The sequence below is a fragment of the Escherichia sp. UTM R2 genome, from assembly GCF_048593455.1.
GTDB lineage: Bacteria > Pseudomonadota > Gammaproteobacteria > Enterobacterales > Enterobacteriaceae > Escherichia > Escherichia coli.
Genome location: NZ_JBFWDY010000002.1, coordinates 1843023 through 1898543, shown reverse-complemented (window position 1 = coordinate 1898543; position 55521 = coordinate 1843023). Strand labels below are relative to the sequence as shown.

64 protein-coding genes, 3 tRNA genes and 2 pseudogenes (2 of these 69 running past the window's edge) are annotated in these 55521 nt (G+C 49.6%); 32 read left to right on the top strand and 37 right to left on the bottom strand.

From position 1 onward, the window contains the following. The 7 genes from tar to flhD all read right to left on the bottom strand — a co-directional run. Positions 1–1100, bottom strand: the 5' portion of a protein-coding gene (gene tar / locus AB4H76_RS10005; RefSeq protein ID WP_001297437.1) for a methyl-accepting chemotaxis protein II. 562 nt of this gene lie to the left of the window's left edge; 1100 of the gene's 1662 nt are visible here — the first part of the coding sequence; the start codon lies at positions 1098–1100; the stop codon falls past the left edge of the window. A 144-nt stretch (positions 1101–1244) separates the two neighbouring features. Then, positions 1245–1748 (bottom strand): chemotaxis protein CheW, encoded by a 504-nt coding sequence (gene cheW / locus AB4H76_RS10000; protein WP_077492505.1) that lies wholly within the window; start codon positions 1746–1748, stop codon positions 1245–1247. A gap of 20 nt (positions 1749–1768) precedes the next feature. Further along, positions 1769–3733, bottom strand: a complete 1965-nt coding sequence (gene cheA / locus AB4H76_RS09995) for a chemotaxis protein CheA (protein WP_001300654.1) — start codon at positions 3731–3733, stop codon at positions 1769–1771. 4 nt (positions 3734–3737) lie between these two features. Further along, positions 3738–4664, bottom strand: a complete 927-nt coding sequence (motB, locus tag AB4H76_RS09990; protein WP_000795630.1) for a flagellar motor protein MotB — start codon at positions 4662–4664, stop codon at positions 3738–3740. After that, on the bottom strand, positions 4661–5548 hold the full coding sequence (motA, locus tag AB4H76_RS09985; RefSeq protein WP_000906340.1) for a flagellar motor stator protein MotA: 888 nt from the start codon (positions 5546–5548) through the stop codon (positions 4661–4663). Before motA ends, motB begins: the two co-directional genes overlap by 4 nt. Before the next feature lie 126 nt (positions 5549–5674). Beyond that, on the bottom strand, positions 5675–6253 hold the full coding sequence (flhC, locus tag AB4H76_RS09980; RefSeq protein ID WP_001291603.1) for a flagellar transcriptional regulator FlhC: 579 nt from the start codon (positions 6251–6253) through the stop codon (positions 5675–5677). A gap of 2 nt (positions 6254–6255) precedes the next feature. Next, positions 6256–6606 carry a flagellar transcriptional regulator FlhD gene (gene flhD, locus AB4H76_RS09975; protein ID WP_001295647.1) on the bottom strand — a complete coding sequence of 117 codons (351 nt, stop codon included), beginning with the start codon at positions 6604–6606 and terminating at the stop codon, positions 6256–6258. Positions 6607–7384: 778 nt separating this feature from the next. Between flhD and uspC the strand changes: the two genes are divergently transcribed. Beyond that, on the top strand, positions 7385–7813 hold the full coding sequence (gene uspC, locus AB4H76_RS09970; RefSeq protein ID WP_000122426.1) for a universal stress protein UspC: 429 nt from the start codon (positions 7385–7387) through the stop codon (positions 7811–7813). Positions 7814–7819: 6 nt separating this feature from the next. Here uspC and otsA read toward each other — a convergent pair whose 3' ends face one another. The 5 genes from otsA to araF all read right to left on the bottom strand — a co-directional run bounded on the left by otsA (position 7820) and on the right by araF (position 13760). Next, positions 7820–9244, bottom strand: a complete 1425-nt coding sequence (gene otsA / locus AB4H76_RS09965; RefSeq protein WP_001295646.1) for an alpha,alpha-trehalose-phosphate synthase — start codon at positions 9242–9244, stop codon at positions 7820–7822. After that, positions 9219–10019 (bottom strand): trehalose-phosphatase, encoded by an 801-nt coding sequence (otsB, locus tag AB4H76_RS09960; protein WP_001299673.1) that lies wholly within the window; start codon positions 10017–10019, stop codon positions 9219–9221. The genes otsA and otsB overlap by 26 nt, the downstream gene beginning before the upstream one ends. 166 nt (positions 10020–10185) lie before the next feature. Then, entirely contained in the window at positions 10186–11172 is a 987-nt protein-coding gene (araH, locus tag AB4H76_RS09955; protein ID WP_000100205.1) for an arabinose ABC transporter permease AraH, read from the bottom strand. A 14-nt stretch (positions 11173–11186) separates the two neighbouring features. Next, positions 11187–12701: an arabinose ABC transporter ATP-binding protein AraG gene (gene araG / locus AB4H76_RS09950; protein WP_001187819.1), complete on the bottom strand. Its 1515-nt coding sequence runs from the start codon at positions 12699–12701 to the stop codon at positions 11187–11189. A gap of 69 nt (positions 12702–12770) precedes the next feature. Further along, positions 12771–13760, bottom strand: a complete 990-nt coding sequence (gene araF / locus AB4H76_RS09945) for an arabinose ABC transporter substrate-binding protein AraF (protein ID WP_000548675.1) — start codon at positions 13758–13760, stop codon at positions 12771–12773. Positions 13761–14556: 796 nt separating this feature from the next. On the opposite strand from araF, the gene AB4H76_RS09940 reads away from it, so the two are divergent. Then, positions 14557–15060 (top strand): non-heme ferritin-like protein, encoded by a 504-nt coding sequence (locus tag AB4H76_RS09940; RefSeq protein WP_000179469.1) that lies wholly within the window; start codon positions 14557–14559, stop codon positions 15058–15060. Positions 15061–15138: 78 nt separating this feature from the next. Here AB4H76_RS09940 and yecJ read toward each other — a convergent pair whose 3' ends face one another. Both yecJ and azuC read right to left on the bottom strand, forming a co-directional pair. Continuing rightward, the gene (gene yecJ / locus AB4H76_RS09935) at positions 15139–15390 is read right to left on the bottom strand and encodes a DUF2766 family protein YecJ (protein WP_000082127.1); all 252 of its coding nucleotides are present in this window, start codon (positions 15388–15390) and stop codon (positions 15139–15141) included. 114 nt (positions 15391–15504) lie between these two features. Further along, positions 15505–15591 carry a stress response protein AzuC gene (gene azuC / locus AB4H76_RS09930; protein ID WP_010723106.1) on the bottom strand — a complete coding sequence of 29 codons (87 nt, stop codon included), beginning with the start codon at positions 15589–15591 and terminating at the stop codon, positions 15505–15507. A 262-nt stretch (positions 15592–15853) separates the two neighbouring features. Between azuC and AB4H76_RS09925 the strand changes: the two genes are divergently transcribed. After that, positions 15854–16177 carry a YecR-like lipofamily protein gene (locus AB4H76_RS09925; RefSeq protein ID WP_001237877.1) on the top strand — a complete coding sequence of 108 codons (324 nt, stop codon included), beginning with the start codon at positions 15854–15856 and terminating at the stop codon, positions 16175–16177. Positions 16178–16347: 170 nt separating this feature from the next. Next, positions 16348–16845, top strand: coding sequence for a non-heme ferritin (ftnA, locus tag AB4H76_RS09920; RefSeq protein WP_000917208.1), 498 nt, complete (start codon positions 16348–16350; stop codon positions 16843–16845). Between the two features lie 37 nt (positions 16846–16882). Here ftnA and AB4H76_RS09915 read toward each other — a convergent pair whose 3' ends face one another. Continuing rightward, positions 16883–17122, bottom strand: coding sequence for a YecH family metal-binding protein (locus AB4H76_RS09915; RefSeq protein ID WP_000377223.1), 240 nt, complete (start codon positions 17120–17122; stop codon positions 16883–16885). Between the two features lie 190 nt (positions 17123–17312). On the opposite strand from AB4H76_RS09915, the gene tyrP reads away from it, so the two are divergent. After that, a complete protein-coding gene (gene tyrP / locus AB4H76_RS09910; RefSeq protein ID WP_000797573.1) occupies positions 17313–18524 on the top strand; it encodes a tyrosine transporter TyrP in 1212 nt (403 codons plus the stop codon). A gap of 61 nt (positions 18525–18585) precedes the next feature. Here tyrP and yecA read toward each other — a convergent pair whose 3' ends face one another. From yecA to uvrY, 7 genes are all read right to left on the bottom strand, one after another. Next, the gene (yecA, locus tag AB4H76_RS09905; RefSeq protein ID WP_000847882.1) at positions 18586–19251 is read right to left on the bottom strand and encodes a UPF0149 family protein YecA; all 666 of its coding nucleotides are present in this window, start codon (positions 19249–19251) and stop codon (positions 18586–18588) included. A 195-nt stretch (positions 19252–19446) separates the two neighbouring features. After that, positions 19447–19533: transfer RNA gene (locus tag AB4H76_RS09900), tRNA-Leu, on the bottom strand. A gap of 12 nt (positions 19534–19545) precedes the next feature. Continuing rightward, positions 19546–19619: transfer RNA gene (locus tag AB4H76_RS09895), tRNA-Cys, on the bottom strand. 53 nt (positions 19620–19672) lie between these two features. Then, positions 19673–19748, bottom strand: a tRNA-Gly gene (locus tag AB4H76_RS09890). A gap of 151 nt (positions 19749–19899) precedes the next feature. Further along, complete coding sequence (gene pgsA / locus AB4H76_RS09885) at positions 19900–20448, bottom strand: CDP-diacylglycerol--glycerol-3-phosphate 3-phosphatidyltransferase (RefSeq protein WP_001160187.1); 549 nt, start codon at positions 20446–20448, stop codon at positions 19900–19902. A 56-nt stretch (positions 20449–20504) separates the two neighbouring features. Then, complete coding sequence (gene uvrC / locus AB4H76_RS09880; RefSeq protein WP_001283421.1) at positions 20505–22337, bottom strand: excinuclease ABC subunit UvrC; 1833 nt, start codon at positions 22335–22337, stop codon at positions 20505–20507. Continuing rightward, on the bottom strand, positions 22334–22990 hold the full coding sequence (gene uvrY, locus AB4H76_RS09875; RefSeq protein WP_000611335.1) for a UvrY/SirA/GacA family response regulator transcription factor: 657 nt from the start codon (positions 22988–22990) through the stop codon (positions 22334–22336). Before uvrY ends, uvrC begins: the two co-directional genes overlap by 4 nt. A 141-nt stretch (positions 22991–23131) precedes the next feature. On the opposite strand from uvrY, the pseudogene AB4H76_RS09870 reads away from it, so the two are divergent. The 3 genes and pseudogenes from AB4H76_RS09870 to yecF all read left to right on the top strand — a co-directional run. Then, positions 23132–23203 (top strand): annotated as a pseudogene (locus tag AB4H76_RS09870) (transcriptional regulator); the annotation flags it as partial. An 82-nt stretch (positions 23204–23285) separates the two neighbouring features. Beyond that, positions 23286–23462, top strand: coding sequence for a protein YecU (yecU, locus tag AB4H76_RS09865; protein WP_001696741.1), 177 nt, complete (start codon positions 23286–23288; stop codon positions 23460–23462). Further along, complete coding sequence (gene yecF, locus AB4H76_RS09860; protein WP_000106474.1) at positions 23449–23673, top strand: DUF2594 family protein YecF; 225 nt, start codon at positions 23449–23451, stop codon at positions 23671–23673. The genes yecU and yecF overlap by 14 nt, the downstream gene beginning before the upstream one ends. 67 nt (positions 23674–23740) lie before the next feature. Here yecF and sdiA read toward each other — a convergent pair whose 3' ends face one another. From sdiA to AB4H76_RS09820, 8 genes are all read right to left on the bottom strand, one after another. Continuing rightward, positions 23741–24463 carry a transcriptional regulator SdiA gene (gene sdiA / locus AB4H76_RS09855; RefSeq protein ID WP_032256217.1) on the bottom strand — a complete coding sequence of 241 codons (723 nt, stop codon included), beginning with the start codon at positions 24461–24463 and terminating at the stop codon, positions 23741–23743. Positions 24464–24691: 228 nt separating this feature from the next. Further along, positions 24692–25444 carry an L-cystine ABC transporter ATP-binding protein TcyN gene (tcyN, locus tag AB4H76_RS09850; RefSeq protein WP_001272992.1) on the bottom strand — a complete coding sequence of 251 codons (753 nt, stop codon included), beginning with the start codon at positions 25442–25444 and terminating at the stop codon, positions 24692–24694. Continuing rightward, on the bottom strand, positions 25441–26109 hold the full coding sequence (gene tcyL, locus AB4H76_RS09845; RefSeq protein WP_001158220.1) for a cystine ABC transporter permease: 669 nt from the start codon (positions 26107–26109) through the stop codon (positions 25441–25443). The genes tcyN and tcyL overlap by 4 nt, the downstream gene beginning before the upstream one ends. Before the next feature lie 14 nt (positions 26110–26123). Beyond that, positions 26124–27110 carry a D-cysteine desulfhydrase gene (gene dcyD / locus AB4H76_RS09840; RefSeq protein WP_420062591.1) on the bottom strand — a complete coding sequence of 329 codons (987 nt, stop codon included), beginning with the start codon at positions 27108–27110 and terminating at the stop codon, positions 26124–26126. A 104-nt stretch (positions 27111–27214) separates the two neighbouring features. Then, complete coding sequence (gene tcyJ / locus AB4H76_RS09835) at positions 27215–28015, bottom strand: cystine ABC transporter substrate-binding protein (RefSeq protein WP_001695858.1); 801 nt, start codon at positions 28013–28015, stop codon at positions 27215–27217. An 87-nt stretch (positions 28016–28102) separates the two neighbouring features. Continuing rightward, on the bottom strand, positions 28103–28654 hold the full coding sequence (gene fliZ, locus AB4H76_RS09830; RefSeq protein ID WP_001301374.1) for a flagella biosynthesis regulatory protein FliZ: 552 nt from the start codon (positions 28652–28654) through the stop codon (positions 28103–28105). Between the two features lie 45 nt (positions 28655–28699). Next, the gene (fliA, locus tag AB4H76_RS09825) at positions 28700–29419 is read right to left on the bottom strand and encodes an RNA polymerase sigma factor FliA (RefSeq protein WP_001087467.1); all 720 of its coding nucleotides are present in this window, start codon (positions 29417–29419) and stop codon (positions 28700–28702) included. 319 nt (positions 29420–29738) lie between these two features. Continuing rightward, entirely contained in the window at positions 29739–31001 is a 1263-nt protein-coding gene (locus tag AB4H76_RS09820) for a FliC/FljB family flagellin (protein WP_000079744.1), read from the bottom strand. A gap of 265 nt (positions 31002–31266) precedes the next feature. Between AB4H76_RS09820 and fliD the strand changes: the two genes are divergently transcribed. The 4 genes from fliD to amyA all read left to right on the top strand — a co-directional run bounded on the left by fliD (position 31267) and on the right by amyA (position 35038). Continuing rightward, positions 31267–32673: a flagellar filament capping protein FliD gene (gene fliD, locus AB4H76_RS09815; protein ID WP_032256219.1), complete on the top strand. Its 1407-nt coding sequence runs from the start codon at positions 31267–31269 to the stop codon at positions 32671–32673. Positions 32674–32697: 24 nt separating this feature from the next. Beyond that, positions 32698–33108: a flagellar export chaperone FliS gene (gene fliS, locus AB4H76_RS09810; RefSeq protein WP_000270663.1), complete on the top strand. Its 411-nt coding sequence runs from the start codon at positions 32698–32700 to the stop codon at positions 33106–33108. Continuing rightward, positions 33108–33473, top strand: a complete 366-nt coding sequence (gene fliT / locus AB4H76_RS09805) for a flagella biosynthesis regulatory protein FliT (protein WP_001015023.1) — start codon at positions 33108–33110, stop codon at positions 33471–33473. The genes fliS and fliT overlap by 1 nt, the downstream gene beginning before the upstream one ends. 77 nt (positions 33474–33550) lie before the next feature. Next, positions 33551–35038: an alpha-amylase gene (gene amyA / locus AB4H76_RS09800; RefSeq protein ID WP_001695868.1), complete on the top strand. Its 1488-nt coding sequence runs from the start codon at positions 33551–33553 to the stop codon at positions 35036–35038. A 33-nt stretch (positions 35039–35071) separates the two neighbouring features. Here the strand turns inward: amyA and yedD are convergent, their stop codons facing one another. Continuing rightward, positions 35072–35485, bottom strand: a complete 414-nt coding sequence (gene yedD / locus AB4H76_RS09795; protein ID WP_001295642.1) for a lipoprotein YedD — start codon at positions 35483–35485, stop codon at positions 35072–35074. A 186-nt stretch (positions 35486–35671) separates the two neighbouring features. Between yedD and yedE the strand changes: the two genes are divergently transcribed. The 3 genes from yedE to AB4H76_RS09780 all read left to right on the top strand — a co-directional run bounded on the left by yedE (position 35672) and on the right by AB4H76_RS09780 (position 37887). Further along, on the top strand, positions 35672–36877 hold the full coding sequence (gene yedE / locus AB4H76_RS09790; protein ID WP_000118901.1) for a selenium metabolism membrane protein YedE/FdhT: 1206 nt from the start codon (positions 35672–35674) through the stop codon (positions 36875–36877). Further along, a complete protein-coding gene (gene yedF, locus AB4H76_RS09785; RefSeq protein WP_000789493.1) occupies positions 36874–37107 on the top strand; it encodes a sulfurtransferase-like selenium metabolism protein YedF in 234 nt (77 codons plus the stop codon). The genes yedE and yedF overlap by 4 nt, the downstream gene beginning before the upstream one ends. A 108-nt stretch (positions 37108–37215) precedes the next feature. After that, a complete protein-coding gene (locus AB4H76_RS09780) occupies positions 37216–37887 on the top strand; it encodes an SOS response-associated peptidase (protein WP_000334585.1) in 672 nt (223 codons plus the stop codon). Here the strand turns inward: AB4H76_RS09780 and AB4H76_RS09775 are convergent. Then, positions 37872–39035, bottom strand: coding sequence for an RNA-guided endonuclease InsQ/TnpB family protein (locus tag AB4H76_RS09775; RefSeq protein ID WP_071593097.1), 1164 nt, complete (start codon positions 39033–39035; stop codon positions 37872–37874). The two genes, AB4H76_RS09780 and AB4H76_RS09775, sit on opposite strands and share 16 nt — an antisense overlap. 7 nt (positions 39036–39042) lie before the next feature. Here AB4H76_RS09775 and tnpA point away from each other — a divergent pair. Continuing rightward, a pseudogene (tnpA, locus tag AB4H76_RS09770) lies at positions 39043–39457 on the top strand (IS200/IS605 family transposase). A 953-nt stretch (positions 39458–40410) separates the two neighbouring features. On the opposite strand, the gene AB4H76_RS09765 reads toward tnpA, so the two are convergent. From AB4H76_RS09765 to fliE, 4 genes are all read right to left on the bottom strand, one after another. Next, positions 40411–41208, bottom strand: coding sequence for a helix-turn-helix transcriptional regulator (locus AB4H76_RS09765; RefSeq protein WP_000879835.1), 798 nt, complete (start codon positions 41206–41208; stop codon positions 40411–40413). Positions 41209–41217: 9 nt separating this feature from the next. After that, positions 41218–41769: a Raf kinase inhibitor-like protein YbcL gene (ybcL, locus tag AB4H76_RS09760; RefSeq protein ID WP_000734031.1), complete on the bottom strand. Its 552-nt coding sequence runs from the start codon at positions 41767–41769 to the stop codon at positions 41218–41220. Positions 41770–41937: 168 nt separating this feature from the next. Further along, on the bottom strand, positions 41938–42270 hold the full coding sequence (gene emrE / locus AB4H76_RS09755; protein WP_001070440.1) for a multidrug efflux SMR transporter EmrE: 333 nt from the start codon (positions 42268–42270) through the stop codon (positions 41938–41940). A gap of 333 nt (positions 42271–42603) precedes the next feature. Then, entirely contained in the window at positions 42604–42918 is a 315-nt protein-coding gene (gene fliE / locus AB4H76_RS09750) for a flagellar hook-basal body complex protein FliE (RefSeq protein ID WP_420062590.1), read from the bottom strand. A gap of 214 nt (positions 42919–43132) precedes the next feature. Between fliE and fliF the strand changes: the two genes are divergently transcribed. The 14 genes from fliF to rcsA all read left to right on the top strand — a co-directional run bounded on the left by fliF (position 43133) and on the right by rcsA (position 54496). Next, positions 43133–44791 carry a flagellar basal-body MS-ring/collar protein FliF gene (gene fliF / locus AB4H76_RS09745; RefSeq protein WP_047090323.1) on the top strand — a complete coding sequence of 553 codons (1659 nt, stop codon included), beginning with the start codon at positions 43133–43135 and terminating at the stop codon, positions 44789–44791. After that, entirely contained in the window at positions 44784–45779 is a 996-nt protein-coding gene (fliG, locus tag AB4H76_RS09740; RefSeq protein ID WP_000067950.1) for a flagellar motor switch protein FliG, read from the top strand. The genes fliF and fliG overlap by 8 nt, the downstream gene beginning before the upstream one ends. Next, positions 45772–46458 carry a flagellar assembly protein FliH gene (fliH, locus tag AB4H76_RS09735; protein ID WP_001282683.1) on the top strand — a complete coding sequence of 229 codons (687 nt, stop codon included), beginning with the start codon at positions 45772–45774 and terminating at the stop codon, positions 46456–46458. Before fliG ends, fliH begins: the two co-directional genes overlap by 8 nt. Next, positions 46458–47831 carry a flagellar protein export ATPase FliI gene (gene fliI / locus AB4H76_RS09730; protein WP_000213311.1) on the top strand — a complete coding sequence of 458 codons (1374 nt, stop codon included), beginning with the start codon at positions 46458–46460 and terminating at the stop codon, positions 47829–47831. The genes fliH and fliI overlap by 1 nt, the downstream gene beginning before the upstream one ends. Positions 47832–47849: 18 nt before the next feature. After that, positions 47850–48293 (top strand): flagellar export protein FliJ, encoded by a 444-nt coding sequence (fliJ, locus tag AB4H76_RS09725; RefSeq protein ID WP_420062589.1) that lies wholly within the window; start codon positions 47850–47852, stop codon positions 48291–48293. Further along, positions 48290–49417 (top strand): flagellar hook-length control protein FliK, encoded by a 1128-nt coding sequence (locus AB4H76_RS09720; protein WP_001695875.1) that lies wholly within the window; start codon positions 48290–48292, stop codon positions 49415–49417. Before fliJ ends, AB4H76_RS09720 begins: the two co-directional genes overlap by 4 nt. A 104-nt stretch (positions 49418–49521) precedes the next feature. After that, entirely contained in the window at positions 49522–49986 is a 465-nt protein-coding gene (fliL, locus tag AB4H76_RS09715) for a flagellar basal body-associated protein FliL (RefSeq protein WP_000133106.1), read from the top strand. Between the two features lie 4 nt (positions 49987–49990). Further along, a complete protein-coding gene (gene fliM / locus AB4H76_RS09710) occupies positions 49991–50995 on the top strand; it encodes a flagellar motor switch protein FliM (protein ID WP_001295641.1) in 1005 nt (334 codons plus the stop codon). Then, a complete protein-coding gene (fliN, locus tag AB4H76_RS09705; protein ID WP_001282098.1) occupies positions 50992–51405 on the top strand; it encodes a flagellar motor switch protein FliN in 414 nt (137 codons plus the stop codon). The genes fliM and fliN overlap by 4 nt, the downstream gene beginning before the upstream one ends. 2 nt (positions 51406–51407) lie before the next feature. After that, a complete protein-coding gene (gene fliO, locus AB4H76_RS09700) occupies positions 51408–51773 on the top strand; it encodes a flagellar biosynthetic protein FliO (protein WP_001299290.1) in 366 nt (121 codons plus the stop codon). After that, on the top strand, positions 51773–52510 hold the full coding sequence (gene fliP, locus AB4H76_RS09695; protein WP_001253441.1) for a flagellar type III secretion system pore protein FliP: 738 nt from the start codon (positions 51773–51775) through the stop codon (positions 52508–52510). Before fliO ends, fliP begins: the two co-directional genes overlap by 1 nt. Positions 52511–52519: 9 nt before the next feature. Beyond that, positions 52520–52789, top strand: coding sequence for a flagellar biosynthesis protein FliQ (gene fliQ, locus AB4H76_RS09690; protein ID WP_000187358.1), 270 nt, complete (start codon positions 52520–52522; stop codon positions 52787–52789). Between the two features lie 8 nt (positions 52790–52797). Continuing rightward, a complete protein-coding gene (gene fliR / locus AB4H76_RS09685; RefSeq protein WP_000983977.1) occupies positions 52798–53583 on the top strand; it encodes a flagellar biosynthetic protein FliR in 786 nt (261 codons plus the stop codon). A 289-nt stretch (positions 53584–53872) separates the two neighbouring features. Next, on the top strand, positions 53873–54496 hold the full coding sequence (gene rcsA / locus AB4H76_RS09680) for a transcriptional regulator RcsA (protein ID WP_000103987.1): 624 nt from the start codon (positions 53873–53875) through the stop codon (positions 54494–54496). A gap of 43 nt (positions 54497–54539) precedes the next feature. Here the strand turns inward: rcsA and dsrB are convergent, their stop codons facing one another. After that, the gene (dsrB, locus tag AB4H76_RS09675; protein WP_000867217.1) at positions 54540–54728 is read right to left on the bottom strand and encodes a protein DsrB; all 189 of its coding nucleotides are present in this window, start codon (positions 54726–54728) and stop codon (positions 54540–54542) included. A gap of 162 nt (positions 54729–54890) precedes the next feature. Here dsrB and yodD point away from each other — a divergent pair, with 162 nt between their 5' ends. Both yodD and AB4H76_RS09665 read left to right on the top strand, forming a co-directional pair. Then, positions 54891–55118 (top strand): peroxide/acid resistance protein YodD, encoded by a 228-nt coding sequence (gene yodD, locus AB4H76_RS09670; RefSeq protein WP_000844800.1) that lies wholly within the window; start codon positions 54891–54893, stop codon positions 55116–55118. Positions 55119–55415: 297 nt separating this feature from the next. Then, positions 55416–55521 carry the beginning of a mannosyl-3-phosphoglycerate phosphatase-related protein gene (locus AB4H76_RS09665; RefSeq protein ID WP_000491496.1) on the top strand. The gene runs 710 nt beyond the window's last position, so 106 of the gene's 816 nt are visible here — the first part of the coding sequence; it begins with the start codon at positions 55416–55418; the stop codon falls past the right edge of the window.

Sequence of the window (55521 nt, the reverse complement as noted above, 5' to 3'; positions counted from 1 at the left end):
TCGATAACGCTGATAATGTCGGCAATTTTCTTCGAACTATCGGCGATCTCATGCATCGTTTTCACTACGCCATCCACCACTTTGCCGCCGTGCTGGGCGGTGTCGGAGGCACTTTGCGCCAGTTGCGAGGCCTGGCGGGCGTTATCGGCGTTTTGCTTCACTGTCGCGGTGAGCTGCTCCATGCTGGCGGCAGTTTCTTCCAGCGCGGATGCCTGCTGTTCAGTACGGGAGGAAAGATCGGTGTTGCCCGCCGCAATTTCACGGGTACCGGCATAGATGGCATCTGAACCTTCGCGGACATGAGTGACGGTGTCAGTCAAAGAGCGTTGCATATGTGAAACGCTCTGCGCCAGGTCGCCCATTTCACTGCGCCCGTCAATGGTCAGGGTATTCGCCAGGTTACCACCGGCGATTTCGCGAATGTGAGCAATAATTTTTGCCAGCGGAGTAAGCAACATACGGCGAATGCCGTACCACGCCACCAGCAGAATCAATACCACCACCAGCGCGATAACCGCCAGTTGCCACTGGGCAAATCGGTAATCATCTGCGTTGTCAGTGACGATATCGCGATACAGTTTTTCACTGCTGAGGGCGTACTGAGCAAACGCTTCGCCCATTGCATTTTGCATTCCCTGGGTTGGCTGAGCGAAATAAGCTCCAGTATTGCCATAATCTAGATAATCAATCAGTTCAGTTAACGCTGTGTAATAGTTTTTATATTTTTCATCAATATTACGACTGGTAGCGACCATTTCAGGTAACGGTGCCATGCTTTTGAATTTTTTATAATGCGTCGCTGCCTGCGCCAATGTTTTCCTGGCGCTATCGAGCAATTCAACTTTGGCGTTACTTTGTTGATTGGAGGAATCCATCATCATCCGTACCGCTGAACGACTCAGGTTAATGCGCGTTTGCAGCATTAAATCCCAGGTTGACGTCAGCTCGCCCTGCTGTTCCCGTAATTGATTGGAAACCACAAAGCTCTTCTGGCTATGGTGAAGGGAAGAAAAAAACAGACTGCCGGAAATAAGCTGTAACAGTGCGAATACCCCCAGCACCATTACCAACAGCGTGACTACGCGGATACGGTTAATCATAAGGCACCTTCCTGAAAACAAGTTGATCTCGTTATCGGCAAGGAGGGGGGAAACTTTATTGCTGATGCCACCCGCCGCGAAATTGAAATAAAAAACCCGATGCGCAGATCATCGGGTTCATTTCAATTGAGGAAATCGGGAGAATTACGCCACTTCTGACGCCGCGCTATCTAACAGCGCCATCTCTTCGCTGTTCAGCAGTTTTTCGATGTTCACCAGAATCAACATCCGGTCGCCCAGTGCGCCCAGTCCAGTGAGATATTCTGTTGAAAGCGTCACGGCAAATTCCGGTGCCGGACGAATTTGCTCCGCCGTCAATGAAAGCACGTCTGAGACGCCGTCAACCACGATGCCGACCACCCGCTGTCCGAGATTCAGGACGATAACTACCGTGTTGTCGTTATAGTCCACATCCACCTGGCTGAACTTAATTCGTAAGTCAACAATCGGCACAATAACGCCGCGCAGATTCGTGACGCCTTTGATAAACGCTGGCGTGTTCGCAATCCGTGTTACCTGATCGTAGCCACGGATCTCCTGCACTTTCAGGATATCAATACCGTACTCTTCATCACCAAGGGTAAATACCAGAAATTCCTGGCCTGACGGCTCGCTGCCCAGCTTTGTTACATTCGTCATACCGGTCATATTGTTACCTTTTTACTCATTCAGGCGGCGGTGTTCGCCATACGTTGTTCGCGGTTTATCGCCTGCAAGGCGGAGACATCAACAATCAGTGCCACGCTGCCGTCGCCAAGAATGGTCGCAGCAGAAATGCCGGGGACTTTGCGATAGTTACTTTCAAGGTTTTTAACCACAACCTGGTGTTGACCAATTAATTGATCCACCAGCAAGGCGTAGCGGCGACCGCCACTTTGTAAGATCACCACAATTCCCTGGGTGGCTTCGGTTTTCGCGCCCGCGACGTTGAACACTTTCCACAGTTCGACGATGGGCAGATATTCACCCCGCACTTCCAGCACCCGCTCGCCGCCGGCCAGTGGATGGAGATCGGCTTCACGGGGTTGCAGTGATTCCATAACAGCATTCAGCGGCAGAATGAAAACTTCATCCGCAACGCGTACGGACATGCCGTCGAGGATGGCCAGCGTCAGCGGCAGTAAAATGCGGATCGTAGTGCCAGTACCCTGCTTCGACTGGATTTCGACATGACCGCCCATCTCCTGGATATTACGTTTAACGACGTCCATGCCGACGCCGCGCCCGGAGACGTCGGTGACCTGCTCTGCCGTGGAGAAGCCAGGTGCAAATATCAGCATCGCGACTTCGTCGTCGCTCATGTTTTCGCTGACAGTCAAACCTTGCGAGGCCGCTTTTGCCAGAATTCGCTCACGGTTTAGCCCCGCCCCATCGTCGGTCACTTCAATGCAAATGTTGCCGCCCTGATGTTCGGCAGACAGAATTAAATTTCCGACGCTGTTTTTACCTGCGGCGAGCCGTTTTTCTGGCAGTTCAATACCGTGATCGAGGCTATTGCGTACCAGGTGGGTCAGCGGGTCGATAATGCGTTCTATCAGGCTTTTGTCGAGTTCAGTAGAACTGCCCACCAGCGTCAGTTCTACCTGCTTGCCGAGTTTTCCCGCCAGATCACGCACCAGCCGGGGATAGCGACTAAAAACATATTCCATCGGCATCATGCGAATCGACATCACTGATTCCTGCAAATCACGGGCGTTACGTTGTAACTGCCCCATGCTGGTTATCAAATCACCATGATTAACCGGGTCCAGTTCGCTGGAACGCTGGGCAAGCATGGACTGGGTGATAACCAGCTCGCCGACGAGGTTAATTAATTGATCAACCTTTTCTACCGCTACACGGATGCTGGTGGATTCATTGCTGCGCGTCGTTTTTTCCCGCTCCACGCGGCCGGTTGGCGCTTGTTCGGCTGCCAGTTTAAGCACTGGTGGGGTGGATATTTTTGGCGAGACTTCTACTGTTTCAAAGGTAATCTGATCGGCTTCAATCACAAAACAGAGTACCGCTGTGATGTCATCTTCGGCGATGTCGCCCGGTAATATTGCCGAGAGCGAATCCGCCCCTTTCACCACGTCAGTTAACGTTGTCAGATGTCCCAGTTCTTCTTCCAGCAGGTCGACTTCCCCGGCCTTCAGGCGCGAAAGGATAATTCGTCGCGGCGACTGACTGCGACTCTGCTCATCTTGCGGTTCACTTTTGGCAACCACACTTAATCGGGTCACTGCGGATGGCGTTTCGCCTTTCGCTTCTAATGCCAGTTGACGCAAGGCCTGGCAGATATAATCGAAGCTGGCGGCATCCGGCTCTTGCGACTGTTTATAAGCGTCGAGCTGTTCTTGCATGATGTCCTTCGTTTCCAAAAACAGATTGATAATGTCGGTGTTGAGTTGCATCTCACCTCGTCTGGCTTCATCGAGCAGGTTTTCCATCAGATGCGTGGTTTCCTGCAAAACGCTGAAGCCAAAAGTTCCTGCCCCTCCTTTGATCGAGTGGGCAGCCCGAAAGATGGCATTCAATTGTTCGGCATCTGGCGCTTCCGGCTGCAAAACCAGCAAATGCTGCTCCATGTCAGCCAACAGTTCGTCCGCTTCATCAAAAAATGTCTGATAAAAATCGCTTATATCCATGCTCACGCTGTCACCTCGGTTCGGCTGATGGCATTGTGGGAACACTGACCTGTGGTGCAACCTCAGGTTTTTCCAGGGCGCTTACTGGCTCATTCTGGCTTTCGGCGTTTTCATGCAAAATGGCCTGTTCGGCTTGTTTGTTCAGTACCAGCAGGCTGATGCGACGGTTGACGGCATCATCAGGTCCGCGATCGCTTAAGCGCATCGTTGCCGCCATGCCGACGACACGTAACACTTTGCCGCTATCCAACCCTCCGACCATCAGTTCGCGGCGGGATGCATTGGCCCGATCGGCAGAAAGCTCCCAGTTGCTATATCCTTTCTCACCGCTGGCGTAGGGGAAATCATCGGTATGACCTGAAAGGCTAATACGGTTGGGAATACCGTTCAGTACAGGCGCAATGGCGCGCAGAATGTCGCGCATATAGGGTTCGACATCGGCACTGCCGGTTCTAAACATCGGGCGATTCTGGCTATCGATGATCTGAATACGTAGACCTTCCTGGACCAGATCGATTTTGAGATGGGGACGTAACGCCCGCAGTTTCGGATCGGACTCTATCAACTGGTCGAGATCACCCCGCAATTTCCGCAATCGACTTTGCTCCATGCGTTTTTTCAGCTCTTCGATGTTCGGCTGCTTATTCACTTCCCCCTGGCTTTGGGTGTAATCATCACCACCGCCGGGAATTGGGCTTTCACTATTAGAAATGCGATCGCCGCCCGTAACCGCAGTCGCCAGTGGAGTCCGGAAGTACTCCGCAATCTGAATCAGCTCTTTTGGGCTGGAGATGGAGATCAGCCACATCACCAGAAAAAAGGCCATCATCGCAGTCATAAAGTCGGCATAAGCAATCTTCCACGATCCATGTGCTGCCCCGTGGCTTTTGGCTTTGCGTCGTTTGACGACAATAATCGGATGCGCTTGATTCTTCATGCTTCCTCGGTTGTCGTCTGTTGTTGCGGATTTTTCACCGCACGCACATGCTCTTCCAGTTCAATAAACGACGGACGTTCGCTGGAATAGAGCGTTTTGCGACCAAACTCAACGGCGATAGGCGGTGCGTAACCGTTCAGATTAGAAAGCAGAGTGACTTTGACGCACTGCATCATTTTGCTGGTTTCGGCGCTTTTCTGACGTAAAACAGTCGCTAATGGGGAAATAAATCCGTAAGCCAATAAAATGCCGAGGAAAGTCCCCACCATCGCATGTGCGATAAGCGCACCCAGCTCGGCGGCAGGACGATCGGCTGAACCTAACGCGTGAACGACCCCCATTACAGCCGCAACAATACCAAACGCCGGAAGTGAGTCCCCGACCAGCGCCAGACTGTTCGCCGGGACTTCTGCCTCGCTTTCGTGCGTCTCAATCTCTTCATCCATCAGGGCTTCGATTTCGAAGGTGTTCATGTGACCGCTGATAATCAGGCGCAGATAATCGACGATAAAATCAAGCATGACGCTATCCGCGAGGATGCGTGGGTAGCTGGCGAAGATCTCGCTCTCACGGGGATTTTCAATATCACGTTCCAGCGAAAACATCCCCATCTGCCGCGATTTTGCCATCAACCGATAAAGCAGAGCCAGCAGATCCATATACATTGCTTTGGTGTATTTGGAGCGACGAAACAGCAACGGCAGCGCCTTCAGCGTGCCTTTAATCGCTTTGCCATTATTGCCGACGATAAACGACCCAATCCCTGCACCGGCAATAATCACCAGTTCAGCGGGTTGATAGAGTGCTCCAAGGCTTCCACCGGTCATCAAATAACCGCCGAAAACTGTACCGAGAACAACCAGGTAACCTAATAAGATAAGCACGACATCATCCTTCCACTGTTGACCATGACAGGATGTTCAGTCGTCAGGCGTTAACGCGCGATTGGGGCAAAAAAAAGCAGCGGTACGTCGTTACCGCTGCTGGAATGTTGCGCCTCACCGTATCAGTTAAACAGCCTGTACTCTCTGTTCATCCAGCAGTTGTGGGATAATATCGGCAGGATTCTGGGAAAGTTTACGTCTTTTTACTGCCCTGGATGGCGGTTGGCATAAGCTGCAGGCAAAGCTGCCAACAGGCTGGTGAGCGTGGGTAATAAAATTGCCGCCGCAGCAGTTGCAGCTGGAAAGTTGCAGTAATCCACTTTCAACAAACCGCACCAATGTCCAGGCACGAGTTAATGCCAGCAGTGGTCCTTCTTCTGCTTGTGGGCACTGTTCAAGGTATAAACGATAGGCTTTGATCACCGCATCGACGCCATTACACAAACCGGTTTTCAGTAAAAACTGCCATGCATTACAGAACATCGAAGCATGAACGTTTTGTTCCCAGGTCATAAACCAGTCGGTTGAGAATGGCAGCATGCCTTTCGGCGGTGGGCTTCCGCGCAGTTCTTTATAAAGTTTTATCAGGCGTCCGCGACTTAACTGTGTTTCGCTTTCCAGCATCTGCAAACGAGCGCCCAGGGTGATCAATTCCATTGCCAGCTGAATATCCCGCGCTTCCTGAACAATGCTTTTTTCACTCATGATCAGGCCCTTTTCTTGCGCAGCGCTTCTTCAGGCTGATTAACATCATTCAGCAAGCGTGTTGAGAGCATGATGCCGGTATGAATTTGCTGGAGATCGTCAACGCGGGAATCTTGCGTCAACTGAGTAATCGTCTGGTGGCTGTCAAAACGGAAGTGACAAACCAGCTGATTGGTTTCTGCCAGCTTAACCATTTGCGGAAGAGTCAGTGCCGCTAATGTTGTCGCCATTTCTTCATTTATGCCGAGACGAAACATAGCGGACGCTTTGTCCTGAACAATCAGACGCTGTGCAAGTAGTAAATATGACAAGTTGATGTCATAAATGTGTTTCAGCAACTCGGAGGTATGCATTATTCCCACCCAGAATAACCAACTTTATTTTTATGCGGTTTCACCGCACCCTGTGATGTCGCCGGGAAGCCCCGGTAAAAATAATTAGCATTAGAATAGTTGCGATAAGCTGCAATAAGCAGAGCCACCTTTTTGGTTTAATAAGTCCTTACAAATAGAAGGGGGTCTTTACACTTATCTAAGATTTTTCCTAAATCGACGCAACTGTACTCGTCACTACACGCACATACAACGGAGGGGGGCTGCGATTTTCAATAATGTGTGATGCAGATCACACAAAACACTCAATTACTTAACATAAATGTATAAGTCATACTTTTGTTTTGGGTGTATTTCAATCTGTTAAAAAGTTTTTCGCTACGCTAGCAAGCAAAAATGAAACAGGAATAATCGAAATGGGATGTTGCGCACAGTTAAAATAACTCACCGTAAATAATCATCTGCTATAAATAATCACTTTCATGCAATACCAGATAAGCTATTTTTAAACAGACACTTACCGCACAACAAACTAATTAAATACAAAGAAAGGCAACAATCAACATAATGTTAATGAAATGTTTTACATATATTAACCACTTGTTTAATGCGGAGAATCAGTACACTATTTTCTTATAATTACATTTGAAATTATATGATCACCGGGAGTGATTGATTAATTGTCTTTACTAATAATCAGACTAATATTTACCTGTTTGACCGAGTTGGGATTGCGTCGTTTCTCCATTAGGAGTAAAGCTTTAATGTCACCTGAAGTTCACAGAATAAGGAACAGGTTATGAGCTATAGCAATATTCTTGTCGCTGTTGCGGTTACACCGGAAAGTCAGCAACTGCTGGCAAAAGCGGTATCTATCGCCAGGCCAGTAAAGGGACACATCAGTTTAATTACTCTCGCTTCCGACCCGGAAATGTACAATCAATTAGCCGCGCCGATGCTTGAAGATTTACGCAGCGTGATGCAAGAAGAAACGCAAAGCTTTCTTGATAAGTTAATTCAGGATGCGGGGTATCCCGTTGACAAGACGTTTATTGCCTACGGTGAGTTAAGCGAACATATTCTGGAAGTATGTCACAAACATCATTTCGATTTGGTGATTTGCGGTAATCACAATCACAGTTTCTTTTCGCGAGCATCCTGCTCGGCGAAAAGAGTGATTGCCTCAAGTGAGGTCGATGTGCTGTTAGTTCCACTTACGGGTGATTAACCGCTCCTACGCAAGCTTTGGAAAGGTAGCAACTTTATCGCGCTGCTGGCTTTCCGCGCTTCGCGGAACTATCTGCTTTAGGTCGCTAATGAAGCACTCCTGCCAGTGGTTAATATCGTTTTTCACGATAACGTCCAGCATTTCTGCATGACGGGAAATACGTTCCGCCAGCGACATAGTCAATGCACGATCCAGCGCAGCTGCAACTTCGTCACGATCGTAGGGGTTAACAATTAACGCCGACGTTAACTCGTTTGCCGCTCCCGCAAATTGCGAAAGAACAAGAACGCCCGGGTTGGCTGGGTCCTGAGCAGCAACATACTCTTTTGCTACCAGGTTCATCCCGTCACGCAGTGGCGTCACTAAGCCCACGTCAGAGTAGCGGAATATTTTCATCAGTAATTTACGGTCAAAATGCTGATTCAAATAATAAAGCGGCGTCCAGCCTAATTGCCCGTATTTACCATTAATTCGTCCAGCTTCATTTTCGAGCTGATGACGAATATCCTGATAGGCTTGCACATCACCACGCGACGTTGGTGCAATCTGGGTATAACGAATTTTACCATGATGCTGCGGATATTTTTCCAGCAACGCTTCATAGGCGAGAAAACGCTCTGGCAAACCTTTGGAATAATCCAGCCGTTCGACAGAAAAGATATTTTGTACGTTTTTCAGTTCCGCTTTAAGTTGCGCCAGTTTTGGCGGCAGTGGCCCGGCAGCCTGTTTGGCTATTTCTTTCGGTTCAATGCCGATCGGGTAGACTTCTGTTCGAAATGCTTTGCCCCAGGCTGTATGGCTTTTTGCGCTACGTGTCGTGACGCGGGTCAGGTTAGAAAGACAATCCAGGAACGCCAGACGATCGTTTTCTGTCTGGAAACCCAGCAAATCATAATCACAAAGCTGTTCAAGCAAGGTGTCATATGTCGGCAGCGCGTTGAAGATTTCCGGTGTCGGGAAAGGAATATGCAGAAAGAAACCAATGCGATTATTCACTCCCCGTTTGCGTAATTCATGCGCAAATGGCAACAGGTGATAATCGTGGATCCAGATAATGTCATCGTCTTGCAACAGCGGCAGTAATTTATCTGCCAGCAACGCATTTACGCGTAGATAGCCGTCCCAGGCAGGACGCTGAAATTGCACCAGATCGAGCCGATAATGAAAAGCGGGCCAGAGAACGGCATTGGAGAATTGGTTGTAGTATTCGTCAAGGTCCTGTTCGCTGAGGTTAAAAGAGGCCCACGTAATGTTACCTTTTTTCACCTTTTTTAGCGGCTGATCCTCATTCCCTGTTTCGCCACTCCAGCCAAACCACAGTCCGCCTGCGGCTTTCAGTGCCCCCAGTATGCCAACGGCAAGGCCACCGGCACTGGCGGCGTGCTCGTCTGGTGGTGCAATCCGGTTAGATACTACGACTAAACGACTCATAGTCATCACTCCTGTTATTTTCTCTTTTTTGTTGTAATGCGGTGGTTATCATTTCAAGCCAGCTCCAGACATCCGGCACACCCGCCAGTCGCCATGATGCCTGAGTTGCACCTGTGCCAATTTTTACTGACATTCCGCCCAGCCGGTTAACGGCTGCGAAGCCAGATTCATCGGTTAAATCATCGCCCAGAAATACGGGCGTTCGCCCGATAAAGGGAGCTTCCTGCATAAAAGCTGCAATCGCCTCACCTTTACTGGTACCTCTCGGTTTGATCTCGACAACACACTTTCCCTGCTGTAACGCCATTTGTGGCCAGATCTGAGTAATACGTTGCGCTAATGTCATTAATGCGTCTTCATGCTGCGGAGCCTGACGATAATGCAGCGCAAAGGCCATCCCTTTCGTCTCCAGCTCCGCACCGGGATACTGGGCGATGACCGTATGCAGTTGCACGCTAATATCACGCGCAATCGCATCCGGCAGATGAACGATATGTGTTTTACCATTGATGTCACGGCGCTCCGCCCCATGCACGCCCGCTAACGGGAAGCGATAAGGTTTTGCCAGTGCGTCAAGCTCCACCATTGAGCGCCCTGATATCAATGCCAATGCACCATCACTTGCGGTTGCCAGTAGCTGTAGTCCTTGCAGAATGTTGTCAGGCACGACGACCTGATCGGGATGCGGTTTGATTTCCGCCAGCGTTCCATCGAGATCAAAAAACCAGGCATATTTCGCGGATAGTTCAGGGGTTTCGGTTAACGGTTCTGTCACCCGGTTCTCCTCCTTCTCTTTTCTTATTGTGTTGCGCAGAACGCGCTTTACAGACATGTAAGTATAGACAGTGTGACGGGGGTCGCCATTTGCAACGAAGAACAGCCAACCGTTATGGCGGTTGGCTATGGTGGGAAAAAACGCTAAATTGTTGCAGAAAAAAGCATCAGACAGTGCGTTTCGCTTTTTGCTTGTAACGGTCGAAGATCACCGCTGCCAGCAGGATTAAGCCGCGAACCACGTACTGCGCGAAAGGAGAAATATTAAGCAGGTTCATGGCGTTTTCCACGGTGCCTAAAATTAAGATACCCGCCACCACATATGAGATTTTTCCGATGCCACCTTTCAGAGAAACGCCACCTAAAACGCAGGCGGAGATAACAATCAGCTCATAACCAATCGACGTCATTGGCTGCCCACTGGTCATACGTGAAGCCAGAATAATTCCGGCTATCGCTGATACCAGGCCTGAGAGAACAAAGATAATAATTTTGGTGCGAACAACCGGTACACCCGCCAGACGCGCGGCCTCTTCGTTCCCGCCAATCGCCAGGGTGTTACGACCAAAGGTGGTTTTATTCAGCAGCAAACCAAAGATAATCAGACACGCGACGGTGAGCCAGATTGGCGCAGGCAGACCGAACCAGTTGGCGTAACCAAGGGCAAAGAAGCTTTCATCTTCGATACCGACCGCTTTACCGTCTGAAATGATGTACGCCAGACCTCGAACAATCTGCATCGTTGCCAATGTCGTGATCAGAGCATTTATTTTAAGTTTGGCGATAACAAAGCCATTGACCAGGCCACAGAGAACGCCCAGCAACAACCCCGCTGCCACGCCAATCCACAGGCTTTCAGTCAGGTTAATAACCACCGCCGTGGTGACACCCGCACAGGCAATTACGGAGGCGACAGAAAGGTCAAAGTCACCGGAAGCGAGGCAGAACAACATGCCACAAGCCACCATCCCCGACATGGAAATTGCCAGGCCCAACCCTTTCATATTAATGAAGGTGGCAAAATTTGGGACAAAAATGGCACAGGCGATAAAGAGCACCGCAAACACCACCAGCATGCCGTACTGATCCCAGATACGCCCGAAGCTGAATGACGACTTAGGTGCGCCAGACCCCGATGTAGAAACAGAAGACATCATACTCTCCTTACTCAGGCAACAGCCTGGCTGACTTTAGGCATCGCAAGGCTCAGTGCCTGACGCTCATCTGCCTGCTCGTGTAACAATTCACCGGCGATTTCACCTTCCCGCATCACCACAATCCGGTCGGCAACGCCGAGGACTTCAGGTAAGTCGCTGGAGGCAAACAGCACCGCCACGCCCTGCGCCGCCAGCGCATAAATTACGTTATATATTTCGTGCTTAGCGCCAACATCAATGCCGCGCGTAGGTTCATCCAGCAAAATGACCTTCATCTCTTCCGATAACCAGCGGCCCAGAATGGCTTTTTGCTGATTTCCGCCTGAGAGATTCATGATCAGTTGCTCCGCGCCCGGCGTTTTGATGTTGAGCGAACGAATGTGGTGATCGGCATTGTTTTCTTCCCAACCGTTGTTGATTACACAACCGCCGAGCACATGTTTACGTCTGGCACTGATGTTGATATTGTCGCGAACGGAGTGCACGGGAATAATGCCTTCCGCTTTGCGATCTTCCGGGCAGAGCATCATGCCTGCGGCAATGGCGTGGCTCGGTTTACGAATATCGATCGGCTGTTGGTCGATATAAACCTGACCGGCGGTGATTTGCGTCCCGCCAAACATGCCTTTCATTAATTCGCTACGCCCCGCCCCTACCAGACCAAACAGCCCAACAATTTCACCACTGCGAACCGCCAGACTTATTGGCGTACGCACGCCTGGTGCTTTCACAGCATCAAGACGTAGGCGCTCCTCGCCATAACTACGCGGTTGCCAGCCGTAGATATCGCCAATGTCGCGCCCGACCATCGCCTGCACCAGCGCGTCGTGGTCAACCTGCTGCATATCGGTAAAGGTTTTGACATAACGTCCATCTTTAAAGACAGTAATGGCATCGCTGAGGGCAAATATTTCTTCCATACGGTGAGAAACGTATAAGATCACCCGCCCCTCTTTTCGCAGTTCACGAATAACGCGGAAAAGATTGTCGATTTCACGGGCAGAGAGGGAGCTGGTTGGCTCATCAAAGGCGATAATTTTGGCGTTACGCGCCAGCGCTTTGGCGATTTCAACCATCTGCCACTGACCAATGGAGAGATATTTCAGCGGCGTGTCCGGGTCAATATCCATACCAAGATGTTTAAGTTGTAAACCCGCCTCATAATTCAGCAATGAGCGATTCACAATGCCGCCTTTATGCGGCAGCTGGCCGAGATAGATGTTTTCCGCGACGGTCATTTCCGGCACGAGATGCAGTTCCTGGTAAATAATCGCCACGCCCGCGTTAAGTGCTGCGGTCGTGTCGGAAAAGGACATTTCCTGCCCATTAATCACTACAGAACCCGTGGTTGGCGCATAGTTGCCGCTGAGGATTTTTAAGAGAGTTGATTTTCCTGCGCCATTTTCACCCATCAACGCATGAACCTGACCGGCATAGCAGTCAAAACTAATATCCGTCAGCGCCTTAACGCCGGGAAACGTTTTACCGATGCCGCGAAATGAGAGATACGGGGTAGACTGTTGCATAACGTCTCCGTGAATCACTGGTCGTTCACACCCCCTCTGCATCATGCAGAGGGGAATTTTTCCGGCAAATTACTTACCGCCTAAACCTTTTTTCTCCAGTTCTTCTTTAAAGTTGTCACGCGTGATCAGTACCACGTCGGTAACTTCGGTAAATTTTGGCGGTTCAACGTCTTTTGCTACCCAGTTGTAAAGCATTTCGCTGGATTTATAGCCATGTACGTCCGGGCTTGGCAGCAGGGAACCGTAGAAGCCGGTTGCCTGTGCTTTAGACAGTTCGCTCACCGCATCCACACCGTTAATGCCAATGCCGATGATATCGGCCGCTTTAAAGCCCTGACCTTCCGTCGCGCGTACGCCGCCCAGCACGGTGCTGTCGTTCATACCGACGATCAGCCAATGTTTAACTTCCGGATGTTGAACCAGCATTGAGTTGGCAGCGTCAAATGCCCCCGGGATGTCGTTAGATTTGGTAGGTACCTGATAAATTTGTTTTTCCGGGAATCCGGCCGCTTTCAGCGCATCCATAGATCCCGTAGTACGGCGGCGGGCGGTATCCAGTTCGTTGGCGGTAATCGCCATCACCGCGCTTTCTTTGACATCCCAGCCACGTTTCTGCATCTCTTTATACAGTTCCTGGCCCTGACGTTCGCCAATTTTAGTCGCCGCCATCATCACCAGCGGAACGGTATCCATTGGCTTACCTTTGGCGTTAACAAACTGGTCATCCACGGCAATGACTTTCATATCGTAGCCACGCGCTTTCGCGACGATGGCAGAGCCGAGTTTGGGGTCCGGAGTACAAATAACGAAACCTTTTGCGCCACTGGCAGCCAGGCTGTCGATCGCGTTCAATGTTTTTTCGCCATCCGGCACGGCAATCTTAATAACCTCAAACCCTAAATCCTTCCCGGCTTTATCGGCAAACTTCCATTCGGTCTGGAACCACGGCTCTTCCGGTTGCTTCACCAGAAAACCGAGCTTCAGGTTCTCCGCCATAGCGGATTGTGACATAACGGCTGCCAGACCAATGGCTGCCAGGGCTTTAGTAAATTTGTGCATGGTTCTCTCCAGCTTTAGTGTCGTTTTGTGTAGGGCAAAAACGAATGACATTCGTTAAATTAATCGGAAAACAAAGCATTACCTTTTAACTAAAAGATAAGTGACCGTGTTGACATAGTTTTAGCGAGAAATTAATTCTCCATAGGAGAGCAATATCACATCGCAGAATTACAGTGAGAACGTGCATAAATTTAGCGGGAAAAGACATAAGGGAAAGCTAATTTGTCAGACAAATTGTCGAATGCACAGCAGATTAATCCATAAGATTAGCCTGGAAATCCTTGTTGTCTTTGGTACCCATGCGGGATGTCTTCTTTTTAACCAGTCAATAGGCCGCATTACCTGGCGTTGAGTTTTTGAAATGGTGTAATAACCGCAACTCAAAGATGTGGAAAATGCACGTCATTCATTTCGCCATTAATTATCACTGTGCTCATTAATTAACAGAACACGTATAATGAGAGCCATCTCGCAAAAATGAAAAAACGTTTTATAAAATCATCACTTCATCATGAATTCAAATTCATTGATTAATATCAACAAGATACAAAAAGCACTATCATTAAAATTCATTGCAGTTACATTGATTTCATCAATGAAATGTAAAAATATATAAACTTGATGATTTAAGCATTTTCTTATACCCGTTCAGACGTTATTCTTATTTCAGATCATCGTCAGAATTGACTCCACGATCACATTTCGGACCGGCAGAAAGGAATTATTCTGCAAACAGTAATTATGGTGTTTTGATTTATCTTGCACCTCTCCACTTCTGGATATAAGGATATTAGGTATGGCAACCGCTGGAATGCTTCTCAAACTCAACTCTCAAATGAACCGCGAGTTTTACGCATCCAATCTCTACCTTCACCTGAGTAACTGGTGTTCTGAACAGAGTCTGAACGGCACCGCCACTTTCCTTCGCGCCCAGGCACAGAGTAATGTGACCCAAATGATGCGCATGTTTAACTTTATGAAGAGTGTCGGCGCTACCCCCATCGTTAAAGCCATTGATGTTCCCGGTGAAAAACTGAACTCTCTGGAAGAACTGTTCCAAAAAACGATGGAAGAATACGAGCAACGTTCTAGTACGTTGGCACAGTTAGCCGATGAAGCGAAAGAACTGAATGATGATTCAACCGTCAATTTCCTGCGCGATCTGGAAAAAGAACAGCAGCATGATGGTCTGTTGCTGCAAACCATTCTTGATGAAGTGCGCAGTGCGAAACTTGCTGGTATGTGCCCAGTGCAGACCGACCAACATGTTCTGAATGTCGTGTCGCATCAGCTGCATTGATCATACATCGGCGCTAATGCATTGCGCCGATGAAGTTTTTGAGAAACCGCTGCCTCATCTTTTTGAAGCAGCGGTTTTTTAATGGGATTCGCCTTGTGGGGTAAACTTGAGTTCAATCAGCGCGATGGCTTTTTGGATTGCCCGCATGGTGACCGGGTCTGCGGCGGCGGGATGGTTAGTAAAGTCGATATTCTTCAGCTGGCTGGACATTTTTTCGCGAACTTCAACGGGCGCGATTACATCGAGAACATCCAGAATTTGTTTGATAACCAACTGGCAAGCAACCACATCAGAAACCAGTTCCTGATCGGCATTCAGCGGCTGGGACATCGTAAACTCCTGATAGCATTTTGAAAGCCGTTATAGTAGCGGCTTCACATCTTCAGCGATAGTCACATCCACCGTCATCAGGACACAAAAAAACCTGCCGGAGCAGGTTTTTTATTATCGGAACATATTGCCTGGCGGTACGTCTTTGAACGTCTTGCAATAGTTATTGAACATACTTTTCAGGATTTTGCGCAGTTTCATCGCGGCACTCCGACCATTTGTTATACAGGTGTTATTGTCTTTGCGCTTATAATATGACAACCATCACAAAAATCAATCTTTATGTGATACAAATCACATAAATACTCCTTTAATGTTATAAAAATGATAATCAAAAAACAGCCCCCCTATTTCTGACACCTACAGATGGCAATAAATAGCGCCTGCCAGGCGTCTTTTCCGGTCATTGTCGCAGCGCTGTAACGCGTAAAATAGTGCTTTCTCTTACTCTTCTGGCTGGACCATGAGACTTCTGATTCTGACTCTTTCATTAATAACGCTGGCGGGGTGTACGGTTACTCGCCAGGCCCATGTGAGCGAAGTTGACGCGGCAACAGGTATTGTACGGTTGGTTTATAACCAGGCTTTTTTGCAGCATGCCCATACCGATCGTTATGTCAGTCGCGGGATCGCCGATCGCGCATGCCAGCAGGAAGGCTATACCCACGCGATCCCCTTTGGTCAGCCAGTAGGCAACTGTAGCCTTTTTGCGGGTTCCTTATGTTTGAATACGGAATTCACTTTGTCATATCAGTGCCATCATTCCGCCTTCCCTGTCTTTCTCTAAATATTTTAATCAGCGAGGGGATCTTCGCTGATTAAAGAAATAGCGGTAATGCGTTTTATTCCCATTCGTATTTTTAATAATTGAAGTTTATATTTTACCTTTTGCAAATAATAAAATAACAAATTATAGTGACGCCACAGCAACAAATATAACCTTTGTGGAGCACTATCATGCTGAAACCAGAAATGATTGAAAAACTTAATGAGCAGATGAACCTGGAACTGTACTCTTCACTGCTTTATCAGCAAATGAGCGCCTGGTGCAGCTATCATACCTTCGAAGGTGCTGCCGCGTTCCTGCGCCGTCACGCCCAGGAAGAGATGACGCATATGCAGCGTCTGTTTGATTACCTGACTGATACCGGCAATTTACCGCGTATTAATACCGTTGAATCTCCGTTTGCTGAATATTCCTCACTTGATGAATTATTCCAGGAAACCTATAAACACGAACAATTAATCACCCAGAAAATTAACGAACTGGCTCATGCTGCAATGACCAATCAGGACTACCCAACATTTAATTTCCTGCAATGGTATGTTTCTGAGCAGCATGAAGAAGAGAAACTGTTCAAATCGATTATTGATAAATTAAGCCTGGCAGGCAAAAGCGGCGAAGGTCTGTATTTTATCGACAAAGAACTCTCTACCCTCGACACACAAAACTAATGCTCTCCGGCGGCAGGTTTACTGCCGCCGTTTCAAATCAGTGACGGCAAATCTTACTCTGATCGGTCGAAAAACCGTCTTCAGAAGGAATAAATTTGCCTTTTGCTGCCAGAAACGCCACCAGCTCTCCCGCTGTCATCCCTTCTGCCGAGCAGGTGTGAAAACGTGCCTGTTCACCAAAACGCGCTTTAATCGCAGCTTCCAGACTGGCATGCGTATATTGCTCACCTGATTCAATCATCATATTTAACACTTCATGACCGTGAATAGAGTCCATCGTTCCTCCTCAAAAAAAGCCTAGCGTAGCGATTGCCGCTTATGAAGACTTTGCGCCAGAGCAGAACTGAATGCTTTTTATTGTACATTTATATTTACACCATATGTAACGTCGGTTTGACGAAGTAGCCGTTATGCCTTAACCTGCGCCGCAGATATCACTCATAAAGATCGTCAGGACAGAAGAAAGCGTGAAAAACAGAACTCTGGGAAGTGTTTTTATCGTGGCGGGAACCACAATTGGCGCAGGCATGCTGGCAATGCCGCTGGCTGCGGCAGGTGTTGGTTTTAGCGTCACGTTAATCTTGTTGATTGGGCTTTGGGCGTTGATGTGCTACACGGCGCTATTACTGCTGGAGGTGTACCAGCATGTTCCGGCAGATACCGGTCTTGGCACGCTGGCAAAACGCTATCTGGGACGCTACGGTCAGTGGCTGACGGGCTTCAGTATGATGTTCTTAATGTATGCTCTGACTGCGGCATACATCAGCGGTGCCGGTGAATTGTTGGCCTCCAGCATCAGCGACTGGACAGGTATTTCAATGTCGGCAACCGCTGGCGTGCTGTTGTTCACTTTTGTTGCCGGTGGCGTGGTTTGTGTCGGGACATCGCTGGTCGATTTGTTTAACCGTTTTCTGTTCAGCGCCAAAATTATTTTTCTGGTGGTGATGCTGGTATTGCTGCTACCGCATATTCACAAAGTGAATCTTTTAACCCTGCCGTTGCAACAGGGGCTGGCTCTGTCAGCAATCCCGGTGATTTTTACCTCATTTGGTTTTCACGGTAGCGTGCCGAGTATTGTCAGCTATATGGATGGCAACGTTCGTAAGCTACGCTGGGTGTTTATAACCGGTAGTGCGATCCCCCTGGTGGCATATATTTTCTGGCAGGTGGCAACGCTTGGCAGCATTGATTCAACAACCTTTATGGGATTGCTGGCTAATCATGCTGGATTAAACGGGCTGTTACAGGCGTTACGCGAAATGGTGGCCTCTCCGCATGTTGAGCTGGCAGTGCATTTATTTGCTGATTTAGCCCTCGCCACGTCATTTCTCGGCGTTGCGTTAGGCTTATTTGATTATCTGGCTGATTTATTTCAGCGTTCAAATACCGTTGGTGGACGGTTGCAAACTGGTGCAATTACCTTTCTGCCGCCGTTGGCGTTTGCACTGTTTTATCCACGAGGATTTGTGATGGCGCTGGGTTACGCCGGTGTGGCGCTGGCGGTACTGGCATTGATTATCCCTTCACTGTTGACCTGGCAAAGCAGAAAGCACAATCCTCAGGCGGGTTACCGGGTGAAAGGTGGTCGTCCGGCGCTGGTGGTGGTGTTTCTCTGTGGTATTGCTGTGATTGGCGTGCAATTTTTGATTGCGGCAGGGTTGTTACCAGAAGTGGGGTGATCAGATAGCCTCAAATTCCTTATTGGGTGCCAGAATTAACGCTGACACCCAATTTGACCTCTTAATGCAGGCAGCACTGCTTAAATTTCTTACCACTACCGCACGGGCAAGGATCGTTACGCCCCGGTTTCTCTTCTGCTTTGATCGGTTGCTGAACAGCTTTTTCCTGCGGATGCGCCATCCAGTACGCATGTAGATCAAGCGCCGCCAGTCGAATGGCATCTACGCTCTCTTCAAACGCTTCTGGCGACATCTTCTCTACCCGCTCGAAGTTTTCCTCAGTACCGTGCAGCGCAATCGCCTCCAGCGCTGGTTTTAACGAATCGGGCAATGTTGACCAGTCAGAAAGTGCCACGCCCCGCATATAGCCAAAGCACCACTCCTCAACAATCGTCAGCTCGCTGCCATCAACTTCTCGCAAGCCGAATAACGGCTCAAACTGCTCCGGGAATTCGTTCAGACGCTCTGCGGTATCGGCCATATGTTGAAAAGCCAGGTTCATAAAGCGCGTCATCTCTTTCTCTGACGCCCAGCGCGGCACATAGTCAGCCCCACCCCACACGGCAACCAGCCACTGTGCCGGTTCAATCTCTTGCGGAGAACTCAACACCGCCGTCAATAAACCGTCCAGCTCCGCCACATCAAGGATGGCGTGGTCAGTGTTGTATTTGGTCAGAATATCGTCCAGCCATTCCAACTCACTTTCGTTTAACGGTCCCGTTTTCATACGCTTTTCCTTGTGGATCTCAACTCGCCAGCACCTATCTTACATGCCGGTCTGTATCAGAGATACTTTTTGAGTGGCTTTGCCGATGATTAAAAATTAAGGAGGGTGTAACGACAAGTTGCAGGCACAAAAAAACCACCCGAAGGTGGTTTCACGACACTGCTTATTGCTTTGATTTTATTCTTATCTTTCCCATGGTACCCGGAGCGGGACTTGAACCCGCACAGCGCGAACGCCGAGGGATTTTAAATCCCTTGTGTCTACCGATTCCACCATCCGGGCTCGGGAAGAAAGTGGAGGCGCGTTCCGGAGTCGAACCGGACTAGACGGATTTGCAATCCGCTACATAACCGCTTTGTTAACGCGCCAAATTCTTCAGGCCTTTCAGCCAGACATCCGCTGACGCCGATGTCTTTTAAACTGGAGCGGGAAACGAGACTCGAACTCGCGACCCCGACCTTGGCAAGGTCGTGCTCTACCAACTGAGCTATTCCCGCATTCATCAAGCAATCAGTTAATCACTTGATTTTATTATCGTCTGGCAATCAGTGCCGCCGTTCGATGCGTTGCATTCTACTTACCTGGCGCGATGAGTCAACGATATTTTTCACCACTTTTGATCGTTTGCTGAAAATTGCGCCGAAACGATCACTGATCAAGCAAATCTGCACGCGCAGCGCTCAAATATTGCAACATTGACCACAGAGTCAGTACCGCAGCCACAAAGAAAAGTGCAATACCGGCGTACTCAACCCAAATGTTCGGACGCCACAGCAGCCAGGCCAACGCCACCATCTGGGCAGTGGTTTTCACTTTCCCAATCCAGGAGACAGCCACGCTACTGCGTTTACCCAACTCCGCCATCCATTCGCGTAGCGCAGAAATAATAATTTCACGGGCGATCATCGTTGCCGCCGGTAAGGTCACCCACCAGCTGTGGTAATGCTCGGTTACCAGCACCATGGCGATAGCCACGAGAACTTTATCTGCTACAGGGTCAAGGAAAGCACCAAACCGGGTACTCTGGTTCCAGCGGCGTGCCAGAAAACCATCGAACCAGTCAGTCACCGCCGCGACGCAGAAAATGAGCGCGGCGGCAAACGGCGACCAGGTGACAGGCAGATAAAAGACCAATACAAAGAATGGGATAAGGATGACACGGAACAGTGTAAGCAACGTAGGGATATTAAATTGCATAATGACGGGTAACTATCTGTTGTCAGTAAGATTACCCCTATGTTGCTACAGAGACATCAATGTTTCAACGACCAGAAGATCTTTTCTGCCAGACCTTGCGAAATACCCGGCACTTTTGCAATTTCCTCGACGCTGGCGTTACGTAAACCTTGCAAACCACCCATATATTTCAACAACATTTGCCGGCGTTTTGGCCCGACGCCTTCAATGGTTTCCAGGGAACTGGTATTTTTGACCTTCGCCCGTTTTTTACGGTGCCCGCCAATCGCGTGATCGTGTGATTCATCGCGAATATGCTGGATAACATGCAGCGCGGGAGAATCTGGCGGCAAACTGAATCCCTCACCTTCCGGCTCAAAGAACAGCGTTTCCAGCCCAGCCTTACGATCTGCTCCTTTGGCAACGCCAAGTAGCAGCGGATGATTTTTATCCCATGAGACATCCAGTTCGGCGAAGACATTTTTCGCCTGCGCAAGCTGGCCTTTGCCGCCGTCGATAAGTATCACATCCGGGATCTTACTGTCGTCGATGGCTTTACCATAACGCCGACGCAGCACCTGATTCATCGCCGCATAATCATCGCCCGGCGTGATGCCAGTAATGTTATAGCGCCGATACTCCGCACGCAGCGGGCCGTTAGCATCAAACACCACACAGGAAGCGACGGTTTGTTCACCCATGGTATGGCTGATGTCAAAGCACTCCATCCGCTTCACTTCCGGCAATTTCAACACGCTGGCAAGTGCTGTAAGCCGCTGGTGAACGGTAGATTGCTGCGAAAGTTTGCTGGTTAAGGCCGTCGCCGCATTGGTGCGCGCGAGTTTCAGGTAACGCGCCCTATCGCCACGAGGTTTGGTTTGAACATTAATCTTGCGTCCCGCCAGTTCTGAAAGGGAATCGGCGAGCAGCGTTTTATCGCTAAGATTAAAATCAAGCAGGATCTCACCCGGTAAGGTGCGCATCTGGCTGCCTTGTAAATAGAACTGGCCTACGAAGGTTTCTACCACCTCGCTCAGTTCCGTACCGCCAGGCACTTTCGGGAAATAGCTGCGGCTGCCAAGCACTTTGCCCTGACGAATGAACAATACGTGGACACAAGCCATGCCCGCATCGAACGCCACACCAATAACGTCAAGGTCGTCGCCGGTATTGGAAACAAACTGTTTTTCGGTGACGCGTCGCACCGCCTGAATTTGGTCGCGAATACGTGCCGCTTCTTCAAACTCCAGATTCTGACTGGCAGTTTCCATACGGCTAATCAGTTGCGTAAGCACCTGATCATCTTTGCCAGACAAAAACAGGCGCACATACTCGACCTGCTGAGCGTATTCTTCTTCACTCACCAGTCCTTCAACGCACGGTCCCAGACAGCGCCCTATCTGATATTGCAGACATGGACGCGAGCGATTGCGATAAACACTATTTTCGCACTGGCGAATGGGGAAAATCTTTTGCAGTAGCGCCAGTGTTTCACGTACGGCATAGCCATTCGGGAACGGGCCGAAATATTCACCTTTTGCATGCTTCGCACCACGATGCATCGCCAGACGCGGGTGGGTATCGCCACTCAGGAAGATAAAGGGATAAGATTTATCATCGCGTAGTAAAACGTTGTAACGCGGCTGATAGAGTTTGATGTAGTTGTGTTCCAGCAACAGCGCTTCGGTTTCTGTATGAGTAACCGTTACATCAATTTGCTGGATCTGGGCGACCAGCGCTTCAGTTTTGCGCGAAGCGAGGTTGCTACGGAAATAGCTGGAAAGCCGTTTTTTCAGGTCTTTCGCTTTGCCGACATAGATAACCGTACCACCAGCATCGTACATGCGATAAACGCCAGGCTGGCTGGTTACGGTTTTTAAAAACGCTTTTGCGTCAAACTGATCACTCACTGACTTGATAATGTCTCCGCATTACACAGACCATGGCGAATTGCCAGGTGAGTCAGCTCAACATCGCCATGAATGTTTAGTTTACTGAACATACGATAGCGGTAGCTGTTCACCGTTTTCGGACTGAGATTGAGCTGTTCTGAGATCTCATTGACCTTCTGGCCCTTAGTGATCATCAGCATAATCTGCAATTCACGTTCAGACAAACTGGCAAATGGGCTTTCTGTTTTTTCTGGTTCGATCTGGCTTAACGCCATTTGTTGAGCGATGTCAGAAGCAATGTAACGCTGCCCTGAATAGACAGAACGAATCGCACTCACGACTTCTTGCGGAGCCGCGCCTTTGCTGAGGTAGCCCGCAGCACCGGCCTGCATGACTTTCGCTGGTAAAGGGTTTTCTGTATGGACGGTAAGCATGATGATTTTGACATCAGCTGTGGAACGCGCGATTTTACGCGTCGCCTCAAGACCGCCAATGCCCGGCATACTCATGTCCATTAGCACCACGTCAACGGCATTTGTCCGGCACCACTTAACGGCGTCTTCACCGCACGATGCCTCACCGACGACTTTTATACCCTTTATATCTTCCAGAATGCGTCGTATCCCTGCGCGCACCAGTTCGTGGTCATCAACAAGTAGAACGTTGATCAAAGGAATATCTCCAGAAATAGGGATAACGCTACTGATAGTTAGTCATTCGTATATTAGCGGTTTTTATTGCAACTTTGAAACGTTAAAAATGGTGGGTATTCGATTTTTCTCTCGTTTTTGTAAATTCGATTGTCCACAGTTATGGTCACGCCCGTCACCAACGGCTTCCGGGATCGTTTCACAGTAAGCCCTGCGACGAAATGTGACAAAAATTGACTTTATTCAGCAAAAATGAAAATCAGCCCGCTGAATATGTAACATTAATTAACCCGAACAATACGGGCAAAAAACATTCATGATAAAAATATTTATTGGTCATTATATTAACGTATTTAATAGCACCGTTGACGGCGCGCTCAAAAAACAACCACTGCTATTTTTAGCAAAGCTTATGGTATACTCCGCCGCCTTAACATTTTTCACCGCAAATTTTCATTGCAACATGACGAGGAAAATAAATGAGTACGCCTGATTTTTCTACTGCCGAGAATAATCAAGAACTGGCAAATGAAGTCTCCTGCCTGAAAGCGATGCTGACGCTGATGCTGCAGGCGATGGGACAAGCTGACGCGGGCCGCGTGATGTTAAAGATGGAAAAACAGCTTGCGCTGATCGAAGACGAAACCCAGGCTGCAGTATTTTCCAAAACGGTTAAGCAAATTAAACAAGCCTACCGTCAGTAATATAAAACCGGCTGATAGCGTGCCTTTCAGCCGGTTTTTGCATCTGGCACGCAGGACAGAAAAGAGATCAAATTAAGCCAGTAGCGGCCGCGTAACAGGCAACCTGGGTCTTATTTGGTGCATTAATTTTTTTCTGCATGTTTTTCTGGTGGAAATTGACCGTATTCTCAGAGATTGACAAAATCATCGCTATCTCTGCTGATGTCTTCCCTTCCGCCGTCCACCTCAGAATTTCTTTTTCTCGCTTGCTGAAATTCATCTCTGGCGTCATCACTATTTCATCATTTAAACGCATCAGAGCCATCAGACTTTCGCGCACCAGTAACTGCATTTTTAATTGCAGCTCATCACTAAGAATGGGTATTTCGCGCGCACTGCAACGGGAAAAAGACAAAAAGCCCAGCGCCCGGTTTGGCAGCATTAAATACTGAGTGACACCGCGGCGTAAACCATGTGCGCGCGCGGCTTCCCATAACGGCTGTGCTTCGCTGAATAAGTCATCATTCCACATTAAATGGCCCTGACTAAAGTTTTCAGGGTTCAGCACCGGATCAATTGCGAGAAAGTTTTTTGCCTGATAATAACTAACCCACGCCTCAGGGTAATTGGTGTAGAAAGCCACTTTAGGTCGCGTGAATGGTACCGGGTGGCGAACACATAACGAATAGTAATCGTACTCCAGCTGCTGAGCCTGCAGCTCTATTTCATGGTAGACCTCTTCTGCGGCCTCCATCCTCTGAAAACGCAACAGCATCGTGCGACGCCAGCTGAAAAAATCCTTATCCTGCATAGTAAACCGCAACGCCCCTGAGAGTGAGTATCATTTATAATGATAATTCAAACTATCACATAAATAAGATTTATATATAATTTATATTATTCAGGCAATGAATTACTTTTGCAAGCCATCGCATTCTCTTATGTTATTAATGAGTTATGCTGATTTGTTAAGCAGTTTTATCAGGCTTGAAATGGCGTCCGCCCCGACAGGTGAATCGTCGGGGCTGATTTTTTCTTATTATTGCAGCAGAAACTTCTCGAGGAACTGGCGGGTGCGAGGCTGCTTGGGATCGGCAAATAACGCTTTTGCGGCCCCCTGCTCGACTATCCGCCCCTGGTCCATAAAGATCGCCCGGTCCGCAACATCCCGGGCAAAGCTCATTTCGTGTGTCACAATCACCATCGTGCGCTTTTCCTGCGCCAGCTGACGGATGGTGTTCAGGACTTCGCCCACCAGCTCTGGATCCAGCGCTGACGTTGGCTCGTCAAACAAAATCACCTCAGGACGCATTGCCAGCGCACGCGCAATCGCAACACGCTGCTGTTGACCGCCAGACAAACGACGTGGATAGCTGGTTTCTTTACCGGCCAGCCCAACTTTCGCCAACAGCTCGCGAGCGCGCGCCGTGGCCTCTTCTTTCGGTTCACCTTTGACGATCACCGGCCCTTCAATAATGTTTTCCAGCACCGTACGATGCGGAAACAAATTAAAGTTCTGGAAGACAAACCCGACGTGCTGACGCAACTGGCGAATCAGCGATTTTTGCTGACTTAATGAACGTGCAGTATCAATAGTGATATCGCCAACGGTGATGGTTCCCGCTTCCGGTTGTTCCAGCAGATTTATGCTGCGTAGCAACGTGGTTTTGCCGGAACCACTCGGACCGATAATTGCCACCACTTCGCCAGGCTTTACCTCAAGGTCGATACCGTGCAGCACCGTCTGACCGTGAAATTTTTTCACCAGGTTCTTAACTTCAATGGCACTCATTTTGGTTCTCTCTCCTGGCGATTAAGTTGATTCTCAAAATGGTTCTGCAACGTCGATAATACTGTCGCCATGATCCAGTAGATGAGCGAAGCCGCCAGGTACATGGTGAACACCTCCAGCGTGCGCGAGGTAATCAACTGCGCCTGACGGAACAGCTCCGGCACCTGGATTGTCGCGGCCAGCGACGTATCTTTTACCAGGCTGATAAAGCTGTTCGACAGCGGCGGCAACGCCACCCGCGCCGCCTGTGGCAAAATCGCGCGACGCATAGTCTGCCATGGCGTCATACCAATACTGGCAGCTGCTTCCCACTGACCTTTATCAATAGAAGAAATGGCGGCGCGAAGCGTTTCGGCAGCATAGGCGGCAGTGTTCAGCGACAGACCAATCATTGCTGACGGAATGGGATCTAATTCGATACCAAACTGCGGCAGGCCGTAATAGATCATAAACAGTTGTGCGATGAGCGGCGTACCACGAAAAATAGAGATATAAAAACGCGCCAGCCAGCGCACGGGCCAGATTGGCGACAGGCGCATCAGCGCGAGAATAAACCCTAGCAGTAAGCCAAAAAACATGCCGCCGATACTGAGTTGCAGGGTATACCCAGCCCCTTTCAACAGGAACGGCAAGGAATCAATAACCAGTTGTATACTTTCTTGCATGAGCGTTTCCGGAGCTAAACGTGGGGATGATAGGCGAACAGCGCAGGCGCGCCGCCGGTATGAATAAACAGAATCGGCCCTTCATCTTTGAAGCGTTTCTGACTGATACCGTCAATCAGCCCCGCCATCGCTTTTCCGGTATACACAGGATCAAGCAGAATGCCTTCCAGCTGCGCCAGCAATTTCACTGCTTCCATGCCTTCGTCGTTCGGCACGCCGTAGCCAGGTGCAAAATAGTCATCCCAGAGTAAAATTTCCGCTGATGCGGTCAGCTCCAGTTCTTTCGCAATCGCCTGTTGTAGGTTAACCACTTTCGGCAATTGATCGGCAACGGAACGCGACACGGTCACGCCAATCAGTTCGCTTTCAGGCATCAGGTGTTCCAGCCCAACAGCCAGTCCGGCGTGAGTTCCGGCACTGCCCGATGCGACCACCACCGACGAAATATTAACCGCCCCTTCACACTGTTGCGCGATTTCCAGCGCACTCTCCACATAACCTAGCGCGCCAAGAGCATTAGAACCGCCAACCGGAATGACATACGGGCGAAAGCCTTGTGCTTCAACTCGCGTCGCCAGCTCTTCCAGTTGGGCATTGGGATCGGTCAGTGCGTCGCACATTTCAATCTGGGTATTGAACAGATCCAGCAACAAGCGATTGCCGTTGGTTAAATAGTTTTCTGCGGTTGTGCCAATAGAATTTTCCAGCAGCGCCACGCAGTGCAGACCGAGTTTGGCAGCGACTGCGGCAGTCTGCCGCACATGGTTAGACTGGATCGCCCCGGCAGTAATCAGCGTATCGGCACCTTCGCGCAGAGCATCTGCCGCGAGAAATTCCAGCTTACGTAATTTATTGCCGCCCATTGCCATGGGGGTGACGTCATCCCGTTTGATGAAAATTTCCCGTCCTAGATAATCAGAAAAGCGCGGCAGATATTCGAGCGGCGTTGGCGCGCCGATAAACTCCAACCGTGGAAAACGGGTTAAATTATGCAGTGGCATAACAGCCTCCGATGTGTGTTGTTGTGATTTTCTTATTATGCACGCTGAAAACGCGTAAATAAAAAAGGCGCTAGTGAAAGCGCCCTTTTTTGTCATTATGCTGATTATTTGGTCACATCAGCACCAAACCATTTTTCGGAAAGGGCTTGCAGAGTGCCATCTTTTTGCATTTCCGCAATTGCATCATTCACCACTTTCAGCAGGTCTTCATTTCCTTTACGCAGCGCCACACCAGACTCCTGACGGGAGAATGCTTCACCGGTTACTGCCAGCGTATCGTTGGTTTTCTTCACCAGATCCAGCGCCGCCAGACGGTCAACGAGGATCGCATCGATACGGCCTACGCGCAGATCCTGATATTTGGTCGGGTCATCATCATAGGTACGCACATCGACGCCCTGAACATTCTGACGCAGCCACTCTTCATAGTTGGTGCCCAGACCGACACCCACTTTTTTGCCTTTCAGATCATCAGCCGTTTTAATGGTGCCTTCGTTACCTTTTTTCACCAGCGCCTGAATACCGGAAATGGTGTACGGGGTAGAGAAATCGTATTTTTTCTTGCGCTCGTCAGAAATGGTGACCTGATTAATCACCACATCAATGCGTTTAGAGTCCAGCGACGCCAGCATACCGTCCCATTTGGTCGGTTTTAGTGACGTCTCAACGCCAAGATGTTTTGCCAGCTGTTGGGCAAATTCCACTTCAAAACCGGTTAATTTGCCGTCATCCCCCTGAAAACTGAACGGCGGATAAGTTCCTTCCAGCCCTACCAGCAGCGTGCCGCGCTCTTTGACTTTATTAAGCAGACCTTCATCTGCAAAACTTTTAACGCTCATGCCCGCAACCAGCGCCACGGCCATCACACCCATCAATGCCTGACGTCCCAGATGTGCTAATTTCATATTCACCCCGAATGTTGTTATGTCTGTTTGCAGTGTAGAGCCATTGTTTGTAAACACAAAAACAACTCCGCTACATCTTATTCTTATTTAATATATATCAGAAGCAGGCAGGCTGGAGGATTTCTGCACAAGTCCGGTACACGTTTGGCGCTGATAGTGTTGATACTTCCGTAACGCGATGCGGTAATTGTTGGTGCTGGTGGTGGGCAGCCACGGGGCGAGGATTTCATCAAGGAAACCGTCCTGCAGCTGATCGAGGGAAATATTTTGCTCGTGTAGATGATTCCCCAAACGGCGCAAACGAACGACATATTCACGCACCGTACCTGGGCTCATTTCAGTTTGCTCAAAAAGAAATTGCTTAAAGCCGATAATATCGAAAAAATCACTCTGCGTTTTGCAGTGTAAATCACCGCAAAATCGACACAATGCCGCCCATGATTGTTGTTCCACTTGCCAGCCATTTTCATCAAGCAGCGTGTCCAGGCGGGAAATCTCGATTTTATTCACTATTTTGCCGTCGCGAACTAAGGTAATGCGATCGAGTAATTTACGGCAATGCGCGCAATGGGTCTGGCTGTGTTTAAAGTCTTTAAGATAGCGGCTTAATGGCCGTCTTTTCAGGTGCTGCACCATCATTAAGAACTCCTGGTAGTCAAAGTTAAAGTGCGGCATTTACTGACGTTATAACTTACCCAGTTTAGTGCGTAACCGTTTAATGGCCTGGCTGTGTAACTGACTGACCCGCGATTCCCCGACCTCCAGCACTGCACCAATCTCTTTGAGATTCAGCTCTTCCTGGTAATAGAGGGTTAATACCAGTTTTTCGCGCTCCGGCAACGTTTCGATAGCTTCCATCACCCGCTGGCGCAGATTACTGTCCAGCAGTTGTTGTAGCGGGTTTTCTCGCTGATGATCATCAGTAACCAGTTCGATGCTATCGCCGTGCTCTTCGCGCCACTCATCGTAGGAGAAGAGCTGGCTGTTATTGGTGTCGAGCAACATTTGGCGATAATCGGCAATATCGATCCCTAAACGTTCCGCTACCTCAGTTTCCGTGGCGTTGCGGCCAAGTTCCTGCTCCAGTTGCCCTATTGCCTGTGCCACTTCACGCGCGTTGCGTCGCACGCTGCGCGGCACCCAGTCACGGCTGCGAAGTTCATCCAGCATAGCGCCACGGATACGCTGCACTGCGTAAGTTGTAAATGCCGTTCCTTGTAGGGCGTCATAGCGTTCGACGGCATTAAGTAACCCAATGCCGCCCGCCTGTAGCAGATCGTCAAGTTCCACGCTCGCGGGCAGTCGAACCTGCAGGCGCAATGCTTCGTGACGCACCAGCGGGACATAACGCTGCCACAGCGAGTGTTTATCCATTACACCTTCAGCGGTATAGAGTGAATTCACGATAAACAGCCCTGCGTTATATGAGTTATCGGCATGATTATCCGTTTCTGCAGGGTTTTTAATCGGACGATTAGTGGGTGAAATGAGGGGTTATTTGTGGGTTACCGGTAAATTGCGGGCAGAAAAAACCCCGCCGGTGGCGGGGGAGCACGTTGCTGACAAATTGCGCTTTATGTTGCCGGATGCGGCGTAAACGCCTTATCCGGCCTACAAAAATGTGCAAATTCAATAAATTGCAATTCACCTTGTAGGCCTGATAAGCGCAGCGCATCAGGCAATTTGGAGTTGCCGTCAGTCTCAGTTAATCAGGTTACGACGATTAACCCTGCAGCAGAGACAGAACCTGCTGCGGTACCTGGTTGGCTTTTGCCAGCACGGAGTTACCGGCCTGCTGGATGATCTGCGCTTTCGACATATTGGACACTTCGGTCGCATAGTCGGCGTCCTGAATACGGGACTGCGCTTCAGACAGGTTGGTAGTGGTGTTGTTCAGGTTGGCAATGGCAGAATCCAGACGGTTCTGAACGGCACCGAGAGAAGAGCGGAATTTATCAACAGATGCAATTGCATCATCAAGAGCCTTAAGCGGGTCAGCTGTTAAATTGCTTGGCGCGGTTGTAGATGCACCAATAGATAAAACACCAGCATCACTGATATTAGCGGCATTGAAAGTTGATTGATTAGTTGTTACATCTTTGGTCTGAATGATATAAGCATCATTGCCGCTTTTATCTTTATACACGACAAGCGATTGGTTGGCTTTAAGTGCAGAAGCATCCAATTTTACATCGCGGCCAACAGTAGTTACTTCCGTCGCTGCAGTAGGAGTAGTTCCACTTTCATTTGTAGAGTTGAAGTTAATTTCACCCTTACTAGTATCTACTTCGGCATCGTAGTACTTACTATTTGTAGTGTCATTTACATAGTACTTACCGTCTTTCTCAACTAATTTTAGGGTACCTAACGATCCTGAAGCTTTATCTTTAAAGTCGCCAGCACCTACTGCCACTTGCTTATTGATGGTGGCCCCATCTTTAACACTGGTGCCCAAGTTTGTAGCATCAAAACTGGAGAGGTTTAGTGTAGATGAATCGATCTTTTTCAGATCAATAGTGATAGTCTGTCCATCATTTGCCCCAACCTGAATGTTCATTTTCCCATCTTTAGCCAAAACATTCACGCCGTTAAATTGAGTCTGACTTGAAACACGATCAATCTCTTCCAGGCGAGATTTGATTTCGTCCTGGATAGAAGACAGGTCAGACTCAGAGTTAGTACCGGTGGTCGCCTGAACAGTCAGCTCACGCACACGCTGTAAGTTGTTGTTAATTTCGGACAGCGCGCCTTCGGTGGTCTGTGCAACAGAAATACCGTCGTTGGCGTTACGTGCAGCCTGAGTCAGGCCTTTAATGTTAGAAGTAAAACGGTTAGCAATCGCCTGACCTGCGGCGTCATCCTTCGCGCTGTTAATACGCAAGCCAGAAGACAGACGCTCGATAGAACTCGACAGCGCAGACTGGTTCTTGTTGATATTATTTTGAGTGATCAGCGAGAGGCTGTTGGTATTAATGACTTGTGCCATGATTCGTTATCCTATATTGCAAGTCGTTGATTACGTATTGGGTTTCCACCCGTCGGCTCAATCGCCGTCAACCCTGTTATCGTCTGTCGTAAAACAACCTTTAGAATTTTTTTCACAAACAGCCATTTTTTGTTAGTCGCCGAAATACTCTTTTCTCTGCCCCTTATTCCCGCTATTAAAAAAAACAATTAAACGTAAACTTTGCGCAATTAAGGCCGATAACCCCGGTATTCGTTTTACGTGTCGAAAGATAAAAGGAAATCGCATGGCAAGTATTTCATCGCTGGGAGTCGGGTCAGGTCTGGATTTAAGTTCAATCCTTGATAGCCTCACCGCCGCGCAAAAAGCGACGCTAACCCCCATTTCAAATCAGCAATCGTCGTTTACCGCTAAACTTAGCGCCTACGGTACGCTGAAAAGCGCGCTGACGACTTTCCAGACCGCCAATACTGCATTGTCTAAAGCCGATCTTTTTTCCGCCACCAGCACTACCAGCAGCACCACCGCGTTCAGTGCCACCACTGCGGGTAACGCCATCGCCGGGAAATACACCATCAGCGTCACCCATCTGGCGCAGGCGCAAACCCTGACCACGCGCACCACCAGAGATGATACGAAAACGGCGATCGCCACCAGCGACAGTAAACTCACCATTCAACAAGGCGGCGACAAAGATCCGATTACCATTGATATCAGCGCGGCTAACTCGTCGTTAAGCGGGATCCGTGATGCCATCAACAACGCAAAAGCGGGCGTAAGTGCGAGCATCATTAACGTGGGTAACGGTGAATATCGTCTGTCAGTCACATCAAATGACACCGGCCTTGATAATACGATGACACTCTCGGTCAGCGGTGATGATGCGCTACAAAGTTTTATGGGCTATGACGCCAGTGCCAGCAGCAACGGCATGGAGGTCTCGGTCGCCGCCCAGAATGCGCAGCTGACGGTCAACAACGTCGCCATTGAGAACAGCAGCAACACCATCAGCGACGCGCTGGAAAACATCACCCTGAACCTGAACGATGTCACCACGGGCAACCAGACGCTAACCATCACTCAGGACACCTCCAAAGCGCAAACGGCGATTAAAGACTGGGTGAATGCCTACAACTCGCTAATAGATACCTTCAGCAGCCTGACCAAATACACCGCCGTAGATGCGGGAGCTGATAGCCAGAGTTCTAGCAATGGCGCACTGCTCGGCGACTCCACGCTGCGGACGATTCAGACGCAGTTGAAGTCGATGCTGAGTAATACCGTCAGTTCTTCCAACTATAAAACGCTGGCGCAGATTGGTATCACGACCGATCCCAGCGATGGCAAACTGGAACTGGATGCCGACAAACTCACCGCTGCACTGAAAAAAGATGCCAGCGGCGTAGGTGCATTGATTGTTGGCGATGGTAAAAAAACCGGCATCACGACCACCATCGGCAGCAACCTGACCAGTTGGCTTTCGACAACGGGCATTATTAAAGCCGCTACCGATGGCGTTAGTAAGACCCTGAATAAATTAACTAAAGACTACAACGCCGCCAGCGATCGCATTGATGCGCAGGTCGCGCGCTATAAAGAACAATTTACCCAACTGGACGTTTTAATGACCTCGTTAAATAGCACCAGCAGCTACTTAACGCAGCAGTTCGAAAACAACAGTAATTCCAAGTAATCATTATTCATCGGGAGACAGGTCATGTACGCGGCAAAAGGCACCCAGGCCTATGCACAAATTGGCGTCGAAAGCGCCGTAATGAGCGCCAGCCAGCAGCAGCTGGTCACCATGCTATTTGATGGAGTGCTAAGCGCACTGGTTAGAGCGCGCCTGTTTATGCAGGACAACAATCAGCAAGGCAAAGGCGTCTCTTTGTCAAAAGCGATCAACATCATTGAGAACGGACTGCGGGTGAGTCTTGATGAAGAGAGCAAAGACGAACTAACCCAAAACTTGATTGCTCTTTATAGCTATATGGTCAGGCGCTTGCTGCAAGCCAATTTACGCAACGATGTCTCCGCAGTCGAAGAAGTGGAAGCATTAATGCGCAATATTGCCGATGCCTGGAAAGAATCGTTACTCTCCCCTTCTTTGATTCAGGACCCAGTCTGATGAACCACGCACCGCATTTGTATTTCGCCTGGCAACAACTCGTCGAAAAAAGCCAGCTCATGTTACGCCTGGCAACAGAAGAACAATGGGACGAACTCATCGCCAGCGAGATGGCGTATGTGAATGCGGTGCAGGAGATTGCACATCTGACTGAAGAGATTGACCCGTCCACCACGATGCAGGAGCAGCTCCGCCCGATGCTGCGCCTGATTCTCGACAACGAAAGCAAGGTAAAGCAGTTATTACAGATTCGGATGGATGAACTGGCGAAACTGGTCGGTCAGTCATCGGTGCAAAAATCGGTGTTAAGTGCCTATGGCGATCAGGGCGGCTTTGTGCTGGCTCCGCAGGATAACCTCTTTTGAATCTGAACGAGTCGATGGCTCGCGAATAATCCGATTACGGCTACGCTTCTAATGTTCCCCTTGAATGGAGTCGAAGAATGCGTAATCCCACGCTGTTACAATGTTTTCACTGGTATTACCCGGAAGGCGGTAAGCTCTGGCCTGAACTGGCCGAGCGCGCCGACGGTTTTAATGATATTGGTATCAATATGGTCTGGTTGCCGCCCGCCTATAAAGGCGCATCGGGCGGGTATTCGGTCGGCTACGACTCCTATGATTTATTTGATTTAGGCGAGTTTGATCAGAAAGGCAGCATCCCTACTAAATATGGCGATAAAGTACAATTGCTGGCCGCCATTGACGCCCTGAAACGTAATGACATTGCGGTGCTGTTGGACGTGGTAGTCAACCACAAAATGGGCGCGGATGAAAAAGAAGCTATTCGCGTGCAGCGTGTAAATGCTGACGACCGTACGCAAATTGATGAAGAAATCATTGAGTGCGAAGGCTGGACGCGTTACACCTTCCCCGCCCGTGCCGGGCAATACTCACAGTTTATCTGGGATTTCAAATGTTTTAGCGGTATCGACCATATCGAAAACCCTGATGAAGATGGCATATTTAAAATTGTTAACGACTACACCGGCGAAGGCTGGAACGATCAGGTTGATGATGAATTAGGTAATTTCGATTATCTGATGGGCGAGAATATCGATTTTCGCAATCATACCGTGACGGAAGAGATTAAATACTGGGCGCGCTGGGTGATGGAACAAACGCAATGCGACGGTTTTCGTCTTGATGCGGTCAAACATATACCGGCATGGTTTTATAAAGAGTGGATCGAACACGTACAAGAAGTTGCACCAAAGCCGCTGTTTATTGTGGCGGAGTACTGGTCGCATGAAGTCGATAAACTGCAAACGTATATTGATCAGGTGGAAGGCAAAACCATGCTGTTCGATGCGCCGCTGCAGATGAAATTCCATGAAGCATCGCGCATGGGGCGCGACTACGACATGACGCAGATTTTCACGGGTACATTAGTGGAAGCCGATCCTTTCCACGCCGTGACGCTCGTTGCCAATCACGACACCCAACCGTTGCAAGCCCTCGAAGCGCCGGTCGAACCGTGGTTTAAACCGCTGGCGTATGCCTTAATTTTGTTGCGGGAAAATGGCGTTCCTTCGGTATTCTATCCGGACCTCTACGGTGCGCATTACGAAGATGTCGGCGGTGACGGGCAAACCTATCCGATAGATATGCCAATAATCGAACAGCTTGATGAGTTAATTCTCGCCCGTCAGCGTTTCGCCCACGGTGTACAGACATTATTTTTCGACCATCCGAACTGCATTGCCTTTAGCCGCAGTGGCACTGACGAATATCCCGGCTGCGTGGTGGTCATGTCGAACGGGGATGATGGCGAAAAAACCATTCATCTGGGAGAGAATTACGGCAATAAAACCTGGCGTGATTTTCTGGGGAACCGGCAAGAGAGCGTAGTAACCGACGAAAACGGTGAAGCGACCTTCTTTTGCAACGGCGGCAGCGTCAGCGTGTGGGTTATCGAAGAGGTGATTTAAATTCATCCCCGGCGGCAAGCCGGGGAGATTTCATTACGGCAGTGGCGTCGGTAACGGCGCTTTATCCAGCGCGGCGGCACACTCTGCCGTCGGGCGATCCACACGCTCCATCGTCATACCATCGTACTCAATGGTGTTACCGTCACGCTCAACCTCGTATAGCTCACGTTTTACGGTAACGTTAGTGAGATCATCAGACATCAATGTCAACTTACCCGGCACGGCAATCACCCGCTGCCACTGACGGCAATCAAGAGTATCGCCCTCTTTAGTGACAATCAGGCTGCCTATCGCTTCCGGGCTGACCAGCGCACGTTGCGGCCCTTTGGTCTGCCAGTAGCCCGCCAGCCAGTCCGGCGCGGGGGTTTTCACGACATTGTTATAGTTTTCGACTTCGGCACAGCCCGCCAGCAACATGAGCGCGCCTGCAATTGCGAGTTTTTTCATCATTCGTCCTGCATGAGAAGAAAAGAGGATTGTGGCATTAAAGCCCTGATGTCGCCAGCCTTTCCAGGTTCAGAGAGAAATTTGATCTAACTATTATTTTTGTGAATTATTACCCCGAAAATAAATTTGCATGATGTATGATTCGCGACTCTTGTTTCAAACCTTCTGAGTTCAGAGGCTACATTCATGTCATGGCAGCAATTCAAACACGCCTGGTTGATTAAATTCTGGGCACCCATCCCTGCGGTCATCGCGGCGGGTATTCTCTCCACTTACTATTTTGGCATTACTGGCACCTTTTGGGCTGTCACGGGTGAATTTACCCGTTGGGGCGGCCAGCTCCTGCAGCTGTTTGGCGTCCATGCTGAAGAGTGGGGTTATTTTAAAATTATCCATCTGGAAGGATCGCCATTAACCCGCATCGACGGGATGATGATCCTCGGCATGTTTGGCGGCTGCTTTGCCGCAGCGCTGTGGGCCAACAATGTCAAACTGCGCATGCCACGCAGCCGTATCCGCATTATGCAGGCCATTATTGGCGGTATTATCGCTGGTTTTGGCGCGCGTCTGGCAATGGGCTGTAACCTGGCGGCGTTCTTTACCGGTATTCCTCAGTTCTCGCTGCATGCCTGGTTCTTTGCCATCGCCACTGCCATTGGTTCATGGTTTGGCGCACGCTTTACCCTGCTGCCCATCTTCCGTATTCCCGTGAAAATGCAGAAAGTTTCTGCCGCCTCACCGCTGACGCAAAAACCGGATCAGGCGCGGCGTCGTTTTCGTCTCGGGATGCTGGTCTTTTTCGGTATGCTGGGCTGGGCGCTGCTCACGGCGATGAACCAACCAAAACTGGGGCTGGCAATGCTGTTTGGCGTCGGCTTTGGTTTACTGATTGAACGTGCGCAAATCTGCTTTACTTCGGCGTTCCGCGATATGTGGATCACCGGACGTACCCATATGGCGAAAGCAATCATTATCGGTATGGCGGTGAGTGCCATCGGGATCTTCAGTTACGTACAGTTAGGCGTTGAACCCAAAATCATGTGGGCGGGACCAAACGCGGTAATTGGTGGTTTACTGTTTGGTTTTGGCATCGTGCTGGCAGGCGGCTGCGAAACCGGCTGGATGTACCGCGCGGTAGAAGGCCAGGTGCACTACTGGTGGGTCGGTCTGGGCAATGTGATCGGCTCGACGATTCTGGCGTATTACTGGGATGATTTCGCTCCGGCGCTGGCCACCGACTGGGACAAAATCAACCTGCTGAAAACCTTTGGCCCGATGGGTGGCCTGCTGGTGACATATTTGCTGTTGTTTACTGCGCTGATGTTGATTATCGGCTGGGAAAAACGCTTCTTCCGCCGTGCGGCACCGCAGACTGCTAAGGAGATCGCATGAAAAATATCATTCCTGATTACCGTCTTGATATGGTGGGTGAACCCTGCCCTTATCCGGCAGTCGCAACCCTTGAGGCGATGCCGCAGTTAAAAAAAGGTGAGATCCTGGAAGTGGTGAGCGACTGTCCGCAGTCGATCAATAATATTCCACTGGATGCGCGTAATCACGGCTATACGGTGCTGGATATTCAGCAAGACGGGCCAACCATTCGTTATTTAATTCAGAAGTAATCCCTCATTCCCGCTGTGGCCAACAGCGGGAACATCGTTACCTCTGTATCACATAGATTTTACCCGCCCCCTCTCCTATTCTTTTCAGTATGATCTCAGGAGGTTGCTATGTGTGGACGCTTTGCCCAATCCCAAACGCGTGAAGATTACCTTGCGCTTCTCGCGGAAGATATTGAACGCGATATTCCCTACGATCCCGAACCCATTGGCAGATACAACGTCGCGCCGGGAACCAAAGTTCTTCTGCTCAGTGAACGTGATGAACACCTTCATCTGGATCCGGTTTTCTGGGGATATGCTCCCGGATGGTGGGATAAACCGCCGCTGATTAACGCCCGCGTAGAAACTGCGGCCACCAGTCGTATGTTTAAACCGCTCTGGCAACATGGTCGGGCAATCTGTTTTGCCGATGGCTGGTTTGAGTGGAAAAAAGAAGGCGACAAAAAACAGCCTTATTTTATCTATCGCGCTGACGGAAAACCTGTTTTTATGGCCGCGATAGGTAGCACACCGTTTGAGCGTGGTGACGAAGCCGAAGGATTTTTAATTGTCACTGCAGCAGCAGACCAGGGTCTGGTAGATATTCATGACCGCCGCCCGCTGGTACTGTCGCCAGAAGCTGCACAGGAATGGATGCGGCAAGAGATTAGCGGTAAAGAAGCATCAGAAATTGCTACCAACGGCTGTGTGCCAGCAAACCAGTTCACCTGGCACCCGGTATCGCGCGCGGTAGGTAATGTCAAAAACCAGGGCGCGGAGTTAATTCAACCTGTTTGTTGACATCCTCCACAGGCAAGAACGGCGTGCCCCGCCGCTAAAATGTTACGAGCGCCATTTACATCGGCGTTCGCTGTATATCCACATACCTGGCATCTGAATTTACTTTGTGACAGGCGGTTTTCTTTCGCTGTATGACCACAGCACGCGCAACGCTGGCTTGTGTACGCTGGCGGAACAGCAAACACCTGACCGCCACGCCAGAGCTGCTTGTACTCAAGCTGGCGGCGCATTTCATACCAGCCCTGATCCAGTATCGAACGGTTTAAACCTGATTTTGCCCGAGCATTGCGCCCCGGCTGGCTGACCGTACCCGCTGCTGACTTTGACATGTTGCTGACCTTCAAATCCTCAATGACTATCATTGCGTGGTTTTTGCTGACGGTCGTTGTGACTTTGTGAAGGTAGTCCCTGCGGATATTTGCGATACGGGAATGCAGTCGCTGTATTTTGCATTTCTGCTTCTGCCAGTTGTTGCTGAATTTGACCTTGCGGCTTAACTGCCGCTGAAGTCTCGCCAGCTTCTTCTGGTTTTTCTGCAAACTGTTTACAGGCTCAAAGACTGTGCCATCTGACAGCGTGGCGAGTTTAGCCACGCCAGCATCCAGCCCGACCATTGATGCTGAAGGGTGAACCGGAGTGGATACTTCACTTTCTGTCTGAATACTGATGTACCACTTACCGCTGGACTGGCTGACCGTGACATTTTTCACAACTCCCGTGACCTGACGGCTATTCCGGTAGCGCATCCAGCCAAGTTTCGGCAGAAAAATACGGCTGTTTTCCTGATCGAGCTTAACGCCCTGCGGGTAGCGGAATGCATCATTCTGTCCCCGCTTTTTGAATCGGGGAAAAGCAGCCCGATTCTGGAAGAAGTTTTTGTAAGCCCGCTCAAGGTCTTTCAGTGACTGTTGCAATGGCTGTGAGGGAGAATCTTTAAGCCATTGCGTTTCAGTGGCATTTTTCCACTCAACCAGCCAGGAAGCCATTTTCCCGTAAGGGATGTATTTATTACCGGCCTCATGATTCTCATTCTGACGTGCCAGAGCACGATTGAAAACGAAACGACATGCGCCTGCGAAGCGCCTCATTTCACACTCCTGTTGACCACCTGGTCTTAACTGGAATTTAAATGCCTGTAATCGTTTCACAGGCCAAATGATACTTTGGTCTATGAATAAAGAAACCGATATCCGACGGGGAAGGCATTGTGTTTTCCTGATGCATGTTCACCTGGTCTTTGTCACCAGATACCGACGCCAGATTTTTGACCATGACGCGACAGAAAAACTACGCACTTACTTTTCAAATGTATGTGCTGATTTTGAAGCTGAACTGGTTGAAATGGATGGCGAACCAGATCACGTCCATTTGTTAATTAATTATCCTACCAAACTGGCGATATCCAGTCTGGTAAACAGCCTCAAAGGCGTATCGGGTAGGTTACTGCGACGAGATCGACCAGATATTGCAGTCAGGTATTACTACAAAGGCGTTTTGTGGAGTGCTGGCTATTTTGCCAGTAGCTGCGGAGGTGCGCCAATACATTGAACAACAGCAAACACCTGGTTAGGTGGAAAACCGCGCCTTATATCCCTGCCCTGAAGGACGGGGTTTTACGGCGCACCGGATAAGCCTGGAGATTATCTACACCAGCATGGACATCATTGTACTATGCCCCGTACATGCCCCATCACATCCTCAACATCAAAGTATTAGAGCCTTGCAAACCATTATGCGTCTCAGTTTGTCTCATCTATCTTACGCAAAAAAAATAGAACTAATATCAAGCGGCGCTATATTGCGTATTAAATAAAACCACCTCAATTACATTAATAAATCTAAACAAACATCATGCAAATAATTTCCATGGTTATTTCTAGGCTATTTAAATTAAATAAATAAATTATGAGTCAATCATAAATAACAACCTTTAATATAATTTGACTACCAAATTTATAATCGTTCACAAAATAGTCATGCATTGTGTGCAATAGAAACAGTTCAGATAAAGATAGGGATCTACTTCACAATTTAAATGAGAAACTAAAACTTACATCTTGAAATAACCTCATTGATTGGATGAATATTTGTAGTGCAGTGACATTATTTTTAAATAATAGTTCAAATAAAAGGGCTCACGATGAAAAAAATTAACAGTGGCAATTTCTGCTGTAGCTGCATCTTAACGTATAAACTAGATTTAATAACAACGAACTAGATTTAATAACAACGATATCCGTACCTATCCGGATATCTAATGTCATAAGCATCCTTTTAATTATCCCCTCAACCTCTTGTAACTTTCCCACTCTTGAACTCCACATAGTCCAAACGCCGGATGCAAAAAAATCACACGTGCATTTCTGAAATTGTGATGGAGGACGATAGTATCAATTATATGTGCTTATAAACGTCCCCGATTAGCGCAGAAGTCACCGGATTGTTCAGGCTCCAATAGGTTGAGTATGCCGTATTTATTTTCCAAAATAAAAATCGATGCTGTTGCTCCTTCATAAAATACTTTTACTCTCTGGACGCTTTTCTTAGCTCTCTTGGTGTTATCTTAAAACGATTATGGAACCTTTCAGTAAAACGAGAAGGACACTTGTAACCATTTTCCCTGGCAATCTCGCTGATGGGTTTTACTGTCGTTTGTATAGCAGACAACGCATTATTTAACCTCACGTCGTCCAATATACTTTGAAAACTTACTCCCTCGCTTGCCAGACGGCGATGCAATGTGGAAACAGAAATGTAGAGATATCTCGCTACCTTGTTTGCTGTCCATTTTGTTCCAGGTTCGGATAGCATTAGGTTATAACAACGACTTGTTAATGATTGTTTACTATCTGATAAAAGTAAACAATTAACATGATGTGCTCCTAATGAAAGTAGAACGCCCATTGCTAAGTGTTCCTGAATTTGCGTTGAGAAGCCTCGGGAAATAGATGTTTTTAGTTGCTCCCAACAATATATTAACTCGGGATTCTGAGGTAAGCAGAAACCTGTCGTGTTACGAATTTGATCGGTTATCGCATAAAGATTTTGGAACTTTTCAATTAGATCAATGGGATAATAAAGCATTTCTGCAAGATAAAGACCTGCTTCTGGGTAATTCGCAATATAAAATTCATATCCACAGGGAAATAATATTATCTGATTATTATCAACAGTTAGACTATGCGTCTCCCAATTGATAACTTTTTTTCCCTGACGGATACGACATAAAGCTGGCATAAGAGGCTTAACCCTGTGAATCTCATGATGTTTATGCATCCGTATTTCTTCAATCTTTAGGTTAGTCCTATCTTTTGCCAGCATACTCTTATCCTACTTTACCTCATAAACGGGTATTATCTCAGCGGTTGCAATTTTATTGGCATTAAGCATATAACCAACTAACGCTCCGCTGGAATTAGAATCCACAGGAATCTTATCAGTTTTTAGAGCCCATATTTTAAACTGGTAATGATGGGGTTTATCTCCTTTGGGAGGACATGCTCCACCAAATCCCGCATAGCCAAAATCATTTCGGCCTTGGACAGCACCAGTCGGAAGTTTTGTACCATCACGTCTTCCTGCATCAGCGGGCAAATATGTTACCGTTGCTGGAATATTAGCAACAGTCCAGTGCCACCATCCGCTGCCTGTAGGCGCATCTGGATCATACACAGTTACGGCAAAGCTTTTGGTGCCTTCTGGAGCACCAGACCAGGTTAATGAGGGCGATGTATTACCCCCCTCACACCCAAATCCAGAAAATACATGAGACGTTGTAAGTTGCTCTCCTGTTTTTATTTCATTACTAGTGACCTGAAATGCTGCGGCCTGCGCAGAAAATGTTATGAATGCCAATACACTTGAAACGATAAGTTTTTTCATAAAAACCTCTTTGTTGTGACCTATCGTTATTTTATTTGATGTGCATTGATCTCATTATGCAAAAAGGCGCAATGATCGCGCAAATGCAATCATAATTATAAAGTTGCCCCGAACATTAGCCATAATATGCACAAATCAGATTCCTGTTATCTCAAGGATGATTATTTTTTAATGCGGTGCGCTTCGTGACAACAAGTTAATGACTAACACACCGGCACAAATCAACATCATGCCTATGATGGCTGGCAAGTCCAGTCGTTGGCCAAAAAATCCCCAGGAAAGCAAACTAATCAGAACGATACCGACTCCTGACCAGATAGCATAAGCAATCCCTGTAGGTATATAAGCCAGTGTCTGAGCTAATAACCAAAATGATGCACAATAGCAAATAATTGTGCCAACAGAGGGCCATAACCGTGTAAACCCCTCTGAAAACTTCATTAAGGTTGTACCAATGACCTCTGCAAGTATTGCGCCACCAAGATAAATATAAGGGTTCATAGCATATTCTTTCCTGTTCATACTGGAGAGAATTGTACTACAGTTTGAACACAACTCACCGTTTTCATCCTGGTGTATGTGTATCCAGGGGGCTCTGGCGTGGCAAGAGATAAAGGCAGGAACAATAATGATCAGAAGGAACCCCAGGCTAACAAAAGAGTTCACTCTTCCTATGAGCAAAGCGAAGACAAAACATGTTATCGCGTTTACGGATCGTGGATGGCAGAAAACTTTCAGGATCAGGTATCCATTTTAAACCAGAAATTGAGTGAGTTTGCCCCATCCATGCCCCAAGCGGTGAGATTGGAAGTAATTAACAACAGGTTACAAAACCTACACCTGCATGGACATCACTTCCTGATACGCCGCCACCAGCTTATTACGCACCTGAATCCCCATTTGCATAGAAACTGAGGCTTTTTGCATATCGGTCATCACATCGTTTAACGCCACGCCGGGTTCACCGAGGGTGAATTTTTCTGCCTGCGTGCGGGCAGCTGTTTGTGTTTCGCTAATGCGATCGAGCGCGGCGTGCAGCTGCCCGGCAAAACTAATGGTCGGTTGCGGCAGTGAATCCTGCGCACGCGCACTCATCGCCGTAGCCTGTAACTGGCTGATAACCCCTTCAATCCCCTGTATCGCTGACATTTTCGTCTCCTGGATAATTTCTGGTAGCAAAGCCTACCAGTAAGTCAATAAGACAAAGGCGCTAAATAGCAACAAAAAAACGGGTTTATTGGCGGATAGAAAAAAACGAAAGCACAAATAATTGCAGCGTCAATTTTTCGAGTTTGCTGACCCGGGAGTGAGTCTTGTTCCACTTTGCCAATAACGCCGTCCATAATCAGCCACGAGGTGCGCGATGAATGCGACTGCAGCCCAGACAAAATCTCTTGAGTGGCTTAATCGCCTGCGTGCGAATCCGAAAATTCCATTGATTGTTGCCGGTTCCGCGGCAGTGGCGGTCATGGTCGCACTGATCCTGTGGGCGAAAGCCCCCGACTACCGCACATTATTCAGCAATCTTTCCGATCAGGATGGTGGCGCAATTGTCAGCCAACTGACGCAAATGAATATTCCTTACCGCTTCAGCGAAGCTAGCGGCGCTATTGAAGTTCCGGCAGATAAAGTTCACGAACTGCGTCTGCGCCTGGCACAACAAGGTTTGCCCAAAGGCGGCGCGGTCGGTTTCGAACTACTCGATCAGGAAAAGTTTGGTATCAGCCAGTTCAGCGAACAGGTGAATTATCAGCGGGCGCTGGAAGGCGAGCTTTCTCGTACCATCGCAACTATCGGCCCGGTAAAAGGGGCGCGCGTACATCTGGCAATGCCGAAACCGTCTTTATTCGTCCGTGAACAAAAATCCCCTTCTGCATCGGTGACGGTAAATCTGTTACCCGGCCGCGCACTCGATGAAGGGCAAATTAGCGCCATTGTGCATCTGGTTTCCAGCGCCGTTGCTGGTCTGCCGCCGGGAAACGTCACGCTGGTGGATCAGGGCGGACATCTGTTAACCCAGTCCAATACCAGCGGGCGCGATCTTAATGATGCTCAGTTGAAATATGCCAGCGATGTCGAAGGCCGTATTCAGCGGCGTATTGAAGCAATCCTGTCGCCTATTGTTGGTAACGGTAATATTCACGCCCAGGTCACGGCGCAGCTGGACTTCGCCAGTAAAGAACAAACGGAAGAACAGTATCGCCCTAACGGTGATGAATCTCATGCGGCGCTTCGTTCACGCCAGCTTAATGAGAGCGAGCAAAGCGGTTCCGGTTATCCGGGCGGCGTACCGGGGGCGTTGTCGAATCAACCGGCACCTGCGAATAACGCGCCAATCAGCACGCCTCCGGCAAATCAAAATAACCGCCAGCAGCAGGCGAGCACCACCAGCAATAGCGGGCCGCGTAGCACACAGCGGAATGAAACCAGTAACTACGAAGTCGATCGCACCATTCGTCATACCAAAATGAACGTGGGCGATGTGCAACGTCTGTCAGTCGCGGTAGTGGTGAATTACAAAACCTTGCCAGACGGTAAACCATTGCCTCTCAGCAACGAACAGATGAAGCAAATTGAAGATCTGACCCGCGAGGCGATGGGCTTTTCTGAAAAACGCGGTGACTCGCTCAATGTCGTTAACTCGCCGTTCAATAGCAGTGACGAAAGCGGCGGAGAACTGCCGTTCTGGCAACAGCAAGCGTTTATCGATCAGTTGCTGGCTGCCGGTCGCTGGTTGCTGGTACTGCTGGTGGCGTGGCTGCTGTGGCGGAAAGCGGTACGTCCGCAGCTAACACGTCGCGCTGAGGCGATGAAAGCTGTACAGCAACAGGCGCAGGCCCGCGAGGAAGTGAAAGATGCGGTGGAAGTCCGCCTGAGCAAAGACGAACAACTACAACAACGGCGCGCTAACCAACGTCTGGGGGCAGAAGTCATGAGCCAGCGTATCCGTGAAATGTCTGATAACGATCCGCGCGTGGTGGCGCTGGTCATTCGCCAGTGGATAAATAACGATCATGAGTAACCTGACAGGCACCGATAAAAGCGTCATCCTGCTGATGACCATTGGCGAAGACCGGGCGGCAGAGGTGTTCAAGCACCTCTCCCAGCGTGAAGTACAAACCCTGAGCGCTGCAATGGCGAACGTCACGCAGATCTCCAACAAGCAGCTAACCGATGTGCTGGCGGAGTTTGAGCAAGAAGCTGAACAGTTTGCCGCACTGAATATCAACGCCAACGATTATCTGCGCTCGGTATTGGTCAAAGCTCTGGGTGAAGAACGTGCCGCCAGCCTGCTGGAAGATATTCTCGAAACTCGCGATACCGCCAGCGGTATTGAAACGCTCAACTTTATGGAGCCACAGAGCGCCGCCGATCTGATTCGCGATGAGCATCCGCAAATTATCGCCACCATTCTGGTGCATCTGAAGCGCGCCCAAGCCGCCGATATTCTGGCGTTGTTCGATGAACGTCTGCGCCACGACGTGATGTTGCGTATCGCCACCTTTGGCGGCGTGCAGCCAGCCGCGCTGGCGGAGCTGACCGAAGTACTGAATGGCTTGCTCGACGGTCAGAATCTCAAGCGCAGCAAAATGGGCGGCGTGAGAACGGCAGCCGAAATTATCAACCTGATGAAAACTCAGCAGGAAGAAGCCGTTATTACCGCCGTGCGTGAATTCGACGGCGAGCTGGCGCAGAAAATCATCGACGAGATGTTCCTGTTCGAGAATCTGGTGGATGTCGACGATCGCAGCATTCAGCGTCTGTTGCAGGAAGTGGATTCCGAATCGCTGTTGATCGCGCTGAAAGGAGCCGAGCAGCCACTGCGCGAGAAATTCCTGCGCAATATGTCGCAGCGTGCCGCCGATATTCTGCGCGACGATCTCGCCAACCGTGGTCCGGTGCGTCTGTCGCAGGTGGAAAACGAACAGAAAGCGATTCTGCTGATTGTGCGCCGCCTTGCCGAAACTGGCGAGATGGTAATTGGCAGCGGCGAGGATACCTATGTCTGATAATCTGCCGTGGAAAACCTGGACGCCGGACGATCTCGCGCCACCACAGGCAGAGTTTGTGCCCATAGTCGAGCCGGAAGAAACCATCATTGAAGAGGCTGAACCCAGCCTTGAGCAGCAACTGGCGCAACTGCAAATGCAGGCCCATGAGCAAGGTTATCAGGCGGGTATTGCCGAAGGTCGCCAGCAAGGTCATAAGCAGGGCTATCAGGAAGGACTGGCCCAGGGGCTGGAGCAAGGTCTGGCAGAGGCGAAGTCTCAACAAGCGCCAATTCATGCCCGGATGCAGCAACTGGTCAGCGAATTTCAAACTACCCTTGATGCACTTGATAGTGTGATAGCGTCGCGCCTGATGCAGATGGCGCTAGAGGCGGCACGTCAGGTCATCGGTCAGACGCCAACGGTGGATAACTCGGCACTGATCAAACAGATCCAACAGTTGTTGCAGCAAGAACCGTTATTCAGCGGTAAACCACAGCTGCGCGTGCACCCGGATGATCTGCAACGTGTGGATGATATGCTCGGCGCTACCTTAAGTTTGCATGGCTGGCGCTTGCGGGGCGATCCCACCCTCCATCCTGGCGGCTGTAAAGTCTCCGCCGATGAAGGCGATCTCGACGCCAGTGTCGCCACTCGCTGGCAAGAACTCTGCCGTCTGGCAGCACCAGGAGTGGTGTAATGACCACGCGCCTGACTCGCTGGCTAACCACGCTGGATAACTTTGAAGCCAAAATGGCGCAGTTGCCTGCGGTACGTCGCTATGGGCGATTAACCCGCGCTACCGGGCTGGTGCTGGAAGCCACCGGATTACAATTGCCGCTCGGCGCAACCTGTGTCATTGAACGCCAGAACGGCACTGAAACGCACGAAGTAGAAAGCGAAGTCGTTGGCTTTAACGGTCAACGGCTGTTTTTAATGCCGCTGGAGGAAGTCGAAGGTGTCCTGCCCGGCGCGCGGGTTTATGCCAAAAACATTTCGGCTGAAGGACTGCAAAGCGGCAAGCAGTTGCCGCTCGGTCCGGCGTTATTAGGTCGCGTTCTGGACGGCAGCGGTAAGCCGCTCGATGGCCTGCCCTCCCCCGATACGACGGAAACCGGTGCGCTGATTACCCCGCCATTTAACCCGTTGCAACGTACACCGATTGAACATGTGCTGGACACCGGCGTGCGCCCAATCAATGCCCTGCTTACCGTCGGGCGCGGGCAGCGTATGGGGCTGTTTGCCGGGTCTGGCGTTGGTAAAAGTGTGCTGCTGGGGATGATGGCCCGTTACACCCGCGCCGATGTCATTGTCGTGGGTTTGATTGGTGAACGTGGGCGCGAAGTAAAAGATTTTATTGAGAATATCCTCGGTGCCGAGGGACGTGCACGCTCCGTGGTGATTGCCGCTCCGGCGGATGTCTCTCCGCTTCTGCGAATGCAAGGTGCCGCCTATGCCACGCGAATTGCCGAAGATTTTCGCGATCGTGGTCAGCATGTGTTGCTGATTATGGACTCCCTCACCCGCTACGCGATGGCCCAGCGTGAAATTGCGCTGGCGATTGGCGAACCACCTGCCACTAAAGGTTATCCACCGTCGGTGTTTGCCAAATTACCGGCACTGGTCGAGCGTGCCGGTAATGGCATTAGCGGCGGCGGATCGATTACTGCATTTTATACCGTGCTCACTGAAGGCGATGACCAGCAGGACCCCATTGCCGACTCTGCGCGGGCAATCCTCGACGGTCACATTGTGCTGTCTCGCCGACTGGCGGAAGCCGGGCACTATCCGGCTATCGATATTGAAGCGTCGATCAGCCGCGCAATGACGGCGTTGATCAGTGAGCAACATTACGCGCGAGTGCGCACCTTCAAACAGCTGTTGTCGAGTTTTCAGCGTAACCGCGATCTGGTTAGCGTCGGCGCGTATGCCAAAGGCAGCGATCCGATGCTCGACAAAGCCATCGCCCTGTGGCCGCAGCTGGAGGGCTATTTGCAACAAGGCATTTTTGAACGCGCGGACTGGGAAGCGTCTCTCCAGGGGCTGGAGCGTATTTTCCCGACAGTGTCATAACCCAGGAGATAACGGCAGATGGCAGAACATGGCGCGCTGGCGACCCTGAAAGATCTGGCAGAAAAAGAGGTAGAGGATGCCGCGCGCCTGCTGGGTGAAATGCGTCGCGGGTGTCAGCAGGCGGAAGAACAGCTCAAAATGCTGATCGATTATCAGAATGAATATCGCAATAACCTCAACAGCGATATGAGTGCCGGGATGACCAGCAACCGCTGGATCAACTATCAGCAGTTTATCCAGACGCTGGAAAAAGCCATTACTCAGCATCGCCAGCAACTTTATCAGTGGACGCAGAAAGTTGACATTGCCCTGAACAGCTGGCGAGAAAAGAAACAACGTTTGCAGGCCTGGCAGACACTGCAGGAACGGCAATCCACGGCGGCACTGCTTGCAGAAAACCGCCTCGATCAGAAAAAGATGGATGAGTTCGCCCAGCGCGCCGCCATGAGGAAACCTGAATGATTCGCTTAGCGCCCTTAATTACCGCCGACGTTGACACCACCACATTGCCTGGCGGCAAAGCCAGCGATGCTGCACAAGATTTTCTCGCGTTGTTGAGCGAAGCATTAGCAGGCGAGACAACTACCGACAAAGCGGCCCCCCAGTTGCTGGTGGCAACAGATAAGCCCACGACAAAAGGCGAGCCGCTGGTCAGCGAGATTCTTGCCGATGCGCAACAAGCGGATTTACTGATCCCTGTGGATGAAACACCGCATGTCATCAACGACGAACAATCCACATCAACACCATTAACCACCGCTCAAACGATGACGTTGGCTGCGGTGGCTGGCAACAATACGGCAAAAGACGAAAAAGCGGATGATCTGAATGAAGACGTCACCGCAAGCCTGAGCGCCCTTTTTGCGATGTTGCCGGGTTTTGACAATACGCCCAAAGTGACTGATGTGCCGTCAACCGTGTTACCGGCAGAGAAACCAACGCTCTTCACAAAACTGACTTCTGCGCAACTCACAACAGCACAGCCTGATGATGCCCCCGGCACGCCAGCTCAGCCATTAACACCGCTGGTAGCAGAAGCCCAGAGTAAAGCGGAAGTCATCAGCACACCTTCACCGGTGACCGCTGCCGCCAGCCCGCTAATCACTCCACACCAGACACAGCCACTGCCCACCGTCGCCGCGCCTGTGTTGAGTGCACCGCTGGGTTCTCACGAATGGCAACATTCATTAAGCCAGCATATTTCGCTGTTCACCCGCCAGGGGCAACAAAGTGCAGAGTTGCGTCTGCACCCGCAGGATTTAGGTGAAGTGCAAATCTCCCTCAAAGTGGATGATAACCAGGCGCAAATCCAGATGGTTTCACCGCATCAACACGTACGCGCCGCCCTGGAAGCAGCGCTTCCGGTACTGCGAACGCAGCTGGCCGAAAGTGGCATTCAGTTAGGGCAAAGCAACATCAGTGGCGAAAGCTTTAGTGGTCAGCAGCAGGCCGCTTCCCAGCAACAGCAAAGCCAACGCACAGCAAACCATGAACCTCTGGCGGGGGAAGACGACGATACGCTTCCGGTTCCCGTCTCTTTACAAGGGCGCGTAACAGGCAACAGCGGCGTTGATATTTTCGCCTAACGTCAGAGGTAGCACCGTAATCCGCGTCTTTTCCCCGCTTTGTTGCGCTCAAGACGCAGGATAATTAGCCGATAAGCAGTAGCGACACAGGAAGACCGCAACACATGACTGATTACGCGATAAGCAAGAAAAGCAAGCGATCGCTTTGGATCCCGATTCTGGTATTCATTACCCTCGCGGCCTGTGCCAGCGCAGGTTACAGCTACTGGCATTCGCATCAGGTTGCCGCTGACGACAAAGCGCAGCAACGCGTCGTGCCCTCCCCGGTCTTCTATGCGCTGGATACCTTTACGGTCAATCTGGGCGATGCGGATCGCGTGCTGTATATCGGCATAACCCTGCGCCTGAAAGATGAAGCTACACGCTCGCGGCTGAGTGAGTATTTGCCGGAAGTCCGTAGCCGTTTGCTGTTACTGTTTTCGCGTCAGGATGCTGCCGTACTGGCGACAGAAGAAGGCAAGAAAAACCTGATTGCCGAGATTAAAACCACGCTTTCCACCCCGCTTGTTGCCGGGCAACCGAAACAGGATGTCACCGACGTGCTGTATACCGCTTTTATTCTGCGATAACGACATGGGCGATAGTATTCTTTCTCAAGCTGAAATTGATGCGCTGTTGAATGGTGACAGCGAAGTCAAAGACGAACCGACAGCCAGTGTTAGCGGCGAAAGTGACATTCGTCCGTACGATCCGAATACCCAACGACGGGTTGTGCGCGAACGTTTGCAGGCGCTGGAAATCATTAATGAGCGCTTTGCCCGCCATTTTCGTATGGGGCTGTTCAACCTGCTGCGTCGTAGCCCGGATATAACCGTCGGGGCCATCCGCATTCAGCCGTACCATGAATTTGCCCGCAACCTGCCGGTGCCGACCAACCTGAACCTTATCCATCTGAAACCGCTGCGCGGCACAGGGCTGGTGGTGTTTTCACCGAGTCTGGTGTTTATCGCCGTGGATAACCTGTTTGGCGGCGATGGACGCTTCCCGACCAAAGTGGAAGGTCGCGAGTTTACCCATACCGAACAGCGCGTCATCAACCGCATGTTAAAGCTGGCGCTTGAAGGCTATAGCGACGCCTGGAAGGCGATTAATCCGCTGGAAGTTGAGTACGTGCGTTCGGAAATGCAGGTGAAATTTACCAATATCACCACCTCGCCGAACGACATTGTGGTTAACACGCCGTTCCATGTGGAGATTGGCAACCTGACCGGCGAATTTAATATCTGTCTGCCATTCAGCATGATTGAGCCGCTACGGGAATTGTTGGTTAACCCGCCGCTGGAAAACTCGCGTAATGAAGATCAGAACTGGCGCGATAACCTGGTGCGCCAGGTGCAGCATTCACAGCTGGAGTTGGTCGCCAACTTTGCCGATATCTCGCTACGCCTGTCGCAGATTTTAAAACTGAAACCCGGCGACGTCCTGCCGATAGAAAAACCCGATCGCATCATCGCTCATGTTGACGGCGTTCCGGTACTGACCAGTCAGTACGGCACCCTCAACGGTCAGTATGCGTTACGGATAGAACATTTGATTAACCCGATTTTAAATTCTCTGAACGAGGAACAGCCCAAATGAGTGACATGAATAATCCGGCCGATGACAACAACGGCGCAATGGACGATCTGTGGGCTGAAGCTTTGAGCGAACAAAAATCAACCAGCAGCAAAAGCGCTGCCGACGCGGTGTTCCAGCAATTTGGCGGTGGTGATGTCAGCGGAACGTTGCAGGATATCGACCTGATTATGGATATTCCGGTCAAGCTGACCGTCGAGCTGGGCCGTACGCGGATGACCATCAAAGAGCTGTTGCGTCTGACGCAAGGGTCCGTCGTGGCGCTGGACGGTCTGGCGGGCGAACCACTGGATATTCTGATCAACGGTTATTTAATTGCCCAGGGCGAAGTGGTGGTCGTTGCCGATAAATATGGCGTGCGGATCACCGATATCATTACTCCGTCTGAGCGAATGCGCCGCCTGAGCCGTTAGTGATGAATAACCACGCTACTGTGCAATCTTCCGCGCCGGTTTCTGCTGCGCCACTGCTGCAGGTGAGCGGCGCACTCATCGCCATTATTGCCCTGATCCTCGCTGCTGCCTGGCTGGTAAAACGGTTGGGATTTGTCCCTAAACGCACTGGCGTTAACGGTCTGAAAATTAGCGCCAGTGCTTCGCTGGGCGCGCGTGAACGGGTTGTGGTGGTCGATGTGGAAGATGCACGGCTGGTGCTCGGCGTTACCGCAGGGCAAATCAATCTGCTGCATAAACTTCCCCCTTCAGCACCAACGGAAGAGATACCGCAGCCCGATTTTCAGTCGGTCATGAAAAACTTGCTTAAGCGTAGCGGGAGATCCTGATGCGTCGTTTGTTGTCTGTCGCCCCTGTCCTTCTCTGGCTGATTACGCCCCTCGCCTTCGCGCAACTGCCGGGTATCACCAGCCAGCCGCTGCCTGGCGGTGGACAAAGCTGGTCGCTCCCGGTGCAGACGCTGGTGTTCATCACCTCGTTGACGTTTATTCCGGCAATTTTACTGATGATGACCAGTTTCACCCGCATCATTATTGTTTTTGGTTTATTGCGTAACGCGCTGGGAACACCCTCCGCGCCACCTAACCAGGTATTGCTGGGGTTGGCGCTGTTTTTGACCTTTTTTATTATGTCGCCGGTGATCGACAAAATTTATGTCGATGCGTACCAGCCATTCAGCGAAGAGAAAATATCAATGCAGGAGGCGCTGGAAAAAGGGGCGCAGCCGCTGCGTGAGTTTATGCTGCGTCAGACCCGTGAGGCGGATTTAGGGTTGTTTGCCAGACTGGCGAATACTGGCCCGTTGCAGGGACCTGAAGCCGTGCCGATGCGCATTTTGCTCCCGGCCTACGTGACCAGCGAGTTGAAAACCGCATTTCAGATAGGCTTCACGATTTTCATCCCTTTTTTGATTATCGACCTGGTGATTGCCAGCGTGTTGATGGCATTGGGGATGATGATGGTCCCCCCCGCCACCATTGCTCTGCCCTTTAAACTGATGCTGTTTGTACTGGTGGATGGCTGGCAATTGCTGGTCGGTTCGCTGGCGCAGAGCTTTTACAGCTAGAGAGGCAAAATGACACCTGAATCGGTCATGATGATGGGGACTGAAGCGATGAAAGTCGCGCTGGCACTGGCTGCCCCGCTGTTGCTGGTGGCGCTGGTCACGGGCCTTATCATCAGTATTTTGCAGGCCGCCACGCAGATCAACGAAATGACGCTGTCGTTTATTCCAAAAATCATCGCCGTATTTATTGCCATTATTATTGCCGGACCGTGGATGCTCAATCTGTTGCTGGATTACGTCCGCACCTTGTTCACTAACCTGCCGTATATCATCGGGTAGCCCGTACAATGATGCAGGTGACAAGCGATCAATGGCTTTCCTGGCTAAGTCTGTACTTCTGGCCGTTACTGCGCGTGCTGGCGCTCATTTCTACCGCGCCAATTCTGAGCGAACGCAGCGTGCCGAAACGGGTAAAACTGGGTCTGGCAATGATGATCACGTTCGCTATTGCCCCATCATTACCTGCCAACGATGTTCCTGTTTTTTCGTTCTTTGCTCTGTGGCTGGCCGTGCAGCAGATCCTGATCGGCATTGCGCTTGGTTTCACCATGCAATTTGCCTTTGCCGCTGTGCGAACCGCTGGCGAAATTATCGGTCTGCAAATGGGGCTGTCATTTGCGACGTTTGTCGATCCGGCCAGCCATCTCAATATGCCCGTTCTAGCCCGTATCATGGATATGCTGGCGTTATTGCTGTTCCTGACATTTAACGGTCATTTATGGTTGATTTCACTGCTGGTCGATACCTTTCACACCCTGCCAATTGGTGGCGAACCGTTGAACAGCAATGCGTTTCTGGCACTCACCAAAGCAGGGAGTTTGATTTTCCTTAACGGGCTGATGCTGGCGTTACCGCTCATTACTCTGCTGCTGACCCTGAATCTGGCATTAGGTTTACTGAATCGTATGGCCCCGCAATTATCCATTTTTGTTATTGGATTTCCATTAACTCTGACTGTCGGTATCTCTTTAATGGCGGCATTAATGCCGTTAATTGCGCCTTTTTGCGAACATTTATTCAGTGAGATGTTTAATTTGCTGGCTGATATTATTAGTGAATTGCCATTAATATAATTCCGTAACGTTTATCATGTTATCCTAAGGATTATCCGAAAAATAATACCTACGAACATCTTCCAGGATACTCCTGCGGCGAAATATTTGTTTTAAGCTCACTCACATATCGCAACATTTACTTTACTTTAAGACAATTCCAGGCAAATTATACAACACTTTACGGGATAGTAAGTCCGCCTGAAAAATCGCGAGAGTGGCGCATTAGGTGACCCATGTTGTTCCGTTTAGTCATGATGAAATATTCAGGTAAGGGGAATTATCGTTACGCATTGAGTGAGGGTATGCCATGTCAACGATTATTATGGATTTATGTAGTTACACCCGACTAGGTTTAACCGGGTATCTGTTGAGTAGAGGGGTTAAAAAAAGAGAAATCAACGACATTGAAACCGTTGATGACCTTGCCATAGCTTGTGATTCACAGCGCCCTTCAGTGGTGTTTATTAATGAGGACTGTTTCATCCATGATGCTTCTAACAGTCAGCACATCAAGCACATCATTAATCAACATCCCAATACGTTATTTATCGTTTTTATGGCAATTGCCAATGTTCATTTTGATGAATATCTATTGGTCAGAAAAAATTTATTGATAAGTTCTAAATCGATTAAACCGGAATCTCTCGACGATATCCTTGGCGATATTCTGAAAAAAGAGACAACGATAACCTCTTTTTTAAATATGCCGACGTTATCATTGAGCCGAACCGAATCGAGTATGTTGCGAATGTGGATGGCAGGTCAGGGAACCATTCAAATCTCTGACCAAATGAATATCAAAGCCAAGACCGTTTCATCGCATAAAGGTAATATTAAACGTAAGATCAAAACGCATAATAAACAGGTTATCTACCATGTCGTCCGACTGACGGATAATGTGACTAATGGTATTTTTGTCAACATGCGCTAACACATTCTGACTGGTGGTTTCCCACCAGTCAGGCTGAATAAGATTACTCTGCTTTCTCCACAAAGATACCGTCCTGATGCCCTGCTTCATTAAAGAACCAGATGCCGAGCGGGTAGTCTTCCAGCGAAACCAGGTACATTGTGCCTTCACTAAACTCCTCAACTGCCAGTACCACGCCAGGACGACGCGGACCGCCATCCGTTTTGACTGTTACCCGATCATTCACCTTCATCGTTTTCCTCCTGTGGTTTTGTGCCAGTGTAGAACAATTTCGTTTTTCTGGCAGCGCCAGGCGCGCGCGAGTGCTGATTTTCTCGACGGTCTATACTTAAGAGATGCCAGGCGGACTTAACGACTGGCGGCAACAACAGAGTAACGGTTGCGAGGAAAGATGATGAAAACCGCAAAAGAGTACAGCGATACCGCAAAACGTGAGGTCAGCGTCGATGTCGATGCCCTGCTGGCGGCGATCAATGAAATTAGCGAAAGCGAAGTTCATCGCAGCCAGAACGATTCTGAACACGTTAGCGTCGATGGACGTGAATATCATACATGGCGTGAATTGGCGGATGCCTTCGAACTGGATATTCATGACTTCAGCGTCTCTGAAGTGAATCGTTGAATGCACAATAAAAAAATCCCGACCCTGAGGGGGTCGGGATGAAACTTGCTTAAGCAAGAAGCACTTAAAAAATTCGTTACACCAGGAAATCTGATGTGTTCATCACCTTATCCGCAATTTTTTTCGCTGACAAGAAAATATTCGCGATATGAATGATTAACGCTACTTATGAATAGAAATGTGACGCACGTCACCCCTTGGTGGCTCTGGCGTCAGCGGGATCGCTCCCGAAAAAATCATCTTTGATAATTTGTGCTGTTTTGAGAATCATCCTGGTAAGGGGAGAACTGCGCGACCATGTTTTCAATTCAACAACCACTACTGGTTTTTAGCGATCTTGATGGCACCCTGCTGGACAGTCATAGTTATGACTGGCAACCAGCTGCCCCCTGGCTCAGCCGTT

Excerpts from the sequence above, each read along its gene's own strand:
- cheW (WP_077492505.1), bottom strand. The coding sequence starts at position 1,748 with ATGACCGGTATGACGAATGTAACAAAGCTGGGCAGCGAGCCGTCAGGC.
- motB (WP_000795630.1), bottom strand. The coding sequence starts at position 4,664 with ATGAAGAATCAAGCGCATCCGATTATTGTCGTCAAACGACGCAAAGCC.
- flhC (WP_001291603.1), bottom strand. The coding sequence starts at position 6,253 with ATGAGTGAAAAAAGCATTGTTCAGGAAGCGCGGGATATTCAGCTGGCA.
- flhD (WP_001295647.1), bottom strand. The coding sequence starts at position 6,606 with ATGCATACCTCCGAGTTGCTGAAACACATTTATGACATCAACTTGTCA.
- uspC (WP_000122426.1), top strand. The coding sequence starts at position 7,385 with ATGAGCTATAGCAATATTCTTGTCGCTGTTGCGGTTACACCGGAAAGT.
- otsA (WP_001295646.1), bottom strand. The coding sequence starts at position 9,244 with ATGAGTCGTTTAGTCGTAGTATCTAACCGGATTGCACCACCAGACGAG.
- araH (WP_000100205.1), bottom strand. The coding sequence starts at position 11,172 with ATGTCTTCTGTTTCTACATCGGGGTCTGGCGCACCTAAGTCGTCATTC.
- araG (WP_001187819.1), bottom strand. The coding sequence starts at position 12,701 with ATGCAACAGTCTACCCCGTATCTCTCATTTCGCGGCATCGGTAAAACG.
- araF (WP_000548675.1), bottom strand. The coding sequence starts at position 13,760 with ATGCACAAATTTACTAAAGCCCTGGCAGCCATTGGTCTGGCAGCCGTT.
- AB4H76_RS09940 (WP_000179469.1), top strand. The coding sequence starts at position 14,557 with ATGGCAACCGCTGGAATGCTTCTCAAACTCAACTCTCAAATGAACCGC.
- yecJ (WP_000082127.1), bottom strand. The coding sequence starts at position 15,390 with ATGTCCCAGCCGCTGAATGCCGATCAGGAACTGGTTTCTGATGTGGTT.
- azuC (WP_010723106.1), bottom strand. The coding sequence starts at position 15,591 with ATGAAACTGCGCAAAATCCTGAAAAGTATGTTCAATAACTATTGCAAG.
- AB4H76_RS09925 (WP_001237877.1), top strand. The coding sequence starts at position 15,854 with ATGAGACTTCTGATTCTGACTCTTTCATTAATAACGCTGGCGGGGTGT.
- ftnA (WP_000917208.1), top strand. The coding sequence starts at position 16,348 with ATGCTGAAACCAGAAATGATTGAAAAACTTAATGAGCAGATGAACCTG.
- AB4H76_RS09915 (WP_000377223.1), bottom strand. The coding sequence starts at position 17,122 with ATGGACTCTATTCACGGTCATGAAGTGTTAAATATGATGATTGAATCA.
- yecA (WP_000847882.1), bottom strand. The coding sequence starts at position 19,251 with ATGAAAACGGGACCGTTAAACGAAAGTGAGTTGGAATGGCTGGACGAT.
- pgsA (WP_001160187.1), bottom strand. The coding sequence starts at position 20,448 with ATGCAATTTAATATCCCTACGTTGCTTACACTGTTCCGTGTCATCCTT.
- yecU (WP_001696741.1), top strand. The coding sequence starts at position 23,286 with ATGATAAAAATATTTATTGGTCATTATATTAACGTATTTAATAGCACC.
- yecF (WP_000106474.1), top strand. The coding sequence starts at position 23,449 with ATGAGTACGCCTGATTTTTCTACTGCCGAGAATAATCAAGAACTGGCA.
- sdiA (WP_032256217.1), bottom strand. The coding sequence starts at position 24,463 with ATGCAGGATAAGGATTTTTTCAGCTGGCGTCGCACGATGCTGTTGCGT.
- tcyN (WP_001272992.1), bottom strand. The coding sequence starts at position 25,444 with ATGAGTGCCATTGAAGTTAAGAACCTGGTGAAAAAATTTCACGGTCAG.
- tcyL (WP_001158220.1), bottom strand. The coding sequence starts at position 26,109 with ATGCAAGAAAGTATACAACTGGTTATTGATTCCTTGCCGTTCCTGTTG.
- dcyD (WP_420062591.1), bottom strand. The coding sequence starts at position 27,110 with ATGCCACTGCATAATTTAACCCGTTTTCCACGGTTGGAGTTTATCGGC.
- tcyJ (WP_001695858.1), bottom strand. The coding sequence starts at position 28,015 with ATGAAATTAGCACATCTGGGACGTCAGGCATTGATGGGTGTGATGGCC.
- fliZ (WP_001301374.1), bottom strand. The coding sequence starts at position 28,654 with ATGATGGTGCAGCACCTGAAAAGACGGCCATTAAGCCGCTATCTTAAA.
- AB4H76_RS09820 (WP_000079744.1), bottom strand. The coding sequence starts at position 31,001 with ATGGCACAAGTCATTAATACCAACAGCCTCTCGCTGATCACTCAAAAT.
- fliD (WP_032256219.1), top strand. The coding sequence starts at position 31,267 with ATGGCAAGTATTTCATCGCTGGGAGTCGGGTCAGGTCTGGATTTAAGT.
- fliS (WP_000270663.1), top strand. The coding sequence starts at position 32,698 with ATGTACGCGGCAAAAGGCACCCAGGCCTATGCACAAATTGGCGTCGAA.
- fliT (WP_001015023.1), top strand. The coding sequence starts at position 33,108 with ATGAACCACGCACCGCATTTGTATTTCGCCTGGCAACAACTCGTCGAA.
- amyA (WP_001695868.1), top strand. The coding sequence starts at position 33,551 with ATGCGTAATCCCACGCTGTTACAATGTTTTCACTGGTATTACCCGGAA.
- yedD (WP_001295642.1), bottom strand. The coding sequence starts at position 35,485 with ATGAAAAAACTCGCAATTGCAGGCGCGCTCATGTTGCTGGCGGGCTGT.
- yedE (WP_000118901.1), top strand. The coding sequence starts at position 35,672 with ATGTCATGGCAGCAATTCAAACACGCCTGGTTGATTAAATTCTGGGCA.
- yedF (WP_000789493.1), top strand. The coding sequence starts at position 36,874 with ATGAAAAATATCATTCCTGATTACCGTCTTGATATGGTGGGTGAACCC.
- AB4H76_RS09780 (WP_000334585.1), top strand. The coding sequence starts at position 37,216 with ATGTGTGGACGCTTTGCCCAATCCCAAACGCGTGAAGATTACCTTGCG.
- AB4H76_RS09765 (WP_000879835.1), bottom strand. The coding sequence starts at position 41,208 with ATGCTGGCAAAAGATAGGACTAACCTAAAGATTGAAGAAATACGGATG.
- ybcL (WP_000734031.1), bottom strand. The coding sequence starts at position 41,769 with ATGAAAAAACTTATCGTTTCAAGTGTATTGGCATTCATAACATTTTCT.
- emrE (WP_001070440.1), bottom strand. The coding sequence starts at position 42,270 with ATGAACCCTTATATTTATCTTGGTGGCGCAATACTTGCAGAGGTCATT.
- fliE (WP_420062590.1), bottom strand. The coding sequence starts at position 42,918 with ATGTCAGCGATACAGGGGATTGAAGGGGTTATCAGCCAGTTACAGGCT.
- fliF (WP_047090323.1), top strand. The coding sequence starts at position 43,133 with ATGAATGCGACTGCAGCCCAGACAAAATCTCTTGAGTGGCTTAATCGC.
- fliG (WP_000067950.1), top strand. The coding sequence starts at position 44,784 with ATGAGTAACCTGACAGGCACCGATAAAAGCGTCATCCTGCTGATGACC.
- fliH (WP_001282683.1), top strand. The coding sequence starts at position 45,772 with ATGTCTGATAATCTGCCGTGGAAAACCTGGACGCCGGACGATCTCGCG.
- fliI (WP_000213311.1), top strand. The coding sequence starts at position 46,458 with ATGACCACGCGCCTGACTCGCTGGCTAACCACGCTGGATAACTTTGAA.
- fliJ (WP_420062589.1), top strand. The coding sequence starts at position 47,850 with ATGGCAGAACATGGCGCGCTGGCGACCCTGAAAGATCTGGCAGAAAAA.
- AB4H76_RS09720 (WP_001695875.1), top strand. The coding sequence starts at position 48,290 with ATGATTCGCTTAGCGCCCTTAATTACCGCCGACGTTGACACCACCACA.
- fliL (WP_000133106.1), top strand. The coding sequence starts at position 49,522 with ATGACTGATTACGCGATAAGCAAGAAAAGCAAGCGATCGCTTTGGATC.
- fliM (WP_001295641.1), top strand. The coding sequence starts at position 49,991 with ATGGGCGATAGTATTCTTTCTCAAGCTGAAATTGATGCGCTGTTGAAT.
- fliN (WP_001282098.1), top strand. The coding sequence starts at position 50,992 with ATGAGTGACATGAATAATCCGGCCGATGACAACAACGGCGCAATGGAC.
- fliO (WP_001299290.1), top strand. The coding sequence starts at position 51,408 with ATGAATAACCACGCTACTGTGCAATCTTCCGCGCCGGTTTCTGCTGCG.
- fliP (WP_001253441.1), top strand. The coding sequence starts at position 51,773 with ATGCGTCGTTTGTTGTCTGTCGCCCCTGTCCTTCTCTGGCTGATTACG.
- fliQ (WP_000187358.1), top strand. The coding sequence starts at position 52,520 with ATGACACCTGAATCGGTCATGATGATGGGGACTGAAGCGATGAAAGTC.
- fliR (WP_000983977.1), top strand. The coding sequence starts at position 52,798 with ATGATGCAGGTGACAAGCGATCAATGGCTTTCCTGGCTAAGTCTGTAC.
- rcsA (WP_000103987.1), top strand. The coding sequence starts at position 53,873 with ATGTCAACGATTATTATGGATTTATGTAGTTACACCCGACTAGGTTTA.
- dsrB (WP_000867217.1), bottom strand. The coding sequence starts at position 54,728 with ATGAAGGTGAATGATCGGGTAACAGTCAAAACGGATGGCGGTCCGCGT.
- yodD (WP_000844800.1), top strand. The coding sequence starts at position 54,891 with ATGAAAACCGCAAAAGAGTACAGCGATACCGCAAAACGTGAGGTCAGC.